The 57,671-nt window shown below is 42.1% G+C and carries 45 protein-coding genes, 1 other RNA gene and 1 pseudogene (1 of these 47 running past the window's edge); 30 read left to right on the top strand and 17 right to left on the bottom strand.

Features of this window, described 5'->3' with window-relative positions; all coding sequences use genetic code 11:
• The 4 genes from FQ083_RS07820 to FQ083_RS07805 form a co-directional block, all read right to left on the bottom strand.
• Positions 1 to 517: the 5' portion of a 16S rRNA (uracil(1498)-N(3))-methyltransferase gene (locus FQ083_RS07820; RefSeq protein WP_149409456.1), read on the bottom strand. Its footprint begins 383 nt before the window's first position; 517 of the gene's 900 nt are visible here — the first part of the coding sequence; its start codon is at positions 515 to 517; its stop codon lies off the left edge, out of view.
• Positions 518 to 690: 173 nt separating this feature from the next.
• Positions 691 to 1,539 carry a methylenetetrahydrofolate reductase gene (locus tag FQ083_RS07815; protein WP_149409455.1) on the bottom strand — a complete coding sequence of 283 codons (849 nt, stop codon included), beginning with the start codon at positions 1,537 to 1,539 and terminating at the stop codon, positions 691 to 693.
• A gap of 13 nt (positions 1,540 to 1,552) precedes the next feature.
• Entirely contained in the window at positions 1,553 to 2,977 is a 1,425-nt protein-coding gene (gene ahcY, locus FQ083_RS07810) for an adenosylhomocysteinase (protein WP_149409454.1), read from the bottom strand.
• A gap of 373 nt (positions 2,978 to 3,350) precedes the next feature.
• Positions 3,351 to 5,210: a TonB-dependent receptor gene (locus FQ083_RS07805; RefSeq protein ID WP_262881022.1), complete on the bottom strand. Its 1,860-nt coding sequence runs from the start codon at positions 5,208 to 5,210 to the stop codon at positions 3,351 to 3,353.
• Between the two features lie 377 nt (positions 5,211 to 5,587).
• On the opposite strand from FQ083_RS07805, the gene FQ083_RS07800 reads away from it, so the two are divergent.
• Positions 5,588 to 7,534: a mechanosensitive ion channel family protein gene (locus FQ083_RS07800; RefSeq protein ID WP_149409672.1), complete on the top strand. Its 1,947-nt coding sequence runs from the start codon at positions 5,588 to 5,590 to the stop codon at positions 7,532 to 7,534.
• Between the two features lie 21 nt (positions 7,535 to 7,555).
• Here FQ083_RS07800 and FQ083_RS07795 read toward each other — a convergent pair whose 3' ends face one another.
• The 5 genes from FQ083_RS07795 to FQ083_RS07775 form a co-directional block, all read right to left on the bottom strand.
• Positions 7,556 to 8,044, bottom strand: coding sequence for a DNA-3-methyladenine glycosylase family protein (locus tag FQ083_RS07795; protein ID WP_262881018.1), 489 nt, complete (start codon positions 8,042 to 8,044; stop codon positions 7,556 to 7,558).
• 306 nt (positions 8,045 to 8,350) lie between these two features.
• A complete protein-coding gene (locus tag FQ083_RS07790; protein WP_011513775.1) occupies positions 8,351 to 9,082 on the bottom strand; it encodes a Smr/MutS family protein in 732 nt (243 codons plus the stop codon).
• A gap of 103 nt (positions 9,083 to 9,185) precedes the next feature.
• Positions 9,186 to 10,073 carry an indole-3-glycerol phosphate synthase TrpC gene (trpC, locus tag FQ083_RS07785; RefSeq protein WP_149409451.1) on the bottom strand — a complete coding sequence of 296 codons (888 nt, stop codon included), beginning with the start codon at positions 10,071 to 10,073 and terminating at the stop codon, positions 9,186 to 9,188.
• Between the two features lie 63 nt (positions 10,074 to 10,136).
• A complete protein-coding gene (gene trpD, locus FQ083_RS07780; protein WP_011513773.1) occupies positions 10,137 to 11,276 on the bottom strand; it encodes an anthranilate phosphoribosyltransferase in 1,140 nt (379 codons plus the stop codon).
• 45 nt (positions 11,277 to 11,321) lie between these two features.
• On the bottom strand, positions 11,322 to 11,945 hold the full coding sequence (locus FQ083_RS07775) for an anthranilate synthase component II (RefSeq protein WP_149409450.1): 624 nt from the start codon (positions 11,943 to 11,945) through the stop codon (positions 11,322 to 11,324).
• A gap of 749 nt (positions 11,946 to 12,694) precedes the next feature.
• Between FQ083_RS07775 and glnA the strand changes: the two genes are divergently transcribed.
• Positions 12,695 to 14,104, top strand: a complete 1,410-nt coding sequence (glnA, locus tag FQ083_RS07770) for a type I glutamate--ammonia ligase (RefSeq protein ID WP_011513771.1) — start codon at positions 12,695 to 12,697, stop codon at positions 14,102 to 14,104.
• A 190-nt stretch (positions 14,105 to 14,294) separates the two neighbouring features.
• A complete protein-coding gene (locus FQ083_RS07765) occupies positions 14,295 to 15,116 on the top strand; it encodes a DUF4124 domain-containing protein (protein ID WP_149409449.1) in 822 nt (273 codons plus the stop codon).
• 98 nt (positions 15,117 to 15,214) lie between these two features.
• Here the strand turns inward: FQ083_RS07765 and FQ083_RS07760 are convergent, their stop codons facing one another.
• A complete protein-coding gene (locus FQ083_RS07760) occupies positions 15,215 to 15,931 on the bottom strand; it encodes an SIMPL domain-containing protein (RefSeq protein ID WP_133104620.1) in 717 nt (238 codons plus the stop codon).
• 244 nt (positions 15,932 to 16,175) lie between these two features.
• Between FQ083_RS07760 and ffs the strand changes: the two genes are divergently transcribed.
• The 12 genes from ffs to msrA all read left to right on the top strand — a co-directional run bounded on the left by ffs (position 16,176) and on the right by msrA (position 32,143).
• Positions 16,176 to 16,272: signal recognition particle sRNA small type (gene ffs, locus FQ083_RS07755), an RNA gene on the top strand.
• A gap of 205 nt (positions 16,273 to 16,477) precedes the next feature.
• Positions 16,478 to 17,074 carry a LemA family protein gene (locus FQ083_RS07750; RefSeq protein WP_149409448.1) on the top strand — a complete coding sequence of 199 codons (597 nt, stop codon included), beginning with the start codon at positions 16,478 to 16,480 and terminating at the stop codon, positions 17,072 to 17,074.
• A 58-nt stretch (positions 17,075 to 17,132) separates the two neighbouring features.
• Positions 17,133 to 20,072 carry a M48 family metalloprotease gene (locus tag FQ083_RS07745; RefSeq protein ID WP_149409447.1) on the top strand — a complete coding sequence of 980 codons (2,940 nt, stop codon included), beginning with the start codon at positions 17,133 to 17,135 and terminating at the stop codon, positions 20,070 to 20,072.
• Between the two features lie 105 nt (positions 20,073 to 20,177).
• On the top strand, positions 20,178 to 21,038 hold the full coding sequence (locus FQ083_RS07740) for a hypothetical protein (protein WP_149409446.1): 861 nt from the start codon (positions 20,178 to 20,180) through the stop codon (positions 21,036 to 21,038).
• 151 nt (positions 21,039 to 21,189) lie between these two features.
• On the top strand, positions 21,190 to 22,299 hold the full coding sequence (gene serC, locus FQ083_RS07735; protein WP_149409445.1) for a 3-phosphoserine/phosphohydroxythreonine transaminase: 1,110 nt from the start codon (positions 21,190 to 21,192) through the stop codon (positions 22,297 to 22,299).
• A gap of 247 nt (positions 22,300 to 22,546) precedes the next feature.
• Entirely contained in the window at positions 22,547 to 24,379 is a 1,833-nt protein-coding gene (locus FQ083_RS07730) for an extracellular solute-binding protein (RefSeq protein WP_149409444.1), read from the top strand.
• 78 nt (positions 24,380 to 24,457) lie between these two features.
• Positions 24,458 to 25,237: a hydroxyacylglutathione hydrolase gene (gene gloB / locus FQ083_RS07725; protein ID WP_149409443.1), complete on the top strand. Its 780-nt coding sequence runs from the start codon at positions 24,458 to 24,460 to the stop codon at positions 25,235 to 25,237.
• A gap of 91 nt (positions 25,238 to 25,328) precedes the next feature.
• A complete protein-coding gene (yejB, locus tag FQ083_RS07720; RefSeq protein WP_011513762.1) occupies positions 25,329 to 26,396 on the top strand; it encodes a microcin C ABC transporter permease YejB in 1,068 nt (355 codons plus the stop codon).
• A complete protein-coding gene (locus tag FQ083_RS07715; RefSeq protein WP_149409442.1) occupies positions 26,396 to 27,478 on the top strand; it encodes an ABC transporter permease in 1,083 nt (360 codons plus the stop codon). The genes yejB and FQ083_RS07715 overlap by 1 nt, the downstream gene beginning before the upstream one ends.
• A gap of 1 nt (position 27,479) precedes the next feature.
• Entirely contained in the window at positions 27,480 to 29,165 is a 1,686-nt protein-coding gene (locus FQ083_RS07710; RefSeq protein WP_149409441.1) for an ABC transporter ATP-binding protein, read from the top strand.
• A gap of 209 nt (positions 29,166 to 29,374) precedes the next feature.
• On the top strand, positions 29,375 to 30,715 hold the full coding sequence (locus FQ083_RS07705) for an iron-containing alcohol dehydrogenase (RefSeq protein WP_149409440.1): 1,341 nt from the start codon (positions 29,375 to 29,377) through the stop codon (positions 30,713 to 30,715).
• Positions 30,716 to 30,892: 177 nt separating this feature from the next.
• Positions 30,893 to 32,143 carry a peptide-methionine (S)-S-oxide reductase MsrA gene (gene msrA / locus FQ083_RS07700; protein WP_149409439.1) on the top strand — a complete coding sequence of 417 codons (1,251 nt, stop codon included), beginning with the start codon at positions 30,893 to 30,895 and terminating at the stop codon, positions 32,141 to 32,143.
• 213 nt (positions 32,144 to 32,356) lie between these two features.
• On the opposite strand, the gene FQ083_RS12840 is transcribed toward msrA, so the two are convergent.
• Positions 32,357 to 32,560: a hypothetical protein gene (locus FQ083_RS12840; RefSeq protein ID WP_146110327.1), complete on the bottom strand. Its 204-nt coding sequence runs from the start codon at positions 32,558 to 32,560 to the stop codon at positions 32,357 to 32,359.
• Between FQ083_RS12840 and FQ083_RS07695 the strand changes: the two genes are divergently transcribed.
• Positions 32,559 to 33,653 (top strand): YadA-like family protein, encoded by a 1,095-nt coding sequence (locus FQ083_RS07695; RefSeq protein WP_262881007.1) that lies wholly within the window; start codon positions 32,559 to 32,561, stop codon positions 33,651 to 33,653. The genes FQ083_RS12840 and FQ083_RS07695 overlap by 2 nt on opposite strands.
• A gap of 189 nt (positions 33,654 to 33,842) precedes the next feature.
• Here the strand turns inward: FQ083_RS07695 and folE are convergent, their stop codons facing one another.
• Complete coding sequence (gene folE, locus FQ083_RS07690) at positions 33,843 to 34,439, bottom strand: GTP cyclohydrolase I FolE (RefSeq protein WP_226939345.1); 597 nt, start codon at positions 34,437 to 34,439, stop codon at positions 33,843 to 33,845.
• Positions 34,440 to 34,801: 362 nt separating this feature from the next.
• Here folE and FQ083_RS07685 point away from each other — a divergent pair, with 362 nt between their 5' ends.
• Both FQ083_RS07685 and FQ083_RS07680 read left to right on the top strand, forming a co-directional pair.
• On the top strand, positions 34,802 to 35,608 hold the full coding sequence (locus FQ083_RS07685) for an enoyl-ACP reductase (protein WP_011513755.1): 807 nt from the start codon (positions 34,802 to 34,804) through the stop codon (positions 35,606 to 35,608).
• A 111-nt stretch (positions 35,609 to 35,719) separates the two neighbouring features.
• Positions 35,720 to 36,415 carry a YoaK family protein gene (locus FQ083_RS07680; RefSeq protein ID WP_149409437.1) on the top strand — a complete coding sequence of 232 codons (696 nt, stop codon included), beginning with the start codon at positions 35,720 to 35,722 and terminating at the stop codon, positions 36,413 to 36,415.
• A gap of 48 nt (positions 36,416 to 36,463) precedes the next feature.
• Here FQ083_RS07680 and FQ083_RS12670 read toward each other — a convergent pair whose 3' ends face one another.
• The gene (locus FQ083_RS12670; RefSeq protein WP_011513753.1) at positions 36,464 to 36,625 is read right to left on the bottom strand and encodes a hypothetical protein; all 162 of its coding nucleotides are present in this window, start codon (positions 36,623 to 36,625) and stop codon (positions 36,464 to 36,466) included.
• Between the two features lie 385 nt (positions 36,626 to 37,010).
• On the opposite strand from FQ083_RS12670, the gene FQ083_RS07675 reads away from it, so the two are divergent.
• From FQ083_RS07675 to FQ083_RS07660, 5 genes are all read left to right on the top strand, one after another.
• The gene (locus tag FQ083_RS07675) at positions 37,011 to 38,435 is read left to right on the top strand and encodes an SLC13 family permease (RefSeq protein WP_149409436.1); all 1,425 of its coding nucleotides are present in this window, start codon (positions 37,011 to 37,013) and stop codon (positions 38,433 to 38,435) included.
• Positions 38,436 to 38,656: 221 nt separating this feature from the next.
• A complete protein-coding gene (locus tag FQ083_RS07670) occupies positions 38,657 to 39,214 on the top strand; it encodes a DUF1543 domain-containing protein (protein ID WP_149409435.1) in 558 nt (185 codons plus the stop codon).
• Positions 39,215 to 39,459: 245 nt separating this feature from the next.
• Positions 39,460 to 43,725 carry an ATP-dependent RNA helicase HrpA gene (gene hrpA / locus FQ083_RS07665; protein ID WP_262881002.1) on the top strand — a complete coding sequence of 1,422 codons (4,266 nt, stop codon included), beginning with the start codon at positions 39,460 to 39,462 and terminating at the stop codon, positions 43,723 to 43,725.
• Positions 43,726 to 43,998: 273 nt separating this feature from the next.
• The gene (locus FQ083_RS12665; protein ID WP_188004093.1) at positions 43,999 to 44,154 is read left to right on the top strand and encodes a hypothetical protein; all 156 of its coding nucleotides are present in this window, start codon (positions 43,999 to 44,001) and stop codon (positions 44,152 to 44,154) included.
• A 106-nt stretch (positions 44,155 to 44,260) separates the two neighbouring features.
• Positions 44,261 to 44,716 (top strand): GlcG/HbpS family heme-binding protein, encoded by a 456-nt coding sequence (locus FQ083_RS07660; RefSeq protein ID WP_149409434.1) that lies wholly within the window; start codon positions 44,261 to 44,263, stop codon positions 44,714 to 44,716.
• A 164-nt stretch (positions 44,717 to 44,880) separates the two neighbouring features.
• Here FQ083_RS07660 and FQ083_RS07655 read toward each other — a convergent pair whose 3' ends face one another.
• Together FQ083_RS07655 and FQ083_RS07650 are read right to left on the bottom strand one after the other, a co-directional pair.
• Positions 44,881 to 46,293 (bottom strand): aspartate ammonia-lyase, encoded by a 1,413-nt coding sequence (locus tag FQ083_RS07655; protein ID WP_149409433.1) that lies wholly within the window; start codon positions 46,291 to 46,293, stop codon positions 44,881 to 44,883.
• 141 nt (positions 46,294 to 46,434) lie between these two features.
• A complete protein-coding gene (locus tag FQ083_RS07650; protein WP_149409432.1) occupies positions 46,435 to 47,349 on the bottom strand; it encodes a DMT family transporter in 915 nt (304 codons plus the stop codon).
• A gap of 103 nt (positions 47,350 to 47,452) precedes the next feature.
• Between FQ083_RS07650 and FQ083_RS07645 the strand changes: the two genes are divergently transcribed.
• Positions 47,453 to 48,136 carry a DUF421 domain-containing protein gene (locus FQ083_RS07645; RefSeq protein WP_149409431.1) on the top strand — a complete coding sequence of 228 codons (684 nt, stop codon included), beginning with the start codon at positions 47,453 to 47,455 and terminating at the stop codon, positions 48,134 to 48,136.
• Positions 48,137 to 48,173: 37 nt separating this feature from the next.
• Here FQ083_RS07645 and FQ083_RS07640 read toward each other — a convergent pair whose 3' ends face one another.
• Positions 48,174 to 48,782, bottom strand: a complete 609-nt coding sequence (locus FQ083_RS07640) for an AAA family ATPase (RefSeq protein WP_149409430.1) — start codon at positions 48,780 to 48,782, stop codon at positions 48,174 to 48,176.
• Complete coding sequence (pnuC, locus tag FQ083_RS07635; RefSeq protein WP_149409429.1) at positions 48,733 to 49,485, bottom strand: nicotinamide riboside transporter PnuC; 753 nt, start codon at positions 49,483 to 49,485, stop codon at positions 48,733 to 48,735. Before pnuC ends, FQ083_RS07640 begins: the two co-directional genes overlap by 50 nt.
• Before the next feature lie 320 nt (positions 49,486 to 49,805).
• Between pnuC and FQ083_RS07630 the strand changes: the two genes are divergently transcribed.
• From FQ083_RS07630 to dnaX, 6 genes and pseudogenes are all read left to right on the top strand, one after another.
• The gene (locus FQ083_RS07630) at positions 49,806 to 50,951 is read left to right on the top strand and encodes a beta-ketoacyl-ACP synthase III (RefSeq protein WP_149409428.1); all 1,146 of its coding nucleotides are present in this window, start codon (positions 49,806 to 49,808) and stop codon (positions 50,949 to 50,951) included.
• 242 nt (positions 50,952 to 51,193) lie between these two features.
• On the top strand, positions 51,194 to 52,282 hold the full coding sequence (gene prfA / locus FQ083_RS07625; protein ID WP_149409427.1) for a peptide chain release factor 1: 1,089 nt from the start codon (positions 51,194 to 51,196) through the stop codon (positions 52,280 to 52,282).
• A 39-nt stretch (positions 52,283 to 52,321) separates the two neighbouring features.
• On the top strand, positions 52,322 to 52,810 hold the full coding sequence (locus FQ083_RS07620) for a hypothetical protein (RefSeq protein WP_149409426.1): 489 nt from the start codon (positions 52,322 to 52,324) through the stop codon (positions 52,808 to 52,810).
• Between the two features lie 136 nt (positions 52,811 to 52,946).
• Entirely contained in the window at positions 52,947 to 54,491 is a 1,545-nt protein-coding gene (gene lysS, locus FQ083_RS07615; RefSeq protein ID WP_149409425.1) for a lysine--tRNA ligase, read from the top strand.
• Positions 54,492 to 54,610: 119 nt separating this feature from the next.
• Positions 54,611 to 55,906 carry a hypothetical protein gene (locus FQ083_RS07610; protein ID WP_262880996.1) on the top strand — a complete coding sequence of 432 codons (1,296 nt, stop codon included), beginning with the start codon at positions 54,611 to 54,613 and terminating at the stop codon, positions 55,904 to 55,906.
• Positions 55,907 to 56,079: 173 nt separating this feature from the next.
• A pseudogene (gene dnaX / locus FQ083_RS07605) lies at positions 56,080 to 57,501 on the top strand (DNA polymerase III subunit gamma/tau); the annotation flags it as partial.
• Between the last annotated feature and the right edge of the window lie 170 nt (positions 57,502 to 57,671).

Here is a 57,671-nt window from a genome sequence, read left to right as displayed (position 1 = left end):
GAATAGGCGCAATAATCAGCGGTGGACGGTTAAGACCGCATTGCTCACACGCGGCAATGGCAACTTGCTGCCAATGTGCCAGTTTTTTTTCAATTTGGGTAGGTTTTAGATTGACTTCACCATGATGACTGCTTAGCAATTGGATGGCAGTGACGCCAAGTTCGGTAGATTTTTGAATGGCATAATCCATCCGTTCGCCACGACTCATTACCAGCCCAATTTTGGTAAATATTGGTGCACTATTATCATTATTTGTGTGAGAAAGCAGGGTCACAGTCGCGTTTTTTTTACTGATGGTCAGTAGCTGTACCTGATATTCACCGCCAAAGCCATCAAACAAAACACCTTGGTCACCAATAGTTGCTCGTAATACACGGCACCAATGATGGACGATACTTTCAGTTAATTCGACGCTGGTACCGATAGGCAAGGTGCTAAGCTGAGGGTAGGTCGCAGCCTTTTCATTGGTAACGTCATTACTAATGTTGCTATTAGTGGCATAAAAGAAACGTCGCAAAATTACTTATTCCTATAATGAGGGTCATGATATTTTTCAATATCTTAGCAGAATATCATTTGAGTGGGTAAAGGGATTGTCAATAATGGAATTCGCATAACTGCAATTCCCATACCAAAAAAGACTGGCGCTCCTAGGAACGCCAGTCATTAAGTAATACATTCGGTAAATATTTAAGCAATCAAGCCTAAGGCTTGGACTAAGCGCTTGTTTGGCTCAACCTTATTCATGCTATAAAAATGCATGGCAGGTACGCCCTCGCTAATTAAACGCTCGCATAAACGGTAGACCACTTCAAAGCCAAACTCGCGAATCGCCTTACTATCATCACCAAAGTCAGCCAACTGCTTACGCACATAACGTGGGATATCGGCGCCACAGCTGTCAGCAAAACGCATCAGATTGCTAGAGTTGGTGATGGGCATAATGCCAGCAACCAATGGCTGTGCTACAGTATCAATACCGCGTTTTTCTAAGCTCTCGCGCAGATACAAGTAGCTATCAGCATTGTAGAAAAACTGGGTAATCGAAGCATTGGCGCCAGCTTGATATTTATTGACCAAGTTGTCGACATCAAGCTTAAAGCTACGCGCTTGTGGATGCATCTCAGGATAGGCGGCTACTTCGATATGGAAATGATCGCCCGAATGCTCACGGATGAACTTGACCAAATCTAATGCAAACGGCAGCTCACCCATGCCTACTTGACCCGAAGGCAAATCGCCACGTAATGCGACCAAGCGTTTGATGCCCAAGCTTTTGTAATGCTCAAGTAACTCGGCAATTTCACTTTTATCATCGCCAATACAAGACATATGCGGTGCAATATCAGTCTCACCGCGCGCGCATAAGGCTTGGACAATATCTAAAGTGCGGCTACGAGTTGAACCACCAGCACCATAGGTCACCGAAAAGTACGCAGGTGACAGCTTATTCAGCTCATCATAAGTGCTGAGGAGCTTTTCGTGTCCTTGCTCGGTTTTGGCTGGGAAAAACTCAAAGGAGAAAGCAGGCTTAGTCACAGTCTGGCTCCTTTTAGTATTTATAAGCGTCAGGCTTAAATGGACCTTCAACAGGTACGCCTAAATACTCAGCTTGTTTTTCAGTCAACTTGGTTAGCGTACCATTAAAGCCAGCAACCATCGCAGCGGCAACTTCTTCGTCTAGCTTTTTCGGTAACACTTTGACGTATAAGTTTTCAGTACGTGTATCAGCTGGCAAGTCAGCAAATTTTTCTTCATACAGATACATTTGCGCCAATACTTGGTTAGCAAATGAGCCGTCCATCACGCGTGATGGATGACCAGTAGCATTACCCAAATTCACCAAACGACCTTCAGCAAGCAAAATCAAGTAATCATTTTCGTCGTCTGAACGGAAGATTTGATGCACTTGTGGCTTAATCTCAACCCAGCGCCAGTTATCACGCATGAATTGGGTGTCGATTTCAGTATCAAAGTGACCGATGTTACAAACGACTGCACCAGGCTTAAGGGCTGCTAGCATATGTCTGTCACACACATGGTAGTTACCAGTCGTGGTAACAATCATGTCGGTATCTTCTAACAGACGCGTGTTGATGTTTTCTGCGCCGCCAGTGTTATCGCCGTTGATATAAGGTGACAATACTTCAAAGCCATCCATACAAGCCTGCATGGCACAGATAGGATCGACTTCTGACACACGTACAATCATACCTTCTTGACGTAAGCTCTGCGTAGAACCTTTACCAACATCACCATAACCGATGACTAAAGCACGGCGACCAGCAAGGAACATGTCAGTTGCACGTTTGATAGCGTCGTTTAAGCTATGACGGCAGCCGTATTTGTTGTCATTTTTAGACTTAGTAACCGCGTCATTAACGTTGATCGCTGGTACTTTAAGCGTACCTTTATTTAGCATTTCAATCAAACGATGCACGCCTGTTGTAGTTTCTTCTGAAATACCATGAATATTATCCAGCAATTCAGCATAATCATTATGAATCAATGCGGTCAAATCACCGCCGTCATCTAAGATTAAGTTAGCATCCCAAAGCTGACCTGATTCTTCACCACCAAGGTGGATTTGTTGACGTAAGCACCACTCGTACTCTTCTTCGGTTTCGCCTTTCCAAGCATAAACAGAGATACCAGCAGCAGCAATCGCCGCGGCAGCATGGTCTTGAGTTGAGAAGATGTTACATGAGGTCCAACGTACTTCAGCACCTAACGCGACTAGTGTCTCGATAAGGACCGCAGTTTGGATGGTCATGTGGATACAGCCAGCGATTTTTGCGCCTTTAAGCGGTTGATCAGCTTCGTAGCGACGACGCAATCCCATAAGGGCAGGCATTTCAGCTTCGGCAAGGGTGATTTCACGGCGGCCGTAATCAGCTAAGCTGATGTCGGCGACTTTATAGTCAGTGAAAGAGGGATTGATCGTATGGGCAGATGGGGTGTTAGACACTGCGTCCATAATATGCTCCTATCAGTGGTTAAGGTATGATAAAAAGAATAATAACGCAGGTGCCGTTGTTATGCTGTCAAAGACTGGAATAACCAGTATCAGACAGTTTACCGAGCCTAACATGACGAATTAATCAGCTTAGTTTGTTTATAGAGCGTAAACGTAACCATCAATTCATATGGTGCAACACCTCTCGGAGGTCGTTATTGTAATTGATGATAGATAATTTGTCACCTATTGGCTGATATAAATGCTGGGTGCTTAAGTTCTAAATTACATTCTTGTACGCATAAAATTTAGTAAATAAACATAAAAAAAGGCCATCGATTGATGACCTTTTCTCATTCAAATGGATACCAGTTCAGTGTGATTCTAAATCACCCTAGAACCAATTATAGGTTAAAGAGCCGAAATAGCTAGTGCCTTCTGTGGCATATTCATTACCGAATTGACTGGCAAGGGTATAATCCTCGTCAGTAATATTATCCACACGCAAGTTAGCGCGAAGTTTAGGCGTAATATAGGCGCTGCCACTTAAATTAAGCAAGGTGTAGCTATCCAGTTTATTATTTTCGGCAGTATTTCTATCATCCGTATGTTTGGCTTCAAGACGAACATCGAAAGTAGGTTGTTGATAACCAACATAAATCATACCGCTGTTTTTAGGACGGTAGGCAAGCTGTTGATTATAGCTGGCGCTATTTGTAGTTTTGTCCTTCGCATCTAAGTAGTCATAACCGAGACCAAATGTAAAGGCATTTATATTCCAGTCTGAGGTCAAACTTAATCCTTTGATTTTCGCTTCACTGATATTTGCCGCATTAGAGATCAGGTCTTCTGCATCGGTGTAATAGCCTGTCAATCGTGACGTTTGAGCCTCATTAGCGTATTCAACGAATACTTCCGTGTTCTCAGTTCTTTCAGGCTTTAGGTTGGGGTTGCTAAAACCAGGCCAGTATAAGTCATTAAACGTGGGTGCACGAAAACCTGTGGCATAGTTGGCACCAATTCGCATGCCAGCCAACGGGCGTATAGCTGCTCCTAAATTGTAGGTGCTCTCCTTACCATACTGCGAGTTGTCATCTATGCGATAGTTTGCTTGCAGGTCGTAATAAGACTCTGACAATTGATAACCAACAAAGGCACTTTTGACCGTTCTGTCGTCAGGGTCATAAGGGGTTTGCACGGCAGGATCAGGATAACCTGAAAAGTCTAAAACATCTGAGGCGTCTAGTTTTTGTGACAACCATTCTGCGCCAACAATTATAGTACCAGGTTGCGCGTTAATACTGGTCTCTAAACGTGCTTGCTCTTGCGTGGTATCGTACTGACTGCCTTCTTGATAATTAATAGAGTTGGCATCATGAGAAGTGGATTTGTCGATACTTTGACCATAGATAAGTTTGCTGACCGTCAAAGGCGTTTTGTATTGAAGATAAGCATTTGCACTGCCGTTCTTTTGATCTGAATAGGCATTTGGAAACGCGTTTCCTGCCGAGTCAATATCAGTGGTGGAGTCGGTATACAATGCACTTATTCCCGCGCTTAACGAGTCTGATAGCTTATGTTGCAATGCCAAGCTGGCATTGGTAGATTTAAAGCCATCATCGTCCGCGTTATAGTCAGCCGAGCTGCTATTGGCAATTGCGTTAAATCCGTCCGTTTCGTTGCGACTGACACCTAAGCTCAATGATGAGGTTTCATTTTTAAGCTGACCTGTTATACCGACTTGGTAGTGATTGTTACTACCATAACCAACGGTCGTAGAAACATTGGATTGTTCTACATTATTGCCCTTGGTAAATATTTGGATGACCCCGCCCATGGCATCAGATCCATAAATACTAGAACCAGAGGCACCGTATAAAATTTCGATGCGATCAATTTGGTCTGCGGATAACAAGTTCAGAGATGGACTGCCTAAAGAGATAGAGCTATATCGTATCCCATCGATAAGCACCAATACTTGCTTACTATCAAAGCCGCGCATATAAAAATTACTGGCTGTACCCATGCCGCCACTTTGGGTAATATTGATACCAGGCTGATTTTTTAGTACATCAGTGACGTTTTGACCTCGATAACGTTGTAGCTCTTCTTGATCAATGACACGAGTCTGAGCAATGACATTGCTGGTTTTAGTCGGTGTACGAGTGGCGGTGACTACAATTTTATCAAGCTCAACTTGTGGTAGCTCGCTATCACTGATGATATTGACATCAGCAGCGGCGTTAGCGCTCATAGCAAATGCGCCAAATGCGCTTAAAAGACACAACCGCAGATAAGTGGTTGAAGATGAACGTGATAAAACCATGTTGAATTCCAAATTAATCAAATAAAGAAGTTACAGAAGTGAAATCTGAGCAGCTAAAAATTACAAAAAGTAATAAATAAAATACATGGCGTTATTATCTATAAAAGCACCTCATTTATAAACCACTTTCACCTAATGTTTATTCATCATAGGATGAATATTATTCACTATTAGCTATCTTTGATTGGTTTAAGCAAGGGACAAGCTATTTATCATTTTTTTGTTCACTAGTGATATTTTTGACCATCATAATTGTTATTATAGATCAGATTTTCCCCGTTTTTCGTTATGCCATTCATAAAGCCATGAGGTTTGTTTTGTTTATTAAACATCGTCTGAATACCACTGCCGTGCCATCTTTATCGATGTCATTGATGAAATTACCATTAATCGTGATAACACTACTCGTTGCTATGGCACTTAGTGTCCTCTCGCAGCCTAGTGCGTTGGCAGCTGAGACGAGCATACTGGGTGTGGGTGGGACTAAGACTGAGGAAGGGGATGGCACATCGATACCTGATTCATTCGGACGCGATACGCCTCGGCATACGGTGCAAGGATTTATTGCAGCATTGGGTGAAAATGATTATTTGCTGGCGAGTAATTACTTAAACCTATCTAAATCCGATAATCCCACAACCATTGTAAGACAGTTCAAGCAAGCCCTCGATGCAGGTGGTCGTTTTCAGGCTGATTTGCAGATTAATAATACGCCAGAAGGCAATTTGACCGATCAGCTACCGCCAAGCCAAGAAAATGTAGGTGTCATCAAAGTCAGTGATGCCAGCATTCCTCTATTACTTGAAAGAGTGGTGTCAAAAGAAGGTGAGCAATATTGGCAGTTTTCTACCGATACACTCAGCTCAATACCAGAGGCGATAGAGAACTATGAGCCGACTTTGGTTTCTCGTTATACCATTGATTCTTTAGAAGGCAAAAAGCTTTTTGGTTATCAGTTGGCTGATTTGGTAGCCGCTTTAATGATGACTATTAGTAGCTTTTTGTTCACCTACATCGCAGTATGGCTACTGTATCATTTATTAGAAATCACTTACCCTCGTGTCCGTGATGTGCCGCTACCATTGCCAGATAAAGTGATATTGCCGCTAGCGGTGGTGATTATGGCGCTGATTTTATCTGAGGTGATGGTTTATGCGGGCGTGTCAGTGACCCTGCGCGAGCCTGTCAACCGTTTCGCTGAGATTGCTTCGTGGGTGGCGATAACGTGGTTGTTATTACGCATTATCGATGCATTATTTACCCGTGCAGTGAACTTAAGCTATAAGAAAAACTATACTGAACGGGTCTCAATTTTGGGGCTACTACGCAAAGTCGTCAAAGCACTGCTATTGATATTTGCAGTCATCGTCACTTTTGGTAACTTGGGCTTTGACTTAACGACGGGTATTGCGGCACTAGGTGTCGGTGGTTTAGCGTTAGCATTAGGTGCGCAAAAGACCATCGAAAACTTAGTCGGTAGTGTGGTAGTAGTGGCAGATTCGCCCGTACGTATCGGTGATTATTGTAAGTTTGGTACCTATGAAGGCACCGTCATCGATATTGGTATTCGCTCATCGCGCGTGCGTACTTTGACTCGCACTATCGTCACAGTACCTAATGGCGATTTTTCATCGATGCAAATTGAAAACTTTACCTCGCGTGATATGTTCCGCTTTTTGCATCAGCTGTATATCAAGCGTACCGCTGATATTGATGTTGTGTTTAAGATGGTCAAGCACTTGGATACGTTTTTGGATGAGCATGAATTAACCAATCAAGAATGGAACCAAGTCAACATCTTAGAGTTGCGTCAAGATTGTTATATTATTCAATTGCAAGCCTATATCAATGCCACTGGTATCATCGAATTCTATGAAAAACAAGATGTGTTATTCGTTGATCTATTAATGCAAGTTAGAAAGTATGATGTAGAGCATGCCCTGCCAACACAGCAGCTGATTGTTAAGCAACCAGAGCTTCAGGCTGAATTAGATCATGAAAGTAAAGAAGGCGAGACGGTTGACAAGAAAGCTGATAAAAAAAATGCTGCTGATGATAAGCCTGAAGCCGTTAATTTAAGCAAAGATGTGAATGCTGTTGATGATGAGCAGACTGCAGATAAACCCAAAGATGGCTTAAAAAAGGATATGATCGGCAATAGATACAAACGCATTCATAAAAATCGTGGTTATAATTTAGCAAAACTAAAGTTCAAGCAGGTTAAAAAGAGTTTTAGATTTCCTAAAGTATGAAGCATTTAGTAAGATAGCCTATTATAAAGGCACTTCTTTTCTATTATTTAGCCAGCCGTAATGTGACCATAGTAGTAAGCTAGCAGCACTCCGATGTGGCGACCAATCTTTGGTCGCCATCTTTAATTGTTTTGGTGTTGGACGTTCTGCTAGACCTAGCAAATCCATCGCTGCGACTTTAATCGCCAAGTCATCGACCGCCAGTACATCAGCTCGTCCTAAAGAGAATAATAAGTACATTTCAGCCGTCCAACAGCCAATACCAATGACGGCAGTGAGTATCTCAAGCACTTCTTTATCACTTATGGTGGTTAATGCTTCAAAGTCGATATCATGTTCAACCAATGAGCGCGTATAACGAATTTTTTGCTTAGATAACCCCTGTGTTCGCAATATATCATCTTCTACCTGAATAATCGTTTGCGGTGAGGTGAGGTTAGCATCAAGCAGTTTTTTCCAAATGCTGGAAGCCGCCGCTACAGATAGCTGTTGACCAACTATCGCTCTCATTAGCTGCTCAAAGCCGCCATTATTACGTCTTAAGTCTGGAGCACCTACTTGCTCATAGATAGGAGCAAATTTTGGTTCAATAGCAATAAGTGCATCGATGTGAAGTTTGAGCTGTTCATTATTTTCAATTGTTTTAACGGTTTCGATGTTTTTAAGACTTTTAACGGTTTTTATTATTTCAGTATTTTGTAGGTCTATGAGAAACTTGTCCTAAATAATTAAATCTACCTACTGAATATAGGTTAAATACAGCTATAAAAAAAGACTGCTTATTTGCAGTCCTTTTTTGTTCTTAAACCAAAGAGCTTACTCGCTATCAGGCTTATTCTTTTTTAATAATACCAATACAGCGCCATTGCCACCATCTTTTGGCGGGGCTGAGCAAAATGCCAACACTTCTGGTAATTGACGTAACCAACCGTTGACGCAAGTTTTTAGAATCGCTTCACTACCTTTACCATGGACGATTTTTACCGATGTTTCATTGTTTTGCTTTGCTTGGCTGAGTAATTGAGTCATTGCTACACGCGCTTCTTCAATAGTGCAACCATGAATATCTACAGCATCATACCAACGCAATTTACCTTGTTTTAGCTGGGTAAAAATTTTGTTTTGTAGGGTAGGGTTTTTATAAGATAAATAGGCTTCACCAGCAACAGGGTTCAATAAAGCCTGCATATCTGATAAACCAGCGCCCAAGTCGCTTGCTTCGCCACCTTGAGCGGCTGCACGTTTAGACAGTGTCGCTGCATCAGGCTTTTTGGCTTTTGCTGCATTGGCAGGTGAACGCACGTTTTTATCGTCGAGTTGATTGACACCATTCATTGCTTGCATGAACAAGACTTTATCATCATCAATATGTTCGCTATCCATCTGTTTGACGGTTTTTTTAACTTGCTTTTGAGTCAATAGCGAGACAGGCTCAGTGGGCTTACCGTCGTCGCCATCAGGTGACACGGTATCACGACCTTTACTCAATTGACCTTTAAGCTCTTTAAGTTGGTCCTGCATTTCTTTTGAAAATAGAGAGTTTGACATAATAATTAATGTATCGTTGGTTAGTGAATAAATGATTAATTGAGTAAGTAATAAAGATAATGACTATTTTCATAGTAGCTTTATCTAAACTATCTCACTTACTTTACGCCTGTGCTGCGACGCTCGCAAGTAAGGATTGTAATGCTTGTCCAGGATGATCGGTTTTCATAAATTGTTCCCCGATTAAAAAGTGCTGAATATTATGGCTTAGCATCATGCGGATATCGTTACTGCTGTGAATGCCACTTTCGGTTACGATGAGCGGTCGTAGCAAGCTATCATTAGGGTTAGCAGAAAATGCATCATCAATAGCAAGCTCGCGTAATAGGGCGTTCTTTAAATCAAGTGTCGTCTGCAAATCCACATCAAAGGTATTTAAGTCACGGTTATTGATACCGTAGATATTGTGCTCTGAATGTGGCAGTTGTAGGGCACGTTCAAGCTCTTCTGCCGTATGCACTTCTATCAACACATCCATACCAAGCTCGATGCTAAGCGCATGTAGCTCTTTCGCCTGTACGTCATCAAGGCACGCCATAATCAGTAATATACAATCTGCACCAAGTAAATATGACTGATAAATCTGATAGACATCAATCATAAAATCTTTACGTAATATCGGCAGATCACAAGCTTCACGTGCTTGGACCAAGTAGCTATCATCACCTTGGAAGTAATCGCGATCTGTCAATACAGACAGACAGCTTGCGCCTGATTGCTCATACTGCTTAGCAAATAAAGCTGGCGCAAAGTTGTGATTGATAATACCTTTAGAAGGTGAGGCTTTTTTTATCTCAGCAATAATACCGATATTAGCGGCGCGCAAGGCACTGGCAAAACCGCGACGAGGTTGTTTATCTGCCGCGACTTTCGCTTGTAAGTCCTCAAGTGATAACAGATTACGAGCAGCAGCAACCTCTTCATGTTTGGTAGCAACAATACGTTGTAATACTGAAGGAATATGTGAGCCAACTGTTTTGTTAGTAGTCATGGCGGTATCCAAATATGGTTAAAGATAAATAGTCTATGATGGCTAGGTTTATGTACTTATAAGTTAAGCATTGGCTGCCAATTGCTGCGTATATTGTGCCAAAGACTCAAGCTTCACTAAAGCCTCGCCATTTTGGATAATTTTTTGTGCTCGGCTCACACCGTTTGGATAGTTGCTCGCAAGTCCTGCAGTATATATCGCTGCGCCTGCATTTAACGCAATCATATCGCGCGCTTTAAGCACTGATCGTTCATGTGTCTCTGTGCCTGACAAAGCGGCACGTATTAGCTCGAGGCTTTGCGCTGGTGAGTCAACATCAAGCCCAATCAAGGTTTGTGAATCAATACCTGCATCCTCTGGCATCATATCATAGACAGAAATTTCACCATCTTTTAATTCAGCCACCGTGGTCGAGGTTGCGAGACTTATTTCATCCAAACCATCTTTTGCACCGACGACCATCACATGGCGCGCGCCTAGATTTTTCATGACCTTTGCTAAAGGTTCACATAATTGCGCGGTAAAGACGCCAATCACCAAATTGGGCGTACCAGCAGGGTTGGTGAGTGGACCTAAAATATTAAAAATCGTTCTAGATTTTAGCTCACGGCGTACTGGATTGGCATAACGCATGGCGCTATGGTGGTTTGGCGCAAATAAAAAGCCAATACCTTGGTCTTCGATACAGGCTTGCGCTTGCTCAGGCGTCAGCGATAGACTGATACCAGCTTGCTCAAGCAAGTCCGAGCTACCAGATTTGCTTGAAACACCGCGGTTACCATGTTTGGCAACTTGTGCACCTGCTGCTGCTGCTACCAACGCTGCCGCTGTAGAGACATTAAATAAGTTGGCACCATCACCACCTGTACCAACGATATCGACCATATAGTCACAGTCTTTTGGGGCGATATTTGACGCTAATGCACGCATAGCACTTGCTGAGGCAGTAATCTCATCGATTGATTCGCCTTTCATACGCAGACCGGTCAAAATAGCACCCATCATGGCATCACTACATCTGCCTTGCATGATGATTAGCATCACTTGATACATCTCATCAAAGGTCAGATCAATGTGTTGAAAAATCCTACCTAATGCGGTGGTTAGTAGCTCATGGATACTGTCATCTGACAACTGATGGATATCTTCTGGCGTACGGGTTACGTTTGAAAGTACATTCTGCAAAGGAGCAGTGGTCATCATATTCTCACTTATTATTATTTTAAATTTTTAGATAATTTCTAGCGGCTAGCCTACCTGTGGCAAGTTATCGGTGTCTATAACAGCCAAATGATGCGCTCGTAAAAAGTTATTAAGCAGCTGATAGCCGGCCTCACTTAAAATAGATTCAGGATGAAACTGTACCCCTTCAATGGCAAAGTCACGGTGACGAATACCCATGATTTCTTCTATACTGCCATCGATATGTTGTGTCCAAGCAGTGACTTCAAAGCCTTCTGGTAAGCTTGATTTATCAATGACCAGTGAATGATAGCGGGTAAACTGTGCAGGATTGGGTAAATCCATAAACACACCCTCTCCATTATGGTAAATAGCGGATAAGCGTCCGTGCATCACTTCGCTTGCTTTGACTATGTTACCGCCAAACGCCTGTCCAATAGCTTGGTGACCCAAGCAGATACCCAGTATTGGTATCATGTGTTTAAAAGTATCAATCAATTCAAGTGAGATGCCGGCGCTATCAGGGGTGCAAGGTCCAGGACCGATAACGATGACGTCAGGCGCAAGCGCTTTTATTTCCTCAATGCTAATCTCATCATTACGACAAACGGTGATGTCCTGCTGCAATTCACCGAAGTACTGTACAATATTATATGTAAAGCTGTCGTAGTTATCGATCATCAGAATCATGAGGGCTTCAACTTATTGAGATGTTTACTGTTGGCATTGATTAATAAATTTGTATGACAGTTTGCTATGTCACTTAATGTTAAAGATTTTATGGCATTATTATATTAACATTATTTTGTCGTCTATCAAATGTGATGATTCTATAGATTGAATGTCGATAGATAAAAGTATGTTTAATCGTTAATGGAACGGCAACTTGGCACCATTACCGCTGCTAAAAAAAGTATATTTTCAAAAAATATTTATAAATGTTCTACTATGGTGCACATGCACTAAATATATTCTTACTGATGCACTATTATGATGCTTATATTATGATATTGAATCATCAATATTCATTGCTAGAAGCAAATGTGAGACAATATTTTTTCTGGAAAATTAGTCTGTATTTTATTTAACTAACTGTATTTGTTAGTAATAAATTAAAAATATGATGACCTAGAGTAATGAAACTAGCTAGGTTGGCATGGCTGTTGCATCTTCCTAGCATACAAGTATCTTGTATTGCCTTGCAGCACAAACTATTTATCAATCGGCGTCTGAAGAGTGCAACATTATTAGCGAGATATTGCTAATATAGCAATTGCATTTGTCTGATTGATAAAAATGTGTCATTAATAATAAAGACAGATACTGGCTATTAGTATGAATAACGAGTAAAAACCGTTATCTTCAACCTCAGCACTGTTTAGTAATACAAAGCCATTACCATAATTTCAGTACCATGATAATCACTAGGGAAACTATCTATGTCAAATAAACTACTTGATCTGATCAAATCATCCAACGCTAAATGGGTTGATTTCCGCTTCACTGATACCCGCGGTAAAGAGCATCATATGAGCTTTCCAGCTCATAGCGTTGATGAAGAATCGATGGAAGATGGCAAAATGTTTGATGGCTCATCGATTGCTGGTTGGAAAGGGATTGAAGCATCAGACATGATTTTGCGTCCTGATCCTGATACGGCGTTTATTGACCCATTCTTTGATGCGGTTACGGTTGTTGTGACTTGTGATATCATTGAGCCATCAACCCTACAAGGTTATGACCGTGATCCACGCTCTATCGCGCGCCGTGCTGAAGAGTATTTAAAATCTACCGGTATTGGTGACACTGCCTATTTTGGTCCTGAGCCTGAATTCTTTGTGTTTGATGAAGTAAAATGGTCTGTGGGCATGTCTGGTGTCAGTCATGAAATCGTCGCTGAAGAAGCCGCTTGGTCAACTAATAAAGACTACGAGTGGGGCAACATGGGTCATCGCCCACGTGTCAAAGGCGGTTATGTACCAGTGCCACCGGTTGATAGCGCACAAGATATGCGTACTGTCATGTGTGATCGCATTGAAGATATGATTGGTGAAGGTTGTATCGAAGTCCATCACCATGAAGTTGCGCCTTGTCAGTTGGAGATTGGCGTTGCTTTTAACACCCTAGTACGCAAAGCAGATGAAGTGCAAAAACTCAAATATGCCGTACATAACGTTGCTCATCAGTTTGGAAAAACAGCAACCTTTATGCCAAAGCCTATCGTTGGTGATAATGGTTCTGGTATGCACGTCCATATCTCAATCTCAAAAGATGGTGTCAATACTTTCTCTGGTGATGAATATGCGGGCTTGTCTGAAACGGCATTGTATTTTGTCGGTGGTATCATTAAACACGCTCGTGCACTTAATGCGATTACCAATCCATCAACCAACAGCTATAAGCGCCTTGTGCCACATTATGAAGCGCCTATCAAGCTTGCGTACTCAGCATCTAACCGTTCAGCGTCTATCCGTATTCCGCACGTTAGTAGCCCAAAAGCAGTGCGTGTTGAAGCACGTTTCCCTGATCCAGCAGCCAACCCATATCTAGCGTTTGCGGCGTTGTTGATGGCTGGTATTGACGGTATTCAAAACAAAATGCATCCAGGTGAAGCGGCTGATAAAAATTTATATGATTTGCCACCAGAAGAAGAAGCACTAATCCCAACGGTCGCTGAAAACTTAGAAGTGGCGCTACAAGCACTAAAAGATGATCATGAGTTCTTATTAAAAGGCGATGTATTTACCAAAGAGATGTTAGAGGCTTATATTGCTCTAAAACAAGAAGAAGCACAGCGCGTCAACATTACTGTACATCCAGTAGAATTTGACTTATATTACAGCTGCTAATTTGTCGTTAAAAATTTAAAAGCTCAATAAAAAACCAGTTAAGTAGATCTTAGCTGGTTTTTTTTGCTCTTGAATATCTATGTTGACTGAGCTGACAAAATTTCTGTGCAGAGGATACTGCTTTAATATGAAAAGTAACGCATAATAGTTTCATCTATATAATAATAAGTATCTATTAGGCTGACTGACTATGACTCTATTATCAAAAAGTAATCTTTTGAATAAAAGTGTGACTTTAAGCCTGCTGACGGGTTTTATAGTTAGCACGGCTAGTCTTTGGATGCCTGTTGCAAATGCCGCTGCTATTTATAAAGTCATTGATGAAAAAACGGGTCAAGTCACCTTTACCGATCGCCCGCAGAACTACGAAAATAAACCGGGCAAGAAAATTAGTGAAACTTCTGTTATAACGGACACTCACTCTACGTCCAATAATGCTACTAATAACAGCACCGCAGTAGATAGTAATCCTATTGCACCTGCTAAGCCAATGGTCACTAGCAATGCAACACCGCCAGCGATGGCAAGTGCTTCAAGCGCAATTCAAGCACCACGCGTCAGTTATCAATTAACGATGATTGAGCCTAGCGAAGAGCGCGCCTATCGTCGTCCGGCGCAAAGTATCGTGGTCACTCTACAAATTAAACCTGCACTACAAGTAGGAGATAGTGTGAGTATTACGCTTGATGGTAATGAGGTAGCCCAAGGTTTAAGTGCCTCAATTTCTACGGTTGATATCCTACCGGGCTCTCATGTTATTCATGCTATGATTAAAAACGCGAAAGGGCAGACGTTAAAGCAAATATCACGAACTGTTTATGTGATTCAAAATACGCAGACATTGCAAAATAATAAAAAAATTGCTGAGCAGCTTTTGGCTTATCAGCGCTTGCCTTGGCATCAAAAGGTGTTGTTAAAACTGCGTCAAGATGGCAAACAGCCTAATATGCAAACCTTTAATAAACCACAAGTAGACACACCTATGACTCTTGAGCAACCAGCTATAAATTAGCCTATGATGAATAATGTTATCTAAAAAATAAAGGCAATCACTGATATCAGCGATTGCCTTTATTCATACTCATCTTTTCATATAACTTTGACTGTATTTTATTTAGTCAACTCAATCGTACCATTGGCAGTGACTGAGATGGTGCTGTTACCAGATTCAAAGTTTTGGCTTGGTACAGACGCATCAGCACTCTCAGCTTTCATACTCATTGCATTATACATCGGGCGCGGATAATTGCTACCAGTGTTTAGATTGACATTGACGACACGATAGCCGCGTGCATCCCAAGCACGGGTCATATTTTTAGCTTGCTGCTGAAAGGCGCGAGAAGCTTCGGTCATTAGTTTTTGCTCTAGTGCATTCTTTTTGATATCTGAAACACCAAAGCTAAGATTTTCCATCACTAAGGTTTCTTGTAAATCAGCAATCAGCTGGCTAGTTGCGGTAAAATCCGTACTTTTTAGGTCTATATTTGCCTGTCCTGTCCAGCCAATGATTTTATTGCTTTTATCATAGCGTGGGTAGGTACGCTGTTGCCCTGTACTGACAGTGACAGTTGGGTAGCGTTTAGCGATTTTCAAAGCATTATTAATCGAAGTGTTTAATGTGGTTGCTAATGCTTTTGCATCGGTTGCCTGTGCTTTTTTATATAAGCTAGCAGTGACTTCATCGTTTTGAATCTCTTCTTTTACTTCTGCCTGAAAAGTAAGTTGGTCGTAGCCAGTTGGTGCTGCATGAGCGCTTCCCATCATCGCTGTTAATAAAAGCGCTGTACCAGTGCTGAGAGCAGCTTTACTAGTTAATATGTTTTTCATCATAATCTCCTGAATGATGTAATTGTGTTTGAAGAAGTTAATTTGAAAGCCATAAAAATGCATTTTATTTATTTGGCATTTTTTATAGCATTTAAGCTTCTTAGCTAAAATAGCAAAATTTAAAAGTATCGCTGTGAGAATTTTGTCACTTAAGTTACAGGCGCATATAGTATAAAAAGCGAACAGTTTTACGATTGGGGTTGTAATAATGAAAAATTCTTGTATAATCTGCAGCTGGTGGCCCCATTGGTAGCCTCGCAACATTGTTCTATGAATCCCGCCAGGACCGGAAGGTAGCAACGGTAATAGTTATAATGTGTGCCGAGGATGTGCTTTTGGGGTCGCTTTTTTTTGCCAAAAATTTGATAATAAAATATAAATAAGCCAAAATATTGAATACTGATAATAAGCCCTTCATTATAAAGGGCTTTTTTTTCACCTGTCTTTTGTCTTATTTTGAACTTTTAGTAAACTATATAAGTTAAAATACAATACAGTAACTTTTATTAACAATAAGGTTAATACAAAGCGTATTGGAGTCTGACGATGAAAGTGTTTGTTTGGTCATTCATTGTAGTGGTTGTATTAGTAATGATTTTTGGTACATCAATATTCAATAAGTTGGTACGCGCCCGTAATCAAGCAAAAAATGGTTTTGCGCAGATAGATGTACAGCTAAAACGTCGTCATGATTTGATTCCAAACCTAGTCGAAACTACAAGACGTTACTTGTCTCACGAGGAAGAGACGCTGATACGCGTTATTAGTGCGCGCAACCATGCTCAGAGTCTGCAGGATTCTAGCAAGCATCAGCCAGACTCGCTTGAACACATGGCGCTATTTGCCAAGGCTGAGAGTATGTTGTCCAAAGCATTAGGACAGTTCTCAGCTGTCGTGGAAGCGTATCCTGAGCTAAAAGCTGACAGCATGATTAAAGAGTTAATGGATGAGCTGACCAATACTGAGAACCGCATTGGCTTTGCCCGTCAGCACTATAATGACAGCGTCATGTTCTACAACAATGACCGCGAGGTATTTCCCAATAATCTGATTAGCACGACTTTTAGTTTTCGTCCTCTCAGTCCATTGGTCTTTGAAGATAGAAAAGCGATTGCACAAGCACCTGTCGTCAATATAGGCTGATGTTTCATTACGTTCGTATGCTTAAATGCGTTTAGCTATTTTTAAGTCAGGCAACTAGATGGATTTTTTTGGTGAACAGCGCACCCGTACTCAGCGAAGTCTGTTGCTCTATGGGCTATTTTTTCTCATTGTCTTTGCACATCTGGCAGTAGCGCTGGGTATCATGGCGCTGCTGCTGACGATATTTACTGGTGGCATTGATCATTGGGTGTTGATACTGGTTGTGGTCTGGATAATCGGTAGCTTTGTCATTGGCAGTTTTTTAGAGTACAGACGTTTAGAAGCGGGTGGTCGCGCTATTGCTCAGCGTGTGGGCGGGGTTCGGCTATTTATTGACCATAGCCAAGATGCGTGGGAGCATAGTCAAGGGGTTGCCCATCAGCATGAGCCTGCACCAAAGGTTCGCTTCAGTGCACGCCAAATTGCGGTACGTGATGAGCGTGATTTCCCGCCTGTTTATCGTCGCTATTATGAGATTGCCCAGCAGCTAGCGATTGCTTCAGGTTTTAGTATGCCAATATTATATGTGTTGCCTAACGAGCAAGGCATCAATGGATTCGTTGCTGGTCGTCATAGTCAAGATATGGCGCTTGTAGTTACCCAAGGCGCGCTTGATAAATTGTCTGATGAGGGGCTATATGGTCTGATAGGGCACGAATATGGTCATCTATTACATGGTGATGCCAAGTTTAATCTACAACTAATGGTTGTGCTGGCAGGCTTACAATTACTCTATGACTGGAGTGATCCAATTTCCAATCATCGTTCCCTTGATACTGATATCACTTCCCATCAGTCTCTATCACAGAGACAAGTTGATCATTTTGCACGCAGTACAGAGGCGCAAACCGCCCGTTTTACCACTCATAGTGAGTGGGTCACTTACTGGCAGCAGCAATCACAACAACAGCAGTCCTCAGCCAAGCGTCAGTCGAAATGGTTGCAAAATAGACCTGTAATAGATCGACAAGCACCGCGTAATATCTGGACATTACTAATACATGGGTTGAGCTTCTCTAGCATGGCAAGTGCCCAACTAATCAAGCACAGCTTTAACCGCGAGCGTGAATTGCTAGCCGATGCGACCAGCATACAGCTCACACGCTCGCCAGCAATTATGAAAACCTTGCAAGCCATTCATCAAGATTCCTTGGGTTCGCGCTTGACAGGTATCGCCGATATTAACGGACTTAGTCATTTTTTCTTTGCCAGTAGCGGCGCGGACCTAGGCGATGTCTCATGGTTTGCCACTCATCCAAGTTTGAGTGAGCGTATGAGCGCCATTAATGCCAATACTTATCACGACTTTGCCATACAAGTTGCCAAAGAAAAACGTATTAATCAGAAGAAAGTACAAGAAGTTTATGAGCAGCGCCGGCTGGGTGATTGGGGAGTAATAACAGCAAATAGCCTAAAAAGAAGAAATAATAGCCTAAGTAAAGAATCGCCAGAAAAAATCATACTTCAATCTCAGCCATCACCTAGTATTTATAAGAACAATGATACAGAGATAAGTAGTGAGTTAGACACGGACTCAGGTCTTGATTTTTCTGTAGAGAAGGATGTGATAGTTGATGGGCGTTTAAAAGTTGAAGCAATCTCTATTGGTACACGTCAGCTGATAAGGCCATGGCAAGCAAAGCATGATAGCGACCTGCTGGCAAAAAATTTAATCAGTACTGCTGATATAAACAAGGTGTCATTGCCACAATATGTGCTTAATCACAGTTACCATCCGCGGGGTGCGCAGGCTTTGATTGAGGCAGTGATGTTATGCCATCAAGGTTGCATATTGTCTACAATTGCCACTTATGATTTATCAGATATCTGGAGTGGTATTCCTAAAGACAGGGTAGTGACTACGACCGATAGTAGCACTAGCTCTACGTCTAATGTAAAACCTCGAATTGATACAATGAGCGATCAGAAAATATTGCCGCATACCATAGACCAGCAGTTACTAGAAATGGTTGCTGGTATTGATCGGCGGTTAGATAGTGCTTTGATAATATTTGCTATAAAGCAACTATCCCAACATAATTTATCTAAAAGCGTGATAAATGAATTACGCCTAAAAAGTGAAAGTAGCTATAGTCACCAAAGCCATCTATATTATAGACAGCAAACAAAATCTCGTACCATGCTGATGCGCTATCAGCAAGGCATCATTCAGCTGTTTAAAAGTCAATTAATCGTCGATTTGAGCAGAAATTTTGCTGATAATATAGCCAACGATGATAGTTATATTGATAAGCCTAAACCAGTATTCAAGCGCTCAGAGAATACAGTCTCTCGGTCACCATCAATTTTGTCATTATGGCAGGCGCTGCACTTACAGCAACTACTGCCTATACTGTCTGGTGTTTTAAACCATAATTTATCAAGCGCCAATGAATCATGGAAACTGGAATTACGAGCTGGTTTAGATGATATTTATGCCCAGCTTGATCCATCAGGTCAGGTTTTTAACAGCCTTGGCAACGCTGAAAAAACAATATTAACGCTACTGGCCTACCGATTATCAAAAGATGTCAAAGGTCAGGTAGCATCAGCTCTGAGGGATAGAAGTTTTAGTGTGTCCAATTATGTTGTATATGTACGCCGTCATGCACGTCTGATTGATATTGATTTAACAGCAGTGAGCGATGCAAATTTGCAATGGCTACTATTGACTGCACAAAATTTAAATAGTGTGCAATTATTGGCATTGATAGAAGCAGTGCCTGTTTTTATATCATCAAGCATAGACAGTGAAAAGGCTGGTGATAATTATCAAGACAGGCAGCAGAGTGATGGTCAAATAGAGTATAATAGCGCTATAAAAAACAGCCATATTGATGATGTCATTACTGATAATCTATATATAGTTAGCAATTATCGTCAATGGCTAAGTACATTGCATACAGTGATGTTACACGATACGATAGTCAGCCAAGATGAATATGATTGCTTAACGATACTGGCAGAGCACTGGCTTGGTGTTAGACAGCTTTTTTAGGTAGATTAGACGATTTTATAGTTAATGCGTCAAGTAATGGTTAGCATCGTTTTTGACAGTAAAAGCCTGTAAACCCATTTTATATAAGTAGGATAGTAGAGTCGCATGAGTGATATCCAAGACCCGCAGCTGGTATTACAGCACCGTGTACAGCAGCGTCAGATTTTAGCGATGATGGGTATCAATCAGTGGGTGCAGCCAAGCTCAGAAACTTTTAATATCAGTGATATTGCAGCATCTACTGTCATGCCTAGTATGGTTCAGTCTGATTCTACTACTAGCAATGTCAAGACACAGCCAAATAATGAACAGCCAGTTGTCAGCATCGTAAATCCAGATGAAGAAAACGTTAAAATATTAGATAGCAGTGCTGACCATGATGTCTCTGCTTATCCATATAATGAAGCGGGAACTGACGACCTCCAAGATATAAGCGCGCATATCTTTAACAAGCAAAGCCCAGTTACTTATAGTTTTGATGCAGTCAGCCCTGATACCGCAGTTGGTTCTAAGGTAGATTCGGTCGTTCAACAAGACGTTGCCCTGTTTGATGAGCAGGTATTTTCTAATGACAGTCATTATGACCATACCCTTAAGGTAGCACCGTTCGACTTACAAGGTGGTCGTTATGGCGATTGGGTAATCATTGCTGATATTCAAGCGCTTAATAATGACAGCCAAAAACTGTGGCAAAATATCACACAAGCGCTATCAATCTCTTGTGAGACAACATCATTCCCTATCTGTGAAGGCATGGATACGGCTGAGCTTGCCAATGCCAGTTTTGCTGGACATGTCTTTAAAATTGGACGCTGCGAAGAAGAAATAAAGGTATTGGCGTTGACTGCGTTACCTGAAGGGCTTGAGCATCCCGATTTGACTGCTGCACCGACGTTAGATGAAATGCTTACTGATAGTCGCTTGAAGCGCACGCTTTGGGAGATGATTTCTGGTTCGGCTGATTAACAGTGAAAGTTTTGATTATTTTTTATAAGCAACATAGTCGTTAGCCAATAAAATAAAAACGTAAAAAGTATTTCAATGGTTAACTTTTAAATCCCATAAGTTTTAAATCCCAACTAACAACGATGATTTTATCATATTTAGGATAATGATTATGACTACCAAAGCCGCTCCTAACCGTGTACCTAATTTTTCAGCAGGACCTGCTACTATACCGACCGCCGTGTTATCACGTGCTCAAGAAGAGTTGCTAGACTGGCAAGGACGCGGCGTATCGGTGATGGAAATCAGCCATCGTAGTAAAGAATACATCGCGATTACTGAAAAAGCTGAAGCCAAACTGCGCTCATTGATGGATATTCCAGACAATTATAAAGTGCTGTTTTTGCAAGGTGGTGCCAGCTTACAGTTTTCAGCCATTCCATTAAATCTGTTAAATGGTGGACGCGGTGACTACCTCACTACTGGTGCTTGGTCAGGAAAAGCCATTAAAGAAGCGCAACGTTATGCTAATTTAGGCCTTGGTGAAGTTAATCTGGTGGCAACAGGCAAAGACAGTAACTTTACCGACGTGCCAGACCAAAGTGACTGGAACCTGAGCGAAGATGCGGCGTATTTCCACTACTGTGCCAATGAGACCATTCATGGTTTGCAAGTATTTGAGCCACCGAAAGTTGATGCGCCTATTATCGTTGATATGTCATCTTGCATTTTGTCACAACCGATTGATGTGTCTAAATTTGGGATGATTTATGCTGGTGCGCAAAAGAATATTGGTCCAGCAGGGCTAATTATTGTCATCATTCGCGAAGACTTATTAGGGCAGGCAAGTGAGTGGTGCCCGTTACTCATGAACTATGAACACCAAGCCGAAAAAGAATCTATGTCGAACACGCCAGCGACGTACTCTTGGTACTTGGCAGGGCTGGTCTTTGATTGGTTAGAAGAGCAAGGCGGCGTTGCTGCTATCGGAAAAATCAATCAACAAAAAGCGAATTTGCTCTATAAAACGATTGATGATAGTCGCTTTTATAGCAATCCAGTCGACACTAAGTATCGTTCTATCATGAACGTCCCGTTTACATTGGCTGACAGCAGTCTTGATAAAGTATTTTTAGAAGAGTCAGAAGCCGCAGGTTTACTGCATCTAAAAGGTCACCGCGATGTTGGCGGTATGCGTGCTAGCATCTACAATGCGGTGTCGCTAGACTGGGTACAGCAGCTGGTCGACTTTATGATTGCGTTTGAAAAGAAGCACGCCTAAGTCAGTACAGTTTTTGGAAAAAAGACGCACTTTTATGAGTTGCGTCTTTTTTTATGAGCATTGATGCTTATCATTGGTGAATAATGTGTCATAGAGTCACTTTCACGCTGCAAACCATTAGGTTAAAAAATCTAAGTTTGTTATGATAAAATTTTGTGGCACTTACTGCTTTCAATTATTTTGCAGCACTTTAGTCAATTATCACCATATTCATTGGGCTAGCACAGGGGTTTGTTATAACTTTATTATGATAAAAAATACCATGCTAAAAACTGTCCTATTAGTGACCATGGCGAGCTGGATACCAGCCAGTATCGCGGTGCCGATCACTACTACTGCGCTTGGTCATAATAGTCCTACTGAATATATCGACGCCCCATTTATGCCGTATGCCAATCCAAATGCGCCCACCGGTGGCACGTTGTCGCTTGATGCGCGCGGTACTTTTAATGCGGCTAATAAATGGATGACGACGGGGGTAGCAATGGCTGGCACCGACTATCTATATGATACCTTGATGACTGGCTCATTAAATGAAGCTTTTACCATGTATCCGCAGCTGGCAAGTAAGGTCACTTATGACCCTGATGATACCAGCTGGATTATTTATCATATCAATCCTGCCGCACGCTTTTGGGATGGATCATTGGTGACCAGTCATGATGTAAAAGCCACTTACGACGCGATACTGAACAAAGGGCCGATGTATATTCGCAGCTATTTGGGGGATATTAAAGACATTCAGATTATTAATAAACAGCAAGTAAAATTTGTTTTTGCCTCTGATAAAAATAAAGAGATTTTATTAACGGTTGGTCAATTTCCTATTTTTGCCAAGTCTTCTATCGATGCTGATTTTGAAAAAATTAGCCTAACGCCATTGATGGGTAGCGGTCCTTACAAATTAGGGCGTGTTGATGCGGGACGGGCGGTCAGTTATGTGCGTGATCCCAATTATTGGGGTCGTGATTTGATGGTCAATCGTGGTCGTTATAATTTTGATATGATTAAGTTTGTCTACTATCAGAGTGATGAGATTGCTTTTGAAGGTTTTAAATCGGGTCAATATCGTTTTCGCCCAGAGAATAAAGCGTCTAACTGGGCAACGGGTTATAATTTCCCCGCGGTAAAAGCAGGTCTTATTAATAAAGAGTCAATAAGCAGTCAAAATCCAGTGCCGATGCAAGCACTTGTCATGAATATGCGTCGGCCCATCTTTCAAGATATTCGTGTCCGTCAAGCATTAACTGCAGCTTATGATTTCGAATGGATGAATAAAACCTTATTTCATGGGCAGTATGAGCGTTTGCAAAGCTTCTTTCATGGCTCAGAGCTTGCCGCCACTGGCACGCCGACAGATGCAGAGATGCAGGTGCTAAGTCCATTATTATCTAAACTTGAGCCAATGCAGCGCAAAGCAGTATTAATGGAGTGGCAGCTGCCAACCAGTGACGGTAGTGGCTTTAATCGCGAAGGGTTGTTAAAAGCGCGGCAGCTGTTGCTAGATGCTGGATTTTATTATGAAGATATGAAGCTGTATCAGCCGGATGGCAAGCTTGCTCAGATTGAAATTCTAATGACAGGCGAAACCATGGGTCGAGTGTTGTTGCCTTATATTCGTAATCTAAAACGTTTAGGCTTTGATGTGACGCTACGCCAAGTGGATGGTGCACAATATTATGAGCGTGTGCGTCGTTTTGATTATGACATGGTAGTCGATGTATTCGCCCAGAGCTTATCGCCTGGTGCTGAGCAAGCGGCATTTTGGGGCAGTGCGGCGGCTGATGAGCCTGGTAATCATAATACGGCTGGCATAAAAAATACCGCTATCGATACAGTAACAGCGTTGCTTGCCAATGCTAAAAACCGTGACGAGATTGTACTCTATACTCAGGTACTCGATCGCCTGCTGCGTGCAGGTCACTATTTGGTGCCATTGTATGGTAAGTCTAGTACCAATGTCGCGTATTGGAATCAATACCGTCATACTGAAGAGCTGCCATCTAATGCCATCGGTATTGATTACTGGTGGACGGATAAAAAGGCAGAAGCACGCGTTAATCAATATTTAAAACAGTAAGTGACAGTGACATTAAAAGTAATTTGAAAGAATTTAATAGACATTGGCAATAAAGATAACCACTGGTAAGGATTTAGTATGAGTATTCGTATTCACCCAATTAAAGCGTTCAATGACAACTATATTTGGACATTAATCAATGAGAGTAACAAGCAAGCCATTGTTATTGATCCGGGTCAAGCGGCACCAGTCGTTGCTTATTTAGAGGAAAATGGATTAGAGCTGACGTCTATCTGGACGACTCACCATCATCATGACCATATCGGCGGCGTTGCAGAGTTACAAGAGTCGTATCCGATGACGCATTTAGTTGCGCATACTGAGCATAATGTCGATGAAGATCAGACCATCAAAGATGGCAGTACAGTAAGCGCGTGGGGCTGCTCTGCGCAGGTATGGGATGTGTCCGGTCATACCGCCAGCCATATGGCTTATATATTAGATATCGATGGCCTTAAGCACTGCTTCTGTGGCGATACCTTATTTAGTGCTGGATGCGGACGCGTGTTTACAGGAACGATTGAGCAGTTGCATGACAGCTTTAAGCGTCTAAATGGACTGCCAGCTGAGACACTGTTATATCCTGCACATGAATATACTGCTAGCAATCTACGTTTTGGGCTATCTATTGAGCCTGATAATGAAGCGATGCAGCAAGCTTTGGCACAAGCAGAAGACAAAACCGCACAAGGCATTCCGACGCTCCCCGTTACTTTAGAACATGAACGTGCGATCAATGTATTTTTACGCACGCAAGAGCCGAGTGTGATTGCAGGTGTAAAGGCTCAGTTTAATATCGATGATGATAAATCTTTGACTGTATTTGCAGCTCTACGTGAGCTTAAAAATAACTTTTAAATTCTAATCAATGCTTCGACTGACGCTTTGATAGTTATTAGCTGCGTATTCTTTCTATTGCCATATTTCTTACTATTAGGAAGCCGCCATTATGGGTCGTTATATCTTAAAAAGGTTGTTATTGATATTACCGACGCTATTTTTGATATTGCTGGCGAATTTTGTCATTGTACAAGCAGCGCCCGGCGGTCCTGTTGAGCAGCAATTTGCCATGATTGAGCAAGGTGCAAAGGACAATGCCTTGGGTGGTAATATTGGTGCGGGTAGTTCAGGTAATAATAGTACGTATCAAGGCACGCGCGGCCTATCAGAAGAGATGGTGGCGGCGATTAATGCACAATATGGCTTCGATAAATCCGCGCCTGAGCGCTTTTGGCTGATGCTAAAAAATTATGCCCAGCTGGATTTTGGGGAGTCGTTTTTTAAAGGGCAATCGGTCACTGATTTGATTATCGAGAAGCTACCCGTTTCAATCTCGCTTGGGCTTTGGAGCACGCTGCTGATTTATATGATAGCGATTCCACTGGGGGTCTATAAAGCCATGCATCATGGTTCAGGGATTGATAAAGTCACAGCCATGCTACTAGCTATCGGCCATGCAATACCCGTTTTCGTATTTGCCGTTATATTACTGGTGTTTTTTGCAGGTGGTAGCTACTGGAATATCTTTCCACTGCAAGGCTTGACCTCTGAGAATTTTGATCAATTGAGCGTGCTGGGTAAAATCAAAGATTACTTTTGGCACTTGGCATTACCGCTGTTGGCAAGTACGGTTGGTGGGTTTGCTGGCTTGACGTATCTAACCAAATTTAGTTTTTTAGAAGAGTTGGGCAAGCAATATGTGCTTACCGCTCGTGCCAAAGGCTTGGCTGAGCGTCAAGTGCTATATGGACATGTGTTTCGTAATGCCATGCTGATTATTATCGCCGGTATTCCAGCGGCTATCGTTGGCATTTTCTTTGCTGGCAATTTCCTTATTGAGATTATTTTTAAACTTGATGGTTTGGGCTTGTTAGGTTTCGAAGCCATTCAGCAGCGTGATTATCCCGTGATATTTGGCACGCTGTTTATTTTTACCTTGGTAGGATTATTATTACAGTTAATCAGTGATTTAAGTTATCACTTAATTGATCCCCGTATCGATTTTGAGGGGCGCTAATGTCAAGTCATCCATTACCTTCAACGCACTCAAGCGCATCTGCTATTGCTATAGAAAAAAAACGTCGCCTAAATCCTATCTGGCAGGCGCGACTTAATCGCTTTCGCCAAAATCGTCTTGGTGTCATATCGATGTTTATTTTTGCCTTGATATTTGTCATTTGTATGGCAGCCAACGTGATTGCCAATGACAAGCCGCTACTTGTACAGTATCAAGGCGATTACTACTTCCCCGTACTAAAAGCCTATTCTGAGACGACTTTTGGTGGAGTGTTTGAGACCGAGACCAATTACAAAGATCCTGCGGTACAAATACTGATTAATGATCGGGGTTATTATGTGATGCCGATCATTCCGTTTGCTGATCAGACGCCAAATGTTGAGCTGGGTATTCCATATCCAGCAGCACCCAATAGCCAGAATTGGCTTGGTACGGATGACTTGGGTCGTGATGTGCTGGCGCGTATACTGTATGGCATGCGAGTGTCATTATTATTTGGTTTGGCATTGACACTAGCAGGAGCAGTGATTGGTATTATCGTCGGTGCGATACAAGGTTATTACGGTGGTTGGATAGATTTGGCAGGGCAGCGCTTCATGGAGGTTTGGGGCGGGATGCCGCAGCTGTTTATGATTATTATCTTGGTCAGCCTGTTTAGCCCCAGTATCTTTATGCTGTTTGCAATGATGTTATTGTTCGGTTGGATGGGGCTGGTTGGCTTGGTACGAGCAGAGTTTTTACGCGCGCGCAACTTTGATTATGTGCGTGCGGCGCGTAATCTGGGGGCTTCCGACAGCCAAATCATGCTAAGGCATATCTTGCCCAATGCGCTAGCGTCAAGCTTGTCACAGCTGCCGTTCATTTTAACGGCCAATATTATTGCGTTAACAGCGCTAGATTTCTTAGGTTATGGTTTACCGCCTGGGTCACCGTCGCTGGGTGAGCTGATGGTACAAGGGAAAAACAACCTTGATGCGCCTTGGCTGGCCTTATCGGGATTTTTTAGCTTAACCTTTATTTTGTCGTTGCTCATCTTCGTTGGTGAAGCACTGCGTGATGCCTTTGATCCGAGGCGCTCTTAATATGACAACTGAGAATATGACAACTGCTACTGAGCAAAATAGTCTTTTAAATGACAATCATAGCAATATATCAAATAAGCTCATGCTGACAGTGGATAAGCTTAACATTGCAACCACTTCGGGTACTGTTTTAGTCGATAAGCTAACGTATGAGCTCAGGCAAGGTCAAACACTAGCCATCGTTGGTGAATCAGGCTCTGGTAAATCGATCGCAAGTCTCGCGCTATTAGGCTTGCTCCCAGATAGCTTGACCGTTACTGGTAAAGTGCAGTTAGCAGATACCTTGGGAATGACTACATTACCGATAGCCAACGATAGAACACGTAATGCAGCTCTACGTGATGTACGTGGTCAGCGCATCGGCATGGTGTTCCAAGAGCCAATGACAGCGCTTAATCCATTGCATACAGTTGCCAAACAAATTGCAGAATCGCTCCGTCTAATCGGAGTATCCAAAAATCAATGGCATGAAAAAAGTATTGCCTTGTTAAATGATGTCAATATCACTGATCCTACTGATAAGCTAAATCGCTATCCACATGAGTTATCGGGTGGTCAGCGTCAGCGGGTGATGATTGCCATGGCATTAGCGCAGCAACCTGACATCTTAATCGCTGATGAGCCAACCACCGCGCTTGATGTGACCTTGCAACATGAGATTCTCGCTCTATTAGACAATCTTAAACGTCAGCACGATATGGCGATGATATTGATTAGCCATGACCTCAATCTGGTCAGGCGCTACAGTGATGAAGTGATCGTTATGCGTCAAGGGCAGATTATTGAGCAGGGTAGAACTGCAGCGGTATTTAGTCAGCCTAAAGCAGAATATACCCGCTCGCTTATCAAACAAGACTTTGGCCAAGCGCTGAACTTCTCTAATGATGATAAAATTCAGCAATCAACCGTATTGCAAGTCAGCAATTTACACGTACAGTTTCCAATTGAAAAAAGTCTGTTTGGCGGTACCAAACGCTGGTTCGAGGCTGTTAAAGACGTCGATATGAGCCTGCAAAAAGGTCAGGCATTGGGCATCGTTGGTGAGTCAGGCTCGGGTAAAACAACAATTGCCCTTGCGTTAAGTCAGTTACTTAGCAATCAAGCGCGTGTCAGTGGTCAGGTAGTGGTGAATAATCAAGATATTGCGGCGTTATCAAAACGTGATTTGCGCACCTTCCGCTCACAGATTCAAATGGTTTTTCAAGATCCATTTGCCAGTATCAACCCTCGTATGACTGTCATGGAAATCGTCGAAGAAGGGCTGTTAGTACAAGGCGTTGTTAAAGTAGCACGTCAGCAGGCAGTAATGAACAGTCTTGCTACCGTGCATTTACCGTTAGAGTTTGTGCAGCGTTATCCACATGAATTATCAGGCGGTCAGCGTCAACGGGTGGCTCTGGCTCGTGCCCTTATTATGCAGCCAAGTCTCTTAATATTGGATGAGCCAACGTCTGCGCTTGATAGCACTACGCAAGTCACTGTAGTGAATTTGCTACGTGAGATTCAAGAAAAATTGCAAATCAGCTATGTGTTTATCAGTCATGATTTAAAAGTAGTCCGTGCCTTGTGTCAGCAAATTATAGTGTTAAAAGAAGGCAAGTGCATTGAGTTTGGGCGTACCGAAGACGTGTTCAATAATCCACAACATCCGTATGCAAAGCAATTATTTCAGGCGAGTGTGAGTTAGCCTAAGTAAATGATACTAAATATTCAGAACATAGCAGTTCATATTAATAGCGACATACCAAAAATCGCAATGGTACAATAAGTTTGGACAGTAGTTTACTTTATATAGAACCTGGTCCTATGTATATTATTTGAACCTTGATTTATTCGGTTAGTTGAAACGGTCATTATTGCCATTAAAAGCATCATTAAAAAAGGATTTTTATACCCATGAAAAAACAAAATAGTATTGCTAAATTAGTAAGTAGCAAGTTAGTAAGTAGCAAGTTAGTAAGTACCGATGGATTACAGCATGCTGGCTATTTAGCCGTTGCAAAGACACGCGCCAAAGTACTAAAAGCCTTTGCTTATGTTATCCCGATTAGAAGACCGATGTTATTCGTCGGCGAAAGCTCTTGTGATGAGCTATGCGACATGCTGATTAATGAAGGTAGCACCAATGTCTTTATCGTCACTGATGCGGTATTGAATAAGCTTGGTATACCTGCAAAAGTCACTGATTATCTAGATAGCAAAAATATCCGCTATAAAGTCTATGACGGCATTACGCCAGACCCTACTTTTAAAGTGGTTGAAGAAGGGCTACGCATCTCCATTGATGCTAAATGCGATTCTATTATTGCTATCGGCGGCGGCTCTGTGATTGATGCAGCTAAAATGATTGCTATGTCACAAGGTAACAACTGCAAGCCGCAGCAACTTATCGGCATTCTTAAAGCACGAAAGCCTTCTGTACCGCTGTACTGTGTGCCTACAACTGCGGGTACTGGTTCGGAAGCGACACTTGGTGCAGTTGTATCAGATGATAAAACCCATCAAAAAGCCCTATCTATCGACCCAAGAATGGTGCCATTAGCCGCCGCTATTGACCCAGTTATTATGAAAGGGATGCCGGCTCATATCACAGCGGATACGGGTATCGATGTGTTGACCCACGCCTTAGAAGCTTGGATGAGTGCTAATGCGAGCGTCGAGACCGACTATTATGCGGCTTCTGCGGTGAAGTCAGTTATGCAGAATCTGCCAGCAGTATATAAGGACGGCGGCAATCTCAAAGCCAGAGAAGCAATGGGTATTGCCGCTCACTACGGCGGTATTGCCTTTAATAAAGCGGGCCTTGGCTATGTCCATGCCATCGCTCATCAGCTTGGTGCGTATTATAGTATTCCTCATGGTCGCGCCAATGCCATCGTGTTACCTTATGTACTTGATGTCAATCGTCAGGCAAGCAAAAAAAGATTAGCAGATCTGGCTAGAAAAACGGGGATGGTTAAGGATGGTCAAGCCGGCAAGAGTGATGCTGTGATTGCAGATCATCTGATTGCGCAAGTTCGCGAATTGATTGCTACTTTAAATATCGATCCAACGGTTAAAGGTATGAAAACCACCGACTTTGATAGTATTGCTAAAGCCGCAGCTAAAGAAGTCAGTGATACCTATGCAGTGCCAACATATTTGTCAGTATCTGAAATCAAGAGCATTTTAACGAAGATTCAGCAAGCCAGTGATGAGCATGCCGATACTGATGTTAAGAGCGATAAAGTTGCATAGATGATTTGCTAAATGAATAACCTAGTGATGAATTAATAAAAAGCTTATTATCGAAAGGTAATAAGCTTTTTTTATGGCCATTCATTAAATATGGTGTATATAAACAACACTTTAGGAATATTTCTGTGAGACCTAAGGGTTACGATGGTTACATGATATTACCCTTAGGAGCCTTTCATGACACATCGATTATTAGTGAATTATAAATTACCAGCTAAAGTCGTGGGCATGGCGATAGTAGCGAGCAGTGTCTTTTATGTCGGTTGCGCCTCCACTGAAAAACCGCCTACCATAAAAAATGTTTCCATTGACAATCCTTATGCGCCTACTGACCCTAATTTAGCAGTAGCGACGGTCGCTGGTGGCTGCTTTTGGTGTGTCGAGGCGGGTTACGAAAAGATTCCTGGTGTGGTAGAGGTGGTGTCAGGTTATACAGGTGGCGAATCTAAAAACCCAACTTATAAACAAGTATCAGCAGGTGGTACGGGTCATACGGAAGCGGCTCAAGTTTATTATGATCCGACCAAGATTACCTACAATGGTATCGTTCAAGCACTATGGCGAATCGCTGATCCTACTGATGATAAAGGTCAGTTTGTAGATAGAGGCACCCAGTATCGCCCAGCTATTTTTTATAACAGTGAGCAAGAAAAACAGATAGCTGAAGCTGCTAAGCAATCGCTGCAAGCCTCTGGCGTCTATAAAAAGCCAGTCGTAATCGAGATTGTGCCTGTTAGCGAATTTTATCCAGCAGAAGAGTATCATCAGGATTATTACAAAAAGAATCCACTACGTTATAAGGCCTATACGTTTAACTCTGGTCGCTACCAGTTCATTGAAAGTGTCTATGGTAAAAAATATGAGTTGGATTTTAGCCAATTCAAACCGACTGTAACCAGTGCAAAGTCAGCAATGTCGAATACCTCGTCAGCTGCAGTAAAGCTGTCGACAGTTAAGACAAGTGCAGGCTTTGACCCAGATACCTTTGTAAAACCGACAAAAGCTGATCTTAAAAAATCACTAAGTGACATTCAATATAAAGTCTCTCAGGAAGATAGTACTGAGCGCGCTTTTGATAACGAATATTGGGATAATAAAGAACCTGGACTGTATGTCGATGTAGTATCAGGTGAACCATTATATTCGTCTCGTGATCAATACAAGTCCGGTACAGGTTGGCCGAGCTTTACTCGTCCACTGAATGCTAGCTTTGTCGTGGAAAAGGCAGATCGAGGAATATTTGGCACCCGTACCGAGATTCGTAGCCGTTATGCAGATTCACACGTCGGTCATGTATTTGACGATGGTCCGGCACCGACGGGTAAACGCTACTGCATGAACTCAGCAGCAATGCGTTTTATTCCACTGGCGCAGATGGAAGCGGCTGGCTATGGTAAATGGATCAATGACGTAAAATCAGCTAGCTAATTCCCTTACTGTCATAAGAAATCAAAAACCGCTTATCATATCAGTAGTTAACTACTGATATGATAAGCGGTTTTTGTATGTGATGCTATATAGTCTTATTGAACATAATAGAGAACATATCTATCTATCAAAAAAAATGAATATATTTTCTTAAATTTCCATGTCATAATTATTAGTACAATGTATCAGTTTAGTAATAATTGAAATTTAATGTTATTTTTGATGGCTAGATTGGAATTTCTTAGTGTGTAAATTACAAGGAAGAGTTATGTTAAAAAGAGAATTGAATACAGTGTCGGGTCTTGTAGTAGTAAATTCTGCCGATAATAAAATGCGCGGAGCAAATATAAAAATATCATTTTTAACAATCAGTATGCTAGCAGTTAGCGGCATATGGTTAACAACAGAGTCTGCCATGGCATATGATCCTTATTGCGATATGCATCCATGGGATTGTGGATACTCTGGAATGCCAGGTCCTATGGGTCCTGCTGGTATGGATGGTGCTAAAGGTGATACTGGTGCTCAAGGCATACAGGGTGAAACTGGCGCTAAAGGTGACCAAGGTATTCAAGGCCTACAGGGTGAAATTGGTGCCAAAGGCGACATCGGTCTAACTGGTGCTAAGGGCGAACAAGGTATCCAAGGTCTGACGGGTGCTAAAGGTGATACTGGTGCTCAAGGCGAACAAGGCATCCAAGGTTTGACTGGCGCTAAAGGTGAGGCAGGTAAGAATGCTAATATCAATGTTGCTATACAGACCTCTAACAGTACAGCGACACCAGCCCAAGCCACAGGTAAAGATTCTATTGCAATAGGTAATGGCGCAGTAGCTGAAGGCAGCCAATCTATTAGTATTGGTGTGGGCAATTTAGTAACTGGCAAAAACTCTGGTGCAATTGGCGATCCAAGCACAGTAAGTGGCTCAGGTAGCTATAGCTTCGGCAATAATAATACGGTCACTGGCAACAACACAGTAGTTTTAGGAAACGGCATCAGTACGGGTGTGAATAACTCAGTTGTTCTTGGAAGTGACTCCACAGCAAACCGTGATAACACAGTATCAGTTGGCTCAGTAGGTAGTGAGCGTCAGATAATTAATGTGGCAGCTGGTACACAGGGTTCTGATGCGGTTAATGTCACACAATTAAATACGGCTAGGCTCAAAGCAGTGACTGATGCCAATACTTATACTGATACTAAGTATGACGTTTTGAATAACAGCTTTCAGAATTATTCTAACGGCATAAATCGTCGAGTCGATGATGTGGAAAAAACAGCCAATAGTGGCGTGGCTATTTCTTTAGCAACACAACAGGCTATCCCCAATCTTCAACCAGGCAAGGTTGCTGTGTTTGGTGGTGTGGGTCATTATGAGGGTGAAAGTGCTTTAGCTATTGGTGCCGCTACAATGTTAGATAATGGTCGCACGTCAGTCAGTGGTGCATTTGGTTTTGCTGACTCAAAGTTCGGCGGCCGAGTTGGTATGTCTTACATATTTGGTCAATAGTCATTTTATTGATTTAGTTTTTTTAACCTGTCGTAGCCATACGGCAGGTTTTTTTACGAAGTCTAATTATGTTCTTATCACTATTGAATGGATTATGGCCAGTGAACTATATTTGAAATACTAAAAAGATAATCGAGAAAAGGACGCATGAGCGTCCTTTTTATAATTAGGTAATATTAATCTTCAACATTAAAAAGCAGGTTTACGCTTCGGTACAGCATCTAAAAACTCATTGCGCGCTTGATTGTCATGTACATACTCACCTAACATCGACATTGTGCGCGTAGTAGAGTGTTGCTTATTGACACCGCGCATCATCATACACATGTGAGCAGCATCCATTACTACTGCCACACCGCGGCAGCCCGTCACATCCATAATCGTCTGCGCTATTTGTTCGCTTAAATTCTCTTGAACTTGCAAGCGACGAGAAAACATATCGACGATACGAGCAAATTTAGACAACCCTAATACTTGACCGTTTGGTAAATAACCAATGTGTGCTACACCGTGAAAAGGCAACATATGGTGCTCGCACAATGAATAAAACTCAATATTCTGTACCAATACTAGCTCACGGTTGGTCGATGGAAACAAAGCGTCATTAACGACTTCATCTAAGCTTTGATGATAGCCTTTGGTCAAATGCGCAAATGCTTTGGCAGCACGTGTTGGGGTGTCTTCAAGTCCTGGACGATGCAAGTCCTCACCCGTTGAGGCGATGAGCTGGCGATAGGATTCGATGCTTTCTTGGTAGTCTGATGCTATTGTTGCAGTATTGCTCATAAGTTTGGCAGCCATCCAAAATGTGGGTGTAGCTTAACGCTAAATCCTTAGTTACAAACAATGGTTGTAAAGGATTATTATAAAAATTGTGCAAGCTGGGAGGGCTGTGATTATACTCGAAATCTACTTAACTTCATACTGCTGTAGCCGGTAGTTCACCGTTTTATCAATATTAAATGGTATTATTGAGCGGGATTAGGCATTAATACAGTGTAAGCAAATACAGTTTACGACTGTTTACTTAAATCAATTCGTGTATAATAACTCATCTTTCAATTGGTACTTCCACTCGCTATTTGTTAGCCAACTATTAAAAATAATCGATCATTTAAATGACCTAAATTGACTTAAAAGGAAATATTATGCTATTACAAGGACAGCGTTTTGTCGTTACAGGCATCGCTAGCAAACTATCTATCGCTTGGGCAATCGCTGAAGCACTACATCGTGAAGGCGCGTCGTTAATTTTGACTTATCCTAATGATAAAATCAAAAAACGGGTAGATATGGCGGCTGAAGCATTTGAGGCGGACTTGGTCCTTGAGTGTGACGTGGCATCAGATGCGTCTATTGCGGCTTGTTTTGAGCAAGTCACTGCCCATTGGGGCGATGGCATTAATGGCGTAGTACATGCGATTGGCTTTGCACCGATGGATCAGCTTGATGGTGATTTTGTCAATGCGACAACCCGTGAAGGCAGTCATATCGCCCATGATATCTCAAGCTATAGCTTTGTGGCATTGGCAAAAGCATCGCGTGAGCTACTTGCTATGCGCCACGGCTCAATGTTGACCTTGACTTATGAAGGCAGTATTTCAGTATTGCCAAACTACAACGTCATGGGTATGGCAAAGGCGAGTCTTGAAGCCAGTGTTCGCTACCTTGCAACTTCTATGGGCGGTGAGGGCATTCGCGTCAACGCGATCTCGGCAGGTCCTATTCGTACGCTTGCCGCCAGTGGCATCAAGTCATTCCGTAAAATGCTCGATATCAGTGAAAAAATCGCCCCGTTACAGCGTAATATTACTCAAGCTGAAGTCGGTAATGCCGCGCTATTTTTATTGTCGCCTTGGGCATCTGGTATCACTGGTGAGATTATGTTTGTTGATGCAGGCTTCAATACCGTCGCGATCAGCGAGCAGCTAATGATGCTTGATGAGCCGAAATAGTTAAAAGGCAATTTTCAGCGATATATAATGAGAAGTAAGGAAGGCAGCCAATCGGCTGTCTTTTTTGATTATACTATGGTTTTTTTTCTGATAAGCCATTAAGCGACGAATATGATAACCAAATTACCAAGATGGATATTGTGGGGTGGCGCCGTATTGGCATTCAGTGCAGGCTGTGTCAATACGGCAGCATTAATGGGTTTTACCAATTTATCTGTTTCGCATGTGACAGGTAACGTAAGCTTGTTTGCCGCTGCTATCGCTTATTTAGACATTCGAAGCCTTTTATTTATCGGCGCGTTACTACTGTCTTTTTTGGCAGGGGCGGTATTAAGTGGTTTTGTTATCGGTCAGACGTCATTGAAGCTTGGTCGACGTTATGGCAATGCGCTTTATATTGAAGCGGCATTATTGTTAATAAGCTATTGGTTATACCAGCAGCACGATTATCTAGGACAGCTTGCCGCTGCTATGGCATGTGGCTTACAGAATGCGATGGTTGCAACTTATAGCGGTGCAGTTATTCGTACCACGCATTTAACAGGACTAACCTCAGATATGGGCGCTGCCATCGGTAATTGGCTGGCGGGTCGTCGCATCAGTAAGCCAACATTAGGCTTTCAGGCGATTATTTGGTACTGTTTTTGCGCTGGCAGTGCCGTAGGTGCTTTTTTATATGCCAGAGTCGGCTATGGTGCGTTGTTTTTGCCTATTACTATTGTTTTGAGCGCAGCCTTTGTATACAACTATGTATCAGACAATCTACCAGAAAAAAGACAGCCAAGAAAAAAGCGCCCATCAGTTTGATAAGCGCTTATTCATTTTTAAATTTTATTTCAATCGAATCCATACAGACTACTGATCGTCTTCTTTATGGTCTTCATGTTCGTGCAACCCTTGCATCATATCTAACGCAGAATCGTCAGTACGCTGCTGATCTTCTTTAGCCAATCCATCTTGGTTGATGTCTTTTGGTGCCATTTTCGTCGTTGAGTCAGTTTTGTTGTCATCTGCCATGAGAATCTCCTATTTGTTTTTATTAACGTTCTTCACCAACTCAGTATGTGATACAGCTTATGAGTTGTACAGGGAAGATATGAACATATTTAGTGACGGTATGTAACTTTGTATCAAACTGACTTCTGGTTTTTCAAAATAGACTTAAAGCCATACTTATAAAGCCAATTGGTTTTGGATAGATGAAATAAAGATTATATTTCTGACAAGGTTTTCAATATGTCTATATTGATAATAATTTGGTGGATAATATTTCTGCTATGATGGCACCTTGTTTTTGTCAGTACTGTTATTAAGTACGATTATAAAGGTATGGTTAACGGCTGAAATACGTCTTTATGTTTATAATTTTTAACACCGTCTTTGGGTACAATAAGGACATTATATGTCAGAGAAAAAACTAGATAGCCATCTTCCTAACGATGGCAATGAGTATTTATTTACAGATACCTTCCCAAAAGGTACCGGTAAAGGATTGATAGTTGTCGCTATCGCGGCGGTTATCAGTCTGTTTATCTATAATGTATTGCCGTATGATATCAGTGCCAATAAAGGCCTCGCCATGTTGTTCTTTATCGGCGTTTTATGGTTAACTGAAGCAGTACATGTGACGATTACAGCGATATTGGTGGTGGTCATAGGAGCGCTAATTGGTTTACCGGATTTCGATGCTGAAATTGGCTTACAAAGCTTTGCTAACCCAATTATTTATTTGTTCTTTGGTGGCTTTGCACTAGCGGCGGCATTGCATGTGCAGCAATTAGACAGGAAAATAGCGCTCAAGATTCTATCCATGTCAGGTGGCAATCTGAGGAATGCGGTATTCTTAATATTTGGAGTCACCGCATTTTTATCGATGTGGATATCAAATACGGCTACTGCAGCGATGATGCTGCCACTGGCGCTTGGTATTCTAACGCAGGTTGACCGCGAAAAAGACCGTGGCACTTTTGTGTTTGTACTATTAGGTATTGCCTATTCTGCTAGCCTTGGTGGTTTGGGTACGATCGTTGGTTCACCACCCAATGCTATTGCTGCCAAAGCGCTGGATATCGCGTTTGTCGATTGGATGAAGTTTGGTATTCCGATGATGTTGGTGCTGTTGCCATTATTGCTCGGTGCGATGTATTTATTCCTCAAGCCCAATCTTAATCGTCAGGTCACGCTGAACGAAGATGATGAGGCTATTGCATGGAATAAGCCGCGTGTACTGACGATTATTGTATTTATCGTCACAGCGTTAAGCTGGATACTCTCGAAACAAATTGGTGCCGCACTTAATATTGATGATGTTGATTCTATTGTGGCACTGTTAGCAGCATCAGCAGTGGTGAGCTTAGGGTTGGTTTCATGGAAGCAAGTTTCTGACAATACCGACTGGGGCGTACTCATGCTGTTCGGTGGTGGTATTGCACTATCAACGGTGTTAAAAGTTTCAGGCGCATCGTTGGTTCTTGGTCAAGCAGTTGCTAATGGACTGTCCTCTGCACCGCTTATCGTCGTGGTACTGGCAGTTGCGGCATTCATTATATTCTTGACAGAATTTGCTTCTAATACGGCTTCTGCCGCCTTGTTAGTTCCTGTGTTTGCTGCTATTGCTGAGCAAATGGGTCTGCCACCTGCAGTATTAGTCATGATTATTGGTATCGGTGCTTCTTGCGCATTTATGCTACCAGTTGCCACGCCACCAAACGCTATTGTCTTTGGAACGGGTCTTATTAAACAGACAGAGATGATACGTGTTGGTGTCATACTGAATGTTATTTCTACCTTTATCATAGGTTTGTGGGCATATTTTTTCTTACTATAACCTATGAGTGAAGACAGTTATAACCGAACAAACCCAATGTTTAAGTGATTCTTAAACATTGGGTTTTTCATTTACTAGTAGTTATAATGTCGGTATAAAATACTTATCGTTTCTTTCTTGCTATCATTGATTTATTAGCTGCTCAAAGCAGATTGGGATGACTATTGACTGACTAGGTTTATCTAACAAGGAACACATAAGATGTCTAAGGAATCTCTAAAATGCTAACCCTATATATGATTCAATTAGGCGGTCGCCCCAAAGGGCGGTTGATTGAACAACACGATATATTTTTTGGCGTGGCCAATCAGGTTAATGAATTAATAGCAGATATCAATAACCATTGGCCTGAAGTGAAAAATAAGTGGCATATTGATTCATACCGCGCTATTAGCAAAGTTGATAATTATGTGATTAAATTAGTGGAATCCAATATTCAAGCACAGTGCGCCAACGACTTAAAACTCTTCTTTATCAATTTAGGCGGCTATCAGCAGGGCAGTTTTGAAGAGTTTCATTATAAGCTACTTATCGTGGCTGATAGCCAAGCAGATGCAGTTAAACAAGCCAAACAGAGCGAATTTTATAAACAATTTACTTTTAAAGATAAAGCGTCGCCTTTTAACGCTGCGTCACATATTGATGACAAGTTTGAGGTAGATATAGACGACATATATAACGTCAATGATCTTATCTCAAATGTTAAAATCATTATCGAGCCTCTTGCTAGAGCGCTTGATAAAAGTATAAATATTATAGAAGATAAAAAATACGTATGATATTTAAGTATTAAAAATCTTAAAAAATTAGCACTGTGACAATATTAATTGTCGCTTATGTATTTATGACTTCTAAGAAATACGTCTAATCACTCCTTATCTCTGTGAGATTTTTGATTATTTTATAAATTTGATACGTTCTATAAGCAACAACTCAAGTCTAGGCCATACACGAGTAACTTGAATCGCAGCTCAATTATCCCCATAATCTAACTACTCCTAAATAATAAATAGCCTAAGTAAATATGCCTGATACTTCAACAGAAAATCAAGAAAAAAGCCAGCCTGTACAAGCCGAAAATCTGAACGCCGAGACAAAAAATACGCAGAAAGAAAGTGTGGATACTCAACAGGTTATTTCTGTTGCTAATTTACCTGTGCTCGCGAAGGATGAGTATTATCTCAGTCGCCTTGAGCGTGAGCTGGCACGTGCAAAATCGTCTGCTAATAAAAATAGCAATAATGATGACAAACACAACGTTAAAAATAGCAATGATTTGGATAAAAAACGCGCCCAATATGAGCAATTAAAAGCTTGCTCGCAGCAAGCGGTGCAAGCGCGTATAGAGAGCATTCCAGATAGGCTGGCAGAAAAACTGAATCAGGATCTCCCTGTTAGCCAACGTGGTGATGATTTGATTCAGGCAATCATCGACAACCAAGTGATTATCGTTGCAGGTGAGACAGGCTCAGGTAAAACTACGCAGCTGCCTAAGTTAGCAATGTTAGCAGGGCGCGGTATACGTGGGCAAATAGGGCATACACAGCCTCGACGACTGGCGGCACGCAGTGTGGCAAACCGTATCGCTGAAGAATTGGGCGAGCAGCTTGGTAATACGGTCAGCTTCAAGATTCGCTTTAATGAGCAGGGTACGGCGCAATCTGTCGTTAAACTAATGACTGATGGTATTTTGCTTGCTGAACTTGGTCATGATCGTTTTTTGAGTAAATACGATACTATTATTATTGATGAAGCCCATGAGCGTAGTTTAAACATTGACTTTATTATGGGTTATTTAAAAAAACTGCTGCCCAAGCGCCCTGATTTAAAAGTCATTATTACCTCAGCGACACTGGATACTAAACGCTTTAGTGAATACTTTAGTCGCTACGATAATAAGCTTAAACGGCAAATTCCTGCGCCGATTTTTAATGTCGAAGGACGAAGCTTCCCTGTCGAAGTGCGTTATCGTCCATTAACAGATGAGCCTGTAACCAGCTCAGACGATGATAGCTACGATGACTTTGAAGAGAATCTGCCTCGCGCGGTGGTTGCCGCAGTCGAAGAATGCTTTAGCGATGCGCAAAATAAAGGTCATGCCGATCAAGCAGATATCTTGATATTTGCTGCAACTGAAGCTGAGATTCGTGAGCTCCAAGAGGTGCTTGAGCGTCATGGCCCTAAACATACAGAAGTGTTGCCACTATTTGCAAGGCAGACCTATGAAGAGCAGCAACGTATCTTTCAGCCCTCAGGTCGCGGCCGACGTATTGTTATCGCGACTAACGTCGCCGAGACGGCATTGACTGTACCGGGTATCCGCTATGTGATTGATTTGGGTTTTGCGCGTATATCACGCTATTCTTATCGTTCACGCGTACAGCGTTTACCGATTGAAGCCATCTCGCAAGCTGCTGCCAATCAGCGTAAAGGGCGTTGCGGTCGTGTTGCACCGGGTGTTTGTATTCGTTTATATAGCGAAGAGGACTTTACTGGTCGTCCTGAATTTACGGAACCTGAGATTTTACGCACTAACTTAGCATCCGTTATTTTACAAATGGCAAATCTGCGCCTAGGAAGCGTCGATGATTTCGCCTTTATTGAGCCGCCTGACAGTCGCTTGGTTACTGATGGACATAAATTGCTTGATGAATTGGGCGCGATTACTGCTAAAAGCGACGTACCTTCAGCTAAAAAAATTAACAAGCCAAAATCAAAACAGGGTCTGGATCATCTGGTTCTGACACCGACTGGTCAAAAGATGGCACGTATGCCAATCGATCCAAGGCTGGCACGTATGCTGGTAGCTGGTAGCGATTTTGATTGTATGCGAGAAATGCTCATTGTCGTTGCGGCGCTTGCGGTCCAAGATCCACGCGAGCGGCCAGTAAATAAGCGCCAGCAAGCGGATCAGAAGCATGCTGAATTTCGCCAAGATGATTCTGATTTTTTATTCTATTTAAGTCTGTGGAAAGCCCTGTTTGAGAAAGACGAAGATGGCAATAAGTTGTCTGGCAATCAGCGTAAGCAGTTTACGAAGAAAAACTATCTAAGCTTCCCGCGTGTACGTGAGTGGAGTCAAACCCATCGTCAGTTAGTACAAATGGTCACTGATCTTAAGCTGACTGATGCTAATGAGGCAAAAACTGCTGACAAGCATGCCTCGAAAGAAGTGACTCACAGTGACCCTACCGCGATTGAAGATGAAGCACTCAAAGCGGTTAAATACGCCAATTTACATCGCGCATTGTTAACGGGTTTGTTGTCGACGATTGCTCACAAAACTGAAAATCGTGGTGAATACTTAGCCGCTCGCCAGCAGAAAGCCAAAATATTCCCAGCCAGTACGGTTTTTAAGCAAATACCACCTTGGGTCATGGCTTTTGAAGTGGTTGAGACATCGCAAGTCTTTATGCGTACCGTTGCCAAGATTGAACCAGAATGGATTATCTCAGCCGCCGGTAACTTATTAAAATATCACTACTTTGAGCCACATTGGTCGAAAAAAACTGGCCGCGTTAAAGCTTATGCCCAAATCAGTTTATTTGGTCTGATTATTATCAGCAAGCAACTGACCAACTATGAGCAAGTTAATCTAAGCGAGTCGCGTGAGATATTTATCCGTGACGGTCTGGTTACTGGAAATTTAGGTAGACAAGCACCGTTCTTACAGCATAATATGGATAAAATTGCTGACATTGAACGCATCGAGGATAAATTACGCCGCCGTGATCTATTGGTCGATGAAGAGTCCTTGTATCAGTTTTATGATAAAAAAATCCCCGATCATATTGCGAGCCGCAAAACGTTTGAAGACTGGCGTGCCGAAGTTGAAAAAACCGATAGTAAGTATCTGTTCTTTACTGATGAAGATGTGCTTAATAGCCAAGCTCCGACCACAGGCGATTTCCCAGAAGTGTGGAAGCTTGGTGACTTAAAGCTGCCACTACGCTATATCTTTGATCCAGCAAGCGATGATGATGGGGTGACCATCCGTGTGCCGCTTGTCGCCCTACCGCAGCTTGATGCGATTGAATTGTTATGGGGTGTACCCGGTTGGCGTTATGAGCTGGTATTGCAATTATTAAAGTCATTACCAAAAGACATTCGTCGTCAGATTGTACCTATTCCTGATACTGCCGATAGTTTGTTTGATGAGTTGCAGCCTGCGGGTGGACAGGGGTTATTAAAACAGCTTTGCCAAGCACTCAACCGCCGTGGCATTATGTCAGTCACCGCCGAGCATTTTAATCCGTCTAGTATCGATCGTTATTTGCAGCCACAAATCTGCGTGGTCGATGATAAGAACCGTATCATCGAAAAAGGACGCGATCTGCAAACGCTACAGATTCGCCATGCCTCTCAGACTCGCCAAGCGGTGAATGAGCAGCAAGGCGCGCATACAGAATTTCCTGAGCACTTCGCCTTTAGTAAAAACCATCATAGCGCAGGCGTGGTTATGAAGCAGTTTGCTGCTTTGGTTGCTGACGAGGCAGGTGAAGCGGTATCTATCCATCAATATACCGATGTTAATGCAGCACTGCAGGCGCACCGTATCGGGGTGTTAACGCTAATCAAAAGCAGACTTGGCTCAAAGAAAAAACAGCTGACCAGTCAAGTCGACAACATATTTAAACTGGCGTTCGCACCGCTTGGTGATATGGAAAAGCTTAAAACTATCATCATTGATGCGACTTTAGATGCAACACTCGAAGAGCACTATGTATTGTTTAATCATACGGCAGACCTACCTGAGAGTGCTAATGATGTTGCGGTTGGACTCAGTGAGGAGCTACCCTTTACTCCTGAAGAGTATAGCCAAACGCTCGATGTGCTACTAAGTAACTTCTTGCTGATTGGTCAAACGGTCATAAAAACGCTCAAAAGCGTTTATACCCGCTGGCAACGTATTCGCCAAAGCATGCTAATGCTTGATCGAGAGATATTCGGCGAGTCTATTGAAGATATTGAAGATCAGTTAGCAGATTTGCATTTGGCTGATTTTGTTTATCGTATGGATTATAGCCACTGGCAGCAGTATCCACGCTATCTGGAAGCGCTAGAGATTCGTATCGACCGCCTTGAGCACAATGTTGAAGCTGACCTCGATGGCGTCTATGCCCTTGACTTACATATGGAAAGACTTGCAGGACGTGCTAATGATAAAGCCATCAGCGATTACCGCTGGATGGTCGAGGAGTACCGCATTCAACTGTTTGCTCAACCGATGAAAACCCGTATGGCGGTATCGCCCAAGCGTCTCAGTAAGATATGGGATAAAATAAGTTAGCATGAAAGTAAGTACTTCAGTAACCGTTCGCAAATTTTTATGGTCATGCTTTTAGTTGCCATTTGCTAAAAGCATGACACTCTTGCCCGTATTATCAAAAAGCTTATTCAACCGCTTATATAGATATCTTAGATATTATCATGACACTGGCTGCTAAGCTCATAACTTACAAGCCTTTCTAGAGAAATAAATATTCAAGCAGTCCCCATGCACCGATTGCTAACCTCTACAGTGTTTCAGTTATCATTTTTACAAAATTAATGTATCTCTTTCATGTTAACAGTCATATTTGAATCTCTGTCATCTCCTACATTGGCTGGTGCTGTGACCGCATTTGTACAAGGTATTAGTTTGTTATTACCGCGATTATTCCGTACTTTGCCGGATTTTTGCGTGAGTGGTCAAGTAGCTTTCAAGCCGTTTGGCTGATACTACTTATCACATTGGTGAGCATGCTGATTATTACTATGAAGCTTGCGCCTGAGAGTTAAGCAAAGACAATGAATTATTCATAAAATCAAATCAAGGATTGAAGATGGGAATTACAGCTATGGATAGCGTCTCTTGTACTGAGACACAAGATACAAAAATCTCGTTACTTACAGGCGAGATGGCACAAGATATGGTAAATGCTGCATTTATAGAGTCTAAAAGGCATGGTCTAATGGTATCGGTGACGGTGGTTGATCGTTCTGGGCAAATACTGGCCTTTTTAAAGGATCACCGAGCGGGTGTGCACACTATTCGCTCAAGTTATAAAAAAGCCTATACAGCCAATTCGCAAAAAAGAGAAACAGCGGTTATCGCTAGAGGCGTTGCGGACGGTAGTATTGCTGCCGACATCAGGTACCTTGATGAAAACATATTGATCATGCCGGGCGGTATTCCTGTCTATATCGATGGTATTGTGGCTGGTGGTATTGGTGTGGGCGGCGCACATGGCAATGAAGACGTAAGTATTGCTCGCGCAGGCTTAAGCGTTTTAGAGTAAATACATAGGGCGAGTTCCACGCACTAATTTTTAATTTTCACAATCTTTAGACAGTGCGTAGATATAGCTTATAGGCTTTCCCCAAATAATGCAGGTATGAATAAAATAAAAAAAGGCTGGATTAGCAATCGCTAACTCAGCCTTCTTACGTTAAAAAAGAAAAACTAAGGGCTTAGTTTGACCTTTGGATAGACCATGTTAGCAGGAGAGAGTAGATTGTCTAATGTCTCTTTATCCATCAGATTCTCTTCTAGAACAATGTCATAAACACGACCGCCAGTTTCTTGGGCTTTTCTAGCGACATAGGTGGACGACTCATAACCCAAATGCGGATTTAATGCGGTAACTAGACCAATATTGTTGAATACTTCCGTATTACACGCTTCATTATTCATCATTACGCCATCGATACAGCGCGTGGCAAACATCTCACAGATATTTGCCATCATGCTCATACCGGTAAATAAGTTGAAGGCAATGACTGGCTCAAAGACGTTGAGCTGTAGCTGAGCGTTTTCTGATGCCATGACGATAGCGGTATCAATACCCATTACATGAAAACACGCTTGATTGACCACCTCAGGTATAACAGGGTTTACTTTACCCGGCATGATTGAGCTACCAGGCTGCATCTCAGGCAGGCGATATTGTGCCAAGCCTGCACGAGGACCTGATGATTGTAAGCGCAGATCATGGGCAATCTTTGATAGACGAGCAGCAAATAGACGCAGATTGCCAGACAAAGCGACATAAGCACTGGTATCTTGTGTGGCTTCAATTAAGTCTTCAGCGATATAATAAGGTCTCCCAGTCAGCTCTTGTAACGTCTCAGCACACAGCTCTGAATACCCAGCAGGTGCATTCAAGCCAGTACCGATAGCGGTACCACCCATATTAATTTCATGAAACAATGCACGAGTTGACTCGATACGTATCATCTCTTTTTTGACCATGGTTGCAAAAGCATTGAACTCTTGACCTGCAGTCATCGGTACCGCATCTTGTAGGTGAGTGCGACCCATTTTTAAGTGATCGGCAAATTCAATACTCTTATTGACTAAGCTTTGATGCAGCATTGCCATCTTACCCAACAGACGCGTGCAATAATCGTCTAATGCAACATTTAACGCTGTTGGATAAGCGTCATTGGTCGATTGCGAAAGATTAACATGATTGTTTGGATGGACATGCTGATATTGTCCTTTTTCATAGCCCAATATCTCTAAAGCACGATTGGCAATAACCTCATTGACATTCATATTGGTTGAGGTACCTGCGCCGCCTTGAAACATATCGACGATAAACTGCTCATGGTATTTATTAGCGATTAAATCATCACATGCCGCAACGATTGCATCTTCAACAACGTCGTTTAATACACCAACTTTATTATTGGCAATAGCAGCTGCTTTTTTGACCGTAGCAAATGCGCGGATAAAGGTGGAAAACTGATGTAAGCGCACACCACTAACGGTAAAGTTTTCAAAAGCACGTAGAGTTTGGATGCCATAGTAAGCGTCAGCCGGCACATCGCGATGACCAAGTAAGTCGTATTCTTGGCGAGTAGTGGTTGTCATTTAATAAAATTCCTTCAATAAAAAACCCTGATAAAAACGGCCATCGCCTGCGATATTTATAAAACCCTGTTATCACTATGGCGATGTCGCCTCAAATGAGCATTATAGACAACATTTCAGCATAAGCGCCTTATATTGTGACTAATATGGCTGTTTATTTAAAATAAAGACCAATACTGCGCTCAAGATGACAGTACTTGCTATCATAAAAGTTAAAGTGATCGGCTCAGACAAAATCACCACGCCCAGTAAAGCTGCAAGCACGGGCACACAAAGCTGTATAACGGCAGCCTGTGTGTTTTTTAATAAAGGCATTGCTATATACCAGATGCTGTAGCCGATGCCAGAGGCAATTGCCCCTGATGCACACGCCAACCATATCCCTTCCATGGTGATACTGTCGATATGAATGAGTTGCACATCCATAATGTTTTGATATATAAAACCAGCGACTAATAATATCGGTATCGCTAGCAAACTTCTGATGAAATTAAAACCTGTGGCTCGCAGCGGTGAGAGACAGGTCTTGCCGCGTATGCTATAGATACCCCACGCCACACCGCTGATTGCCATGAGCATGGCAGCGAGTAATGAAGGCATTGAGGCCGATGGTAGCATCAAATATACAAACCCTGTGATGGCAATAACAAAGGCAATCCATTGCAAATGACTCAATGTCTCTTTTTTATAAATCCCCCAACCAATCATAGTGAGCTGAACCGCTGAAAATAAAATCAGCGCCCCAGTGCCAGTCTCAAGCTCTACATAGGCAATCGAAAAACACAGCGCATAAATAACTAAGCTTATGCTACTCAGCCAATTCCCTCTTTCACTTAATATCTCTTCATTGAAAGAATGACTAAGTCTCAATTTGCGATGTCTTAAGTAGTAGGACTGAGCTGCCATGATCATACTCAAGCAGACAGCAGCGCTTAATAGGCGAACAATGGTAAAGCTCCAAGCGTCTATATAACCCTCTGCTAAGGCCATCCTACAAAACAGAGAGTTTGCAGCAAAGGCTATTAACGCAATCAGCGTATACAATGTGACTTTCAAAAATAATTCCTACAATTAATAAGTGAGTTTTTGCATAAAATAGAGCAGCTTTAAATAGAGTGGTTTTGATGCCATCATTAACAATAATAACAAGGGAAAAAATATGGATTGGGCAAGTATTTTCATTCATGATACAACATGGACATTTGCTGCTGAGATACTGATACGTGTCATTGTCATGTTTGTGCTCATCATTTCATTTTTGCGCTTTACCGGCAAGCGCGGCGTTCGACAGTTATCTATCTTTGAGCTGACCATCATCTTGTCATTGGGCTCTATCGCAGGTGACCCGATGTTTACCGAGGATTTACCGATTATCCAAGCGGTACTAATCATGAGTACGGTAATACTGCTTTACCGTCTCTGTACATGGGGCATGATGAAATATCAGCCTTTTGAAGATTTGTTAGAAGGGAAGTCCTTATATATTGTCGAAGATGGCATGCTGGTACACGACAAAATAGCAGAAGGGAAAATGTCACATGATGAGTTTTTTGCGGAAATGCGCCAACAGGGGGTCGAGCATCTAGGTCAAGTTCGTACCGGTTTGCTTGAAACCGATGGCAATTTTAGCCTGTTATTATACCCACCTGATGACACCGGCTATGGTCTGCCACTTTTCCCGAAACAGTATCAGGCGGTTGAGCAGGTAGAATCAGGAACATATTACGCCTGTATGTATTGTGGACATTTAGATTTTATCTCCGATGCCAATCAGCCTTGCGAGCGCTGTGAAGATAACTGCCGGAATTGGGCAAAAGCCTTAAACACTAAGCTCGTAAGGTAGAAATTGGCACAAGATTCAACAGTGTTTATTAAATAGCCTAAGCATTATTATTTAATTTAAATGTATCTAGCAATTTTATCACTTGTTGAACCCGCACCTCTCTATCACCACCAATTGATTGAAATGGTTTGTTATAAGCTGTTAACTGATCAGCAAAATAAGCGCTTATTTCATCGCGCTGATGTGGGCTATCACGCAAGTCATCAGCAACCCAAGGTGTATCAACGTCGGTTAATAGTATTAAGTCATAATGATGTACCAATGCTGCTTGGGTAAGCGTTTCAGGGCAATCGCCATAATACCAATTGGAATAAACCATCAGCTCAAACAAGCTGGTATCGCAAAATAAATAATGTTTATTATCAGCTGTTTGCAAGGCTTGTTGAGCCAGTTTATTTTCTAACTCAATCTGACCTTCTGCAATAGGCAGCAAGTCCTCCCACGTACAGGTCAGCTGCTCTTTATCCCATTTTTCTTGCAGATAGGTGCGCATATATTCTGGCACCCAAGGGCAGTCAAAATGCGCGGCCAAATCACGGCACAGTGTGGTTTTTCCCGTACTTTCTGCGCCTAAAACTGCGACCTTGATGACGGATTTAGGCGTATGCTGCGTGAGATTGAAGGCGATAGCGTCGTTGCCATTCATAATAAGCCCAAATTGCGATAAGAGTGAAGACTACGTATTGTAATGCTGTAAAGGTTAGACCTTTATAAAAATAGAGCGGTACTGAGATAGCATCAGCGATAATCCAGAGTATCCAATGCTCAATCTTGCGCCGTGCCATCAGCCACATCGCCATCAAAAACAAGGCAGTGGTCAACATATCAGTATAGTCAACCCACGTAAATAGATGCATGCCAAGCTCAGCGCCATCAAAGATGAAGTTGTTATTGATAACTGGTCTAAAATAATAAACCAGACCAACAAAAGATATAGTTGCCGCGGCTAATAGTGCCAATATAGGTACGTCATTTTTATCTAAACGTTCTACTTGGATAAGGTTTGGCGCATCAGTAGTTTTAAGCTCTTGGTTATGCTGTTGAGCGGTGGGGTTTATATGGTCTCGATGCTGTGTAAGTTCTTTATTTTTTGACCAATTTATCCAGCCATAAATACTCATAATGGTATAATAAGCATTGATAAACATATCACCAAATAATTGCCATTTCCATAACAGATAGACAAATATAGCGGTGCTGACCAAGCCAATAGGGAATACCAAAATATTGGTTTTACTGGCGAGTAGTACACTGGCTACCCCAAAGATAACCGCAATCAATTCCAACCCGATAAACAAGGTCGGATAGTCGGCATACTGACCAAACAACCAATGCAAAAGTTCCACCATTGTCATTCCAAAATAGATAATAAGTTTGATATTTCTTAATAGAGATGTAGACAATCAAAATGCAGATCAATTATTTATACAAATAACGTGAGTAAGCAAGGCTGATTATAACGCAGCTGCCGCAAAATGAAGCCAATCTTTGCTTATTCTTGGCAAGAAGCTGATTATTTGTAACAAAGTATTAGAAAAATAATAATATTCAGGCATAATAAAGGCACTTATTTTAAGTTTACAGTCATTCACCCAAAATTAGACGACTGTTGTTTTACTTCACCTTATGCTTATTTCAAGCACCATAGTAGTAGACAAGGAAGCGTATCATGACGACTTGTATCACAGGCACCGGCCTGTATATCCCGCCTTTTAGCATCAGTAATGAAGAACTGGTAGAGTCCTTTAATCAGTATGTTGAAAACTATAATACAAAACACGCGGCTGACATTGAAGCAGGCACACTCACGGCTCTTCAACCTTCATCAGCGGCTTTTATCGAAAAAGTATCTGGTATCAAATCACGCTATGTGATGGAAAAAGACGGCATCTTAAATCCTGACATCATGGCACCTGTTATCGCTTATCGTAACTTGGGCGAAGAGCTGTCTATCATGGCAGAAATGGGTGTAGCTGCGTTAAATGATGCCTTGGCTGATGCAGGACTTGAGGCCAATGATTTAGATGGTATCATCCTTGCCTGCTCAAACTTTCAGCGTACTTACCCAGCCGTCTCTATCGAGATTCAAAATGCGATCGGTATGGTGGGCGGCTTTGCTTATGATATGAATGTGGCTTGTAGTGCGGCGACTTTTGGTCTATCACAAGCACATGGTTCTATCGCATCAGGTCTTGCTAAGCGCGTCGCTGTGGTCAACGTTGAAATTACTTCAGCGCATTTAAACTGGCGTAACCGTGACAGTCATTTTATCTTTGGTGATGTTGCCACTGCTTGCATCGTAGAAGAACTCGATACGCCTAAAGGCTATGAGATTCTAAACTCTAAGCTATTTACTCAGTTTTCAACCAATATCAAAAACGAATACGGTTTTATGGATCGCTCAGAGTTTTTGGCAGCGCAAACAGAGATGTATCCGGATCTTAAAGAGCCAGTAACCGATAAATTATTCTTACAAAATGGTCGTAAAGTCTTCCGTGAAGTCTGTCCAAAAGTGTCAGAAGTCATTACTGAGCATCTACAAGAAAACAATATCCCAACCTCTGATGTAAAAATGATGTGGCTGCACCAAGCCAATGCCAATATGCTAGATTTAATCTTGCGTACGGTCATCGGTAAAGAAGCAGACAAAGCTATTGTACCGAGTGTCATTGCTGAATTTGCCAATACCAGCTCAGCCAGCCCGATGATTGTATTTCATCGCTATAAAGATGACCTTGCATCCGGTGATCTGGGTGTTATTTGCTCGTTTGGTGCTGGTTACTCTATTGGGTCAGTAATCGTCCGTAAGGTCTAATTTTTTAAGCCTTGAGTCTTAATTATTAGCAAAATAGCCAAGAGTATTCTTGGCTATTTTTTTATTTAAATTTTAAGGGAAGCTGATGCTGTATTCAAATTATCAGAAAAAAGTGTCGATATGGTGCAAGCAGTAGAAAAGTTTGTTCATATATTGACAAGATTGCTGAGAGGTTTTAATTTAAGCGCAAAAATTTGCTATAATCACCGTCTTATTTCAATTATTCAATTAAAAGTCCTTTTATGAAAGAATCCTTACGCCTGCGTTTAGACCAAATGGTAGACCGTTATGAAGAGGTCACTGCCTTATTATCAGACCCGAGTGTCATCAGTGATAACAATAAATTCCGTGAGCTGTCCGTTGAGCATAGTGACTTGATGGATATCACCACTTTATGGCAGAACTATGTTGGTGCAGAAAAGGATCAAGCTGATGCAGAAGCGATGCTAAAAGAAGCATCAGATCCTGACATGAAAGAGATGATGCAAGAAGAGATTGACAGTGCTCGCGATACTATCGTAGAGATGGAAGAAGCACTTAATCTCATGATGCTGCCAAAAGACCCTAACGACAAAGTGCCCGCATTCCTTGAGATTCGTGCAGGGACAGGTGGTGATGAAGCAGCGATTTTCTCTGGTGATTTGTTCCGTATGTACCAAAAATTTGCCCAGAACCAAGGCTGGACTTTAGAGATTTTGTCAGCCAATGAGGGTGAGCATGGGGGTTATAAAGAAATCATTACTCGTGTGTCTGGTAATAGCGTTTATGGTCGTCTAAAGTTTGAGTCTGGTGTACATCGTGTTCAGCGTGTACCTGATACAGAAAGCCAAGGTCGAGTGCATACGTCAGCCTGTACTGTCGCTGTAATGCCTGAAGTTGAAATTGATGATACGGTTGATCTGAATCCAGCTGATATTCGCTTTGATACTTTCCGCTCAAGCGGTGCTGGTGGTCAGCACGTGAATACTACCGACTCTGCTGTACGTTTGACGCATATACCAACGGGTACCGTGGTAGAGTGTCAACAAGAACGCAGTCAACATAAAAACCGTGCGCAAGCAATGAAAATGCTGATATCAAAAATTCAGCAAGTCAAAGTCCAAGCACAGGTAGATGCCGCTGATACGATACGTCGCGATTTGGTCGGTAGTGGCGATCGTTCAGAGCGTATCCGCACCTATAATTTCCCGCAAGGACGTATGACGGATCATCGTATTAATCTGACTTTATATAAGCTTGATTCTATTATGGAAGGTGACTTGGATGAAATCCTTGATGCGCTGTTACGTGAGCATCAAGCGGACTTGATGGCAAGTATTGGCGGTGTTTAATAAAAGATTCATAAGCCTATAAAATAAGAGGCGTATGCTATGCATATGATAACCAACTCATCGCTACTATTACCGTTTAATAAAATCGCGATAAGTATTGTCGCGATATTAATGGCGTTTTGGTTATCTGCTTGTAGCGTCACGCCTTTATCAACGTCAGTCGTACAGCCAGACCAGAGCGATAGTAGTGTAACGACTAATACCGCAACGACTAATAAAAATGACCCGTTTTCTTATCAAGCGTGCATTTATCCGCCTAACGAGCTGGTACAAGCGTGTACTGCGAAGGGTGGCGCGTTTTCACAGCAAGGTCGGCTTGGTTGTTATCAATGTGTGGTGACTTATACCGATGCAGGAAAAGCTTGCCAAGACAGTACCGACTGCCAAGGTAAGTGCAAAAATACCGGTGAGTTTATAGCTGCCAATGTCAAGACTCAGTCAGGGCAATGCGCTAGTGACAGCAGCGGTTTTGGCTGTTATCAAACCATAGAAAAAGGTGTGGCACAACCTGCTATCTGTGTTGATTAATTTACTATTTATTTTTAATACTAAAGCCACATAATCATTAGGCAGCTGCCTAATTTGAATTTTTTGTTTTAATCCCTTAATTTAAGTTTATCGTTTTCGTTTATTCCTTTAATTATCTAATAATTTTGAGAGTGTTATGTCAAAGCCTAATAATCAAAATCAGCAAAACAATCAAGAGCAAGCTCCAGAAGACGCTAATGAGCTGATTGCCCAATTGCAAGCCAAGCTGGATGATATCGTCGCTTCAGGTAAACAGCCTTATCCGAATACGTTTAAGCGCACAGATTATGCTCAAGACTTGCAGGCAGCTTTTGAGGGTATCTCAAAACAAGAAATTGCTGACAATGATGCTAAAGGCGAAAAAACAAAGGTGAATGTCGCCGGTCGCGTCATGCTGAACCGTGGGGCGTTTATTGTTATCCAAGATATGACAGGTCGTATCCAGTTATATGTGGCACGCAAAGAGTTAGATGAGCAGACGTTAGCAGACATCAAATCGCTAGACTTGGGTGATATCGTTGGTGTATCAGGTTATATCGGTCGTTCAGGCAAAGGCGATTTGTACGTACATATTGAAGAGATTGAGTTATTGACCAAAGCATTACGCCCAATGCCAAATAAATTTCATGGTCTAGCAGATGTGGAAGCACGCTATCGCAATCGTCATCTTGATTTGATGACCAATGAGACGACCCGTGATACCTTTATGGTGCGCAGTCAGGTTATCAGCGGTATTCGCAAATTTATGCTAAATGAGCGTTTTATGGAAGTTGAAACGCCTATGATGCATCCGATCCCAGGTGGTGCAGTGGCACGTCCGTTTGTGACTCATCATAATGCGTTAGACATGCCATTATATCTGCGTATTGCTCCTGAGCTTTATCTTAAGCGCTTGGTCGTTGGTGGCTTTGAGAAAGTATTTGAGATTAACCGTAGCTTCCGTAATGAAGGCGTTTCAACCCGTCATAATCCTGAATTTACCATGATTGAGTTCTATCAAGCGTATGCGGATTATCATGATTTGATGGATTTGACTGAGCGCTTATTTAATGAATTGGCGACGGATATCTTGGGAACGACAGAGATTACTTACCAAGAAGAAGCCATTAGCCTAAAAGCGCCATTTATACGTCTATCTATGTCTGATGCGATTGCCAAATATGCAGAAAACTTTGATATGAATCGTATTAACGATCGTGAGTATCTTGCAGAGTACGCATCGACAACGCTAAAGCAACAGGTAAAGGATGTCTTTGGTGTGGGTAAGTTGCAGACCATCATCTTTGAAGAAACCGCTGAGCACCAATTGCGTCAGCCAACGTTTATCACTGAATACCCTGCTGAAACCTCACCGCTAGCACGCCGTAGTGATGATAACCCTGAGATTACGGATCGTTTTGAGCTGTTTGTCGGTGGTCGTGAGTTGGCTAATGGCTTTAGTGAGCTCAATGATCCTGCAGATCAGGCTGAGCGTTTCCTTGGTCAGGTGGCTGAAAAAGACGCTGGCGATGATGAAGCGATGCATTTCGATGCAGAGTATATCGAAGCTCTGTCTTATGGTTTACCGCCAACAGCAGGTGAGGGTATCGGTATTGATCGCTTAGTGATGCTATTGACAGACTCTGCCAGTATCCGTGATGTTATTTTATTCCCACACATGCGCCGTAAGCTGGAAGGATAAAGAAAGACAGTTGCTTGTCATAAGTCTATCCTAGTACTAAACTGAACATAAGATGGCTATTTCTAATTTTAATGAAATAGCCTTATATGGTTTTTTAGTACTTAATTAATAGGGACATTATGCATACTATGGACAATCAGCAAGTAACGCCCTCGATTTGGCAACAGATGATTCAACAGAGTTTTTTGTCTTTGTATGACTTATCAGAAAATAAAATCACTAGCCCTGAATATTTTCAGGGTTATGATTTTGTTTTCAAGTTCTCTAATGCGACGATTGATCTTATTGTCAATGATGTCGTGATGCAGGCAAGTAAGCAAGGCATTGATACTAGTCAAGTTCGTACATGGAGAAAAGAAGTTGTCAATCAGCTTATCAAGCAACATGCACATCTTTATCTCAAAAACGATAAAGCCATCACTCATAAAAATGAAGCGACATCTAATAAACCCGTATATTTTATTGGATTAACATCACTTTCAGTCCAGCATCAAGATTGCGATCATAATGATCTACAAAACCAGTATTCATCATTGCCATCTTATGCGGTTGGTTATGAGTATGGCAGTCAGTTCTTTGCTGAAGATTGTGTATTAGATTTGGACGATGAACACAGCGTTCTACAAGTATTTAGCTACCAGAACTTTGCTGAGATATTAAACCAGTTGGTGACGCCAAGTGATTTGACCGCCTATCTAGCGTTTCATCGCAGTAAACTGACTGGGCTTGAGACGTTTGCAGACGAGTCGACTTTGCTTGTGCAGTTCTTACAATCGCCAGATTTTCATCATAGGGCGATTGAAGTTCAAGAGCAATTGGTCAGTCATGGATTGATAGCACAGATTGAACCACGATTGATAAAAGCAGCAGAGCCTAACCAAACTGAGTTTGCGGCAGCGCTGATGGCAGAGATTCAGAAAAATACTCGAATGTGGTACAAGCTTTTTAATAGTTTAATCAAAAGCTGTTATGAAGCGGGTAACCCACTACCAAAAGAGCAGGTTGATATTTTGGTCGATGAATCCATGTACACCTATGCGTGTTTGATAGAAAAAATATTGGCCCATAGAACAATTGACCAAGAATCGCGCTGGACAGGTTATGTGCGCCATGAGCACTCTTACAATGTATTTGGTCGCCATTATTTGATGGTATTTTATGCGCAAGATAGCAATAGCTCGTTAAGTGCAGATAAAGTTCGTGCTGGTCATCAAGATTTGCTATTTGAGCTCAACGCTCAGATGCAGCAGCCCGTTATGCAAGAGCTGTTTTTAATTGGTGTCGATATCAGACCTTGTGAAGATAGCGTGAATACCGAAGTACATCTAGATGCTTTCCATCAGCATGGATCGCTTATCGATGCGAATACGCAGCGTTTATATCAACAATTGGCTCAATTGAGAGCTCAATCATAGCCTAGTTTTGAGACTTAAGTTTGATAGCTGTTTTTGATGCTTGGTTTGGATAGTTAGGTTCAATAGTTAGTTTCGACACTTATTTTTGACACTTAGCTTCGATAACTGATTTTAAGATAAATTGCTAATTTGATGCTTTACTTATATTTTTACGACTTACCTTGGCATTCATTATGACGCAGCAATATCAAGTTTTAGCCCGCAAATACCGCCCCAAAAACTTTCACGAGTTGATTGGGCAAACGCATGTCTCACAGGCATTGATTAATGCCATTGATTACAATCGTCTGCATCATGCTTATCTATTTACGGGTACGCGCGGCGTCGGTAAGACGACCATCGCCCGTATTTTGTCTAAATGTTTGAACTGTGATACTGGCATTACCAGTACCCCATGTGGCGTGTGTGATAATTGCGTGGCGATTGATCAAGGGCGTTTTATTGATCTGATTGAGATTGATGCGGCTTCTCGTACCAAAGTTGAGGACACGCGCGAGCTACTGGATAATGTGCCGTATGCGCCAAGCCAAGGCCGTTATAAAGTCTACCTGATTGACGAAGTGCATATGTTGTCAACACACAGCTTTAATGCGCTACTCAAAACCTTGGAAGAGCCGCCTGAGCATGTCAAGTTCCTATTAGCCACTACGGATCCTCAAAAGCTGCCGATTACTATTATCTCGCGCTGTCTGCAGTTCGTATTGCGTCCTTTGTCGCAAAGCTTGCTCAGTGAGCATTTAGCCAATGTTCTAACCCAAGAACAAGTAGGCTATACACAGCCTGCACTTTGGCAATTGGCTAGTGCGGCAAAAGGTTCGGTACGTGATGCCTTATCGTTAACCGATCAAGCCATTGCTTTTGGCCAAGGTGCGCTTGATGATGTGACCGTTAATTCAATGCTCGGCTTGATTGATGCGGCCGACTTAGTGAGCTTAATTACAGATATCTATAATCATGATAAGCCTGCTGTCGCTGCCCATATCGAGCAGATGCGTGCGCAAATGGTTGATGCTAGCAGTATGTTTGACGGACTCGCTGAGCTATTGCATCAGTTGGCATTGTGTCAGCTGCTGCCCGAAGTCGCTCTCAATGTCAATGAAGCGCAAGCACAGCAAATCGATCAGCTTGCCCAGCATATGAGCCCTGACGTATTACAGCTTTATTATGAAATTGTGGTACAAGCACGGGAAGGCGTAAAGCTTGCCAGTACGCCGATGCAAGCACTTGAGATGTGTATTTTACGTCTCTTAGCTTTTCGTCCCTTACCGGTTGATGAGATATTAGCCAATGTACCTGATAGTACAGTAACGGCTATAGAAAAACCTACTACCACTGTCTCTAGCGCTACGTTAATCACTGAGCCAGTGTCATCATCATTAGAATTACAAACTCAATCTGATAATATCGTTTATGAGAATATTGATATAAGTGTCAATGATAAACAGGATGTTGGCGCTGATAATAGTATTACTCAACATGAGAAATATTATTCAAATGACGAGGCTAGTCATTTAAGCCAGTATGACAATTCTAGCGTTTATGACACGCTAGAATTGTCCAATAATCAGCCTGAACCTGTTGTTGAACCTGTTGTTGAACCTGTTGTTGAACCTGTTGTTGAACCCGTTGTTGAACCCGTTGTTGAACCCGTTGTTGAACCCGTTGTTGAACCCGTTGTTGAACCCGTTGTTGAACCCGTTGTTGAACCCGTTGTTGAAGCGTTGGTACAAGAATATCTAGAAGCTGTTGTTTAAGCCGCTCTTGA

It is taken from the genome of Psychrobacter sp. ANT_H59, assembly GCF_008369225.1.
GTDB lineage: Bacteria > Pseudomonadota > Gammaproteobacteria > Pseudomonadales > Moraxellaceae > Psychrobacter > Psychrobacter cryohalolentis.
Note: the sequence above shows the minus strand (reverse complement) of the source record. Positions and strands in the feature narration are given on the sequence as shown.

Bases quoted from the DNA above. Each gene is read 5' to 3' on its own strand.
- ahcY (WP_149409454.1), bottom strand. From the start codon at position 2,977: ATGGACGCAGTGTCTAACACCCCATCTGCCCATACGATCAATCCCTCT.
- FQ083_RS07805 (WP_262881022.1), bottom strand. From the start codon at position 5,210: ATGAGCGCTAACGCCGCTGCTGATGTCAATATCATCAGTGATAGCGAG.
- FQ083_RS07800 (WP_149409672.1), top strand. From the start codon at position 5,588: ATGAGGTTTGTTTTGTTTATTAAACATCGTCTGAATACCACTGCCGTG.
- FQ083_RS07795 (WP_262881018.1), bottom strand. From the start codon at position 8,044: ATGAGAGCGATAGTTGGTCAACAGCTATCTGTAGCGGCGGCTTCCAGC.
- FQ083_RS07790 (WP_011513775.1), bottom strand. From the start codon at position 9,082: ATGTCAAACTCTCTATTTTCAAAAGAAATGCAGGACCAACTTAAAGAG.
- trpC (WP_149409451.1), bottom strand. From the start codon at position 10,073: ATGACTACTAACAAAACAGTTGGCTCACATATTCCTTCAGTATTACAA.
- trpD (WP_011513773.1), bottom strand. From the start codon at position 11,276: ATGATGACCACTGCTCCTTTGCAGAATGTACTTTCAAACGTAACCCGT.
- FQ083_RS07775 (WP_149409450.1), bottom strand. From the start codon at position 11,945: ATGATTCTGATGATCGATAACTACGACAGCTTTACATATAATATTGTA.
- glnA (WP_011513771.1), top strand. From the start codon at position 12,695: ATGTCAAATAAACTACTTGATCTGATCAAATCATCCAACGCTAAATGG.
- FQ083_RS07765 (WP_149409449.1), top strand. From the start codon at position 14,295: ATGACTCTATTATCAAAAAGTAATCTTTTGAATAAAAGTGTGACTTTA.
- FQ083_RS07760 (WP_133104620.1), bottom strand. From the start codon at position 15,931: ATGAAAAACATATTAACTAGTAAAGCTGCTCTCAGCACTGGTACAGCG.
- FQ083_RS07750 (WP_149409448.1), top strand. From the start codon at position 16,478: ATGAAAGTGTTTGTTTGGTCATTCATTGTAGTGGTTGTATTAGTAATG.
- FQ083_RS07745 (WP_149409447.1), top strand. From the start codon at position 17,133: ATGGATTTTTTTGGTGAACAGCGCACCCGTACTCAGCGAAGTCTGTTG.
- FQ083_RS07740 (WP_149409446.1), top strand. From the start codon at position 20,178: ATGAGTGATATCCAAGACCCGCAGCTGGTATTACAGCACCGTGTACAG.
- serC (WP_149409445.1), top strand. From the start codon at position 21,190: ATGACTACCAAAGCCGCTCCTAACCGTGTACCTAATTTTTCAGCAGGA.
- FQ083_RS07730 (WP_149409444.1), top strand. From the start codon at position 22,547: ATGATAAAAAATACCATGCTAAAAACTGTCCTATTAGTGACCATGGCG.
- gloB (WP_149409443.1), top strand. From the start codon at position 24,458: ATGAGTATTCGTATTCACCCAATTAAAGCGTTCAATGACAACTATATT.
- yejB (WP_011513762.1), top strand. From the start codon at position 25,329: ATGGGTCGTTATATCTTAAAAAGGTTGTTATTGATATTACCGACGCTA.
- FQ083_RS07715 (WP_149409442.1), top strand. From the start codon at position 26,396: ATGTCAAGTCATCCATTACCTTCAACGCACTCAAGCGCATCTGCTATT.
- FQ083_RS07710 (WP_149409441.1), top strand. From the start codon at position 27,480: ATGACAACTGAGAATATGACAACTGCTACTGAGCAAAATAGTCTTTTA.
- FQ083_RS07705 (WP_149409440.1), top strand. From the start codon at position 29,375: ATGAAAAAACAAAATAGTATTGCTAAATTAGTAAGTAGCAAGTTAGTA.
- msrA (WP_149409439.1), top strand. From the start codon at position 30,893: ATGACACATCGATTATTAGTGAATTATAAATTACCAGCTAAAGTCGTG.
- FQ083_RS07695 (WP_262881007.1), top strand. From the start codon at position 32,559: ATGGCATATGATCCTTATTGCGATATGCATCCATGGGATTGTGGATAC.
- FQ083_RS12840 (WP_146110327.1), bottom strand. From the start codon at position 32,560: ATGGCAGACTCTGTTGTTAACCATATGCCGCTAACTGCTAGCATACTG.
- folE (WP_226939345.1), bottom strand. From the start codon at position 34,439: ATGAGCAATACTGCAACAATAGCATCAGACTACCAAGAAAGCATCGAA.
- FQ083_RS07685 (WP_011513755.1), top strand. From the start codon at position 34,802: ATGCTATTACAAGGACAGCGTTTTGTCGTTACAGGCATCGCTAGCAAA.
- FQ083_RS07680 (WP_149409437.1), top strand. From the start codon at position 35,720: ATGATAACCAAATTACCAAGATGGATATTGTGGGGTGGCGCCGTATTG.
- FQ083_RS12670 (WP_011513753.1), bottom strand. From the start codon at position 36,625: ATGGCAGATGACAACAAAACTGACTCAACGACGAAAATGGCACCAAAA.
- FQ083_RS07675 (WP_149409436.1), top strand. From the start codon at position 37,011: ATGTCAGAGAAAAAACTAGATAGCCATCTTCCTAACGATGGCAATGAG.
- FQ083_RS07670 (WP_149409435.1), top strand. From the start codon at position 38,657: ATGCTAACCCTATATATGATTCAATTAGGCGGTCGCCCCAAAGGGCGG.
- hrpA (WP_262881002.1), top strand. From the start codon at position 39,460: ATGCCTGATACTTCAACAGAAAATCAAGAAAAAAGCCAGCCTGTACAA.
- FQ083_RS12665 (WP_188004093.1), top strand. From the start codon at position 43,999: ATGTTAACAGTCATATTTGAATCTCTGTCATCTCCTACATTGGCTGGT.
- FQ083_RS07660 (WP_149409434.1), top strand. From the start codon at position 44,261: ATGGGAATTACAGCTATGGATAGCGTCTCTTGTACTGAGACACAAGAT.
- FQ083_RS07655 (WP_149409433.1), bottom strand. From the start codon at position 46,293: ATGACAACCACTACTCGCCAAGAATACGACTTACTTGGTCATCGCGAT.
- FQ083_RS07645 (WP_149409431.1), top strand. From the start codon at position 47,453: ATGGATTGGGCAAGTATTTTCATTCATGATACAACATGGACATTTGCT.
- FQ083_RS07640 (WP_149409430.1), bottom strand. From the start codon at position 48,782: ATGAATGGCAACGACGCTATCGCCTTCAATCTCACGCAGCATACGCCT.
- pnuC (WP_149409429.1), bottom strand. From the start codon at position 49,485: ATGGTGGAACTTTTGCATTGGTTGTTTGGTCAGTATGCCGACTATCCG.
- FQ083_RS07630 (WP_149409428.1), top strand. From the start codon at position 49,806: ATGACGACTTGTATCACAGGCACCGGCCTGTATATCCCGCCTTTTAGC.
- prfA (WP_149409427.1), top strand. From the start codon at position 51,194: ATGAAAGAATCCTTACGCCTGCGTTTAGACCAAATGGTAGACCGTTAT.
- FQ083_RS07620 (WP_149409426.1), top strand. From the start codon at position 52,322: ATGCATATGATAACCAACTCATCGCTACTATTACCGTTTAATAAAATC.
- lysS (WP_149409425.1), top strand. From the start codon at position 52,947: ATGTCAAAGCCTAATAATCAAAATCAGCAAAACAATCAAGAGCAAGCT.
- FQ083_RS07610 (WP_262880996.1), top strand. From the start codon at position 54,611: ATGCATACTATGGACAATCAGCAAGTAACGCCCTCGATTTGGCAACAG.